This window comes from Arcicella aurantiaca (assembly GCF_003148625.1).
GTDB lineage: Bacteria > Bacteroidota > Bacteroidia > Cytophagales > Spirosomataceae > Arcicella > Arcicella aurantiaca.
Window position 1 is genome coordinate 1 of sequence record NZ_QGGO01000030.1, and the last position, 45072, is coordinate 45072.

37 protein-coding genes are annotated in these 45072 nt (G+C 35.6%); 17 read left to right on the forward strand and 20 right to left on the reverse strand.

What is annotated here, in order from left to right; genetic code table 11:
- Nucleotides 1-291 precede the first annotated feature (291 nt).
- Together LV89_RS20245 and LV89_RS20250 are read left to right on the forward strand one after the other, a co-directional pair.
- The gene (locus LV89_RS20245) at nt 292-1416 is read left to right on the forward strand and encodes a sensor histidine kinase (protein ID WP_109744747.1); all 1125 of its coding nucleotides are present in this window, start codon (nt 292-294) and stop codon (nt 1414-1416) included.
- Nucleotides 1413-2210 carry a LytR/AlgR family response regulator transcription factor gene (locus tag LV89_RS20250; protein WP_109744748.1) on the forward strand — a complete coding sequence of 266 codons (798 nt, stop codon included), beginning with the start codon at nt 1413-1415 and terminating at the stop codon, nt 2208-2210. The genes LV89_RS20245 and LV89_RS20250 overlap by 4 nt, the downstream gene beginning before the upstream one ends.
- 21 nt (nt 2211-2231) lie before the next feature.
- On the opposite strand, the gene LV89_RS20255 is transcribed toward LV89_RS20250, so the two are convergent.
- The 6 genes from LV89_RS20255 to plsY form a co-directional block, all read right to left on the reverse strand.
- A complete protein-coding gene (locus tag LV89_RS20255; protein WP_109744749.1) occupies nt 2232-3140 on the reverse strand; it encodes a 3-keto-disaccharide hydrolase in 909 nt (302 codons plus the stop codon).
- 218 nt (nt 3141-3358) lie between these two features.
- Nucleotides 3359-6562 (reverse strand): beta-galactosidase, LacZ type, encoded by a 3204-nt coding sequence (lacZ, locus tag LV89_RS20260; protein ID WP_109744750.1) that lies wholly within the window; start codon nt 6560-6562, stop codon nt 3359-3361.
- A gap of 181 nt (nt 6563-6743) precedes the next feature.
- A complete protein-coding gene (locus LV89_RS20265) occupies nt 6744-7079 on the reverse strand; it encodes a c-type cytochrome (RefSeq protein ID WP_109744751.1) in 336 nt (111 codons plus the stop codon).
- A gap of 155 nt (nt 7080-7234) precedes the next feature.
- On the reverse strand, nt 7235-8065 hold the full coding sequence (gene murQ / locus LV89_RS20270; protein WP_109744752.1) for an N-acetylmuramic acid 6-phosphate etherase: 831 nt from the start codon (nt 8063-8065) through the stop codon (nt 7235-7237).
- A gap of 252 nt (nt 8066-8317) precedes the next feature.
- Nucleotides 8318-9670, reverse strand: coding sequence for a dipeptidase (locus LV89_RS20275; protein WP_109744753.1), 1353 nt, complete (start codon nt 9668-9670; stop codon nt 8318-8320).
- 317 nt (nt 9671-9987) lie between these two features.
- Entirely contained in the window at nt 9988-10632 is a 645-nt protein-coding gene (gene plsY, locus LV89_RS20280) for a glycerol-3-phosphate 1-O-acyltransferase PlsY (RefSeq protein WP_109744754.1), read from the reverse strand.
- 335 nt (nt 10633-10967) lie between these two features.
- Between plsY and LV89_RS20290 the strand changes: the two genes are divergently transcribed.
- The 5 genes from LV89_RS20290 (at nt 10968) to LV89_RS20310 (ending at nt 20585) form a co-directional block, all read left to right on the forward strand.
- The gene (locus LV89_RS20290) at nt 10968-11693 is read left to right on the forward strand and encodes a membrane or secreted protein (RefSeq protein WP_146199218.1); all 726 of its coding nucleotides are present in this window, start codon (nt 10968-10970) and stop codon (nt 11691-11693) included.
- A 335-nt stretch (nt 11694-12028) separates the two neighbouring features.
- Nucleotides 12029-17569, forward strand: coding sequence for an alpha-2-macroglobulin family protein (locus LV89_RS20295; RefSeq protein WP_109744757.1), 5541 nt, complete (start codon nt 12029-12031; stop codon nt 17567-17569).
- Between the two features lie 65 nt (nt 17570-17634).
- Nucleotides 17635-18567, forward strand: a complete 933-nt coding sequence (locus LV89_RS20300) for an ABC-three component system protein (RefSeq protein ID WP_109744758.1) — start codon at nt 17635-17637, stop codon at nt 18565-18567.
- Nucleotides 18564-18803, forward strand: a complete 240-nt coding sequence (locus tag LV89_RS25965; protein ID WP_109744759.1) for an ABC-three component system middle component 8 — start codon at nt 18564-18566, stop codon at nt 18801-18803. Before LV89_RS20300 ends, LV89_RS25965 begins: the two co-directional genes overlap by 4 nt.
- The gene (locus LV89_RS20310; RefSeq protein ID WP_109744760.1) at nt 18804-20585 is read left to right on the forward strand and encodes a DUF2326 domain-containing protein; all 1782 of its coding nucleotides are present in this window, start codon (nt 18804-18806) and stop codon (nt 20583-20585) included.
- Nucleotides 20586-20661: 76 nt separating this feature from the next.
- On the opposite strand, the gene LV89_RS20315 is transcribed toward LV89_RS20310, so the two are convergent.
- Nucleotides 20662-21804, reverse strand: coding sequence for a DEAD/DEAH box helicase (locus tag LV89_RS20315; RefSeq protein ID WP_109744761.1), 1143 nt, complete (start codon nt 21802-21804; stop codon nt 20662-20664).
- A gap of 321 nt (nt 21805-22125) precedes the next feature.
- On the opposite strand from LV89_RS20315, the gene rhaT reads away from it, so the two are divergent.
- Nucleotides 22126-23196 (forward strand): L-rhamnose/proton symporter RhaT, encoded by a 1071-nt coding sequence (gene rhaT, locus LV89_RS20320; RefSeq protein WP_109744762.1) that lies wholly within the window; start codon nt 22126-22128, stop codon nt 23194-23196.
- A 79-nt stretch (nt 23197-23275) separates the two neighbouring features.
- Here rhaT and LV89_RS20325 read toward each other — a convergent pair whose 3' ends face one another.
- The 3 genes from LV89_RS20325 to LV89_RS20335 form a co-directional block, all read right to left on the reverse strand.
- Entirely contained in the window at nt 23276-23641 is a 366-nt protein-coding gene (locus LV89_RS20325) for a hypothetical protein (protein ID WP_109744763.1), read from the reverse strand.
- A gap of 152 nt (nt 23642-23793) precedes the next feature.
- Nucleotides 23794-25956: a DNA helicase RecQ gene (gene recQ, locus LV89_RS20330; protein ID WP_109744764.1), complete on the reverse strand. Its 2163-nt coding sequence runs from the start codon at nt 25954-25956 to the stop codon at nt 23794-23796.
- 137 nt (nt 25957-26093) lie between these two features.
- The gene (locus LV89_RS20335; RefSeq protein ID WP_109744765.1) at nt 26094-26999 is read right to left on the reverse strand and encodes an Rpn family recombination-promoting nuclease/putative transposase; all 906 of its coding nucleotides are present in this window, start codon (nt 26997-26999) and stop codon (nt 26094-26096) included.
- Between the two features lie 162 nt (nt 27000-27161).
- On the opposite strand from LV89_RS20335, the gene LV89_RS20340 reads away from it, so the two are divergent.
- Nucleotides 27162-28886: a M3 family oligoendopeptidase gene (locus LV89_RS20340; RefSeq protein WP_109744803.1), complete on the forward strand. Its 1725-nt coding sequence runs from the start codon at nt 27162-27164 to the stop codon at nt 28884-28886.
- Between the two features lie 52 nt (nt 28887-28938).
- Here LV89_RS20340 and LV89_RS20345 read toward each other — a convergent pair whose 3' ends face one another.
- From LV89_RS20345 to LV89_RS20360, 4 genes are all read right to left on the reverse strand, one after another.
- Nucleotides 28939-29829, reverse strand: coding sequence for a TIGR01777 family oxidoreductase (locus LV89_RS20345; RefSeq protein ID WP_109744766.1), 891 nt, complete (start codon nt 29827-29829; stop codon nt 28939-28941).
- On the reverse strand, nt 29826-30635 hold the full coding sequence (locus LV89_RS20350) for a thiol-disulfide oxidoreductase DCC family protein (protein ID WP_109744767.1): 810 nt from the start codon (nt 30633-30635) through the stop codon (nt 29826-29828). Before LV89_RS20350 ends, LV89_RS20345 begins: the two co-directional genes overlap by 4 nt.
- Before the next feature lie 140 nt (nt 30636-30775).
- The gene (locus tag LV89_RS20355) at nt 30776-31273 is read right to left on the reverse strand and encodes a GbsR/MarR family transcriptional regulator (protein WP_109744768.1); all 498 of its coding nucleotides are present in this window, start codon (nt 31271-31273) and stop codon (nt 30776-30778) included.
- Between the two features lie 167 nt (nt 31274-31440).
- Entirely contained in the window at nt 31441-33573 is a 2133-nt protein-coding gene (locus LV89_RS20360) for a tetratricopeptide repeat protein (protein WP_109744769.1), read from the reverse strand.
- A gap of 370 nt (nt 33574-33943) precedes the next feature.
- Here LV89_RS20360 and LV89_RS20365 point away from each other — a divergent pair, with 370 nt between their 5' ends.
- The 3 genes from LV89_RS20365 to LV89_RS20375 all read left to right on the forward strand — a co-directional run bounded on the left by LV89_RS20365 (nt 33944) and on the right by LV89_RS20375 (nt 36583).
- Nucleotides 33944-34969: a rod shape-determining protein gene (locus tag LV89_RS20365; RefSeq protein ID WP_109744770.1), complete on the forward strand. Its 1026-nt coding sequence runs from the start codon at nt 33944-33946 to the stop codon at nt 34967-34969.
- Nucleotides 34970-35106: 137 nt separating this feature from the next.
- Nucleotides 35107-35952: a rod shape-determining protein MreC gene (gene mreC / locus LV89_RS20370; protein ID WP_109744771.1), complete on the forward strand. Its 846-nt coding sequence runs from the start codon at nt 35107-35109 to the stop codon at nt 35950-35952.
- A gap of 124 nt (nt 35953-36076) precedes the next feature.
- The gene (locus tag LV89_RS20375; protein ID WP_109744772.1) at nt 36077-36583 is read left to right on the forward strand and encodes a hypothetical protein; all 507 of its coding nucleotides are present in this window, start codon (nt 36077-36079) and stop codon (nt 36581-36583) included.
- A 48-nt stretch (nt 36584-36631) separates the two neighbouring features.
- Here LV89_RS20375 and LV89_RS20380 read toward each other — a convergent pair whose 3' ends face one another.
- The 4 genes from LV89_RS20380 to LV89_RS20395 all read right to left on the reverse strand — a co-directional run bounded on the left by LV89_RS20380 (nt 36632) and on the right by LV89_RS20395 (nt 40578).
- Entirely contained in the window at nt 36632-37291 is a 660-nt protein-coding gene (locus tag LV89_RS20380) for a bifunctional 4-hydroxy-2-oxoglutarate aldolase/2-dehydro-3-deoxy-phosphogluconate aldolase (RefSeq protein WP_109744773.1), read from the reverse strand.
- 205 nt (nt 37292-37496) lie between these two features.
- Complete coding sequence (locus LV89_RS20385; RefSeq protein ID WP_109744774.1) at nt 37497-38501, reverse strand: sugar kinase; 1005 nt, start codon at nt 38499-38501, stop codon at nt 37497-37499.
- A gap of 98 nt (nt 38502-38599) precedes the next feature.
- Nucleotides 38600-40060 (reverse strand): tagaturonate reductase, encoded by a 1461-nt coding sequence (locus LV89_RS20390; RefSeq protein WP_109744775.1) that lies wholly within the window; start codon nt 40058-40060, stop codon nt 38600-38602.
- Nucleotides 40061-40251: 191 nt separating this feature from the next.
- Nucleotides 40252-40578 (reverse strand): DUF3467 domain-containing protein, encoded by a 327-nt coding sequence (locus LV89_RS20395; protein WP_109744804.1) that lies wholly within the window; start codon nt 40576-40578, stop codon nt 40252-40254.
- Between the two features lie 174 nt (nt 40579-40752).
- On the opposite strand from LV89_RS20395, the gene LV89_RS20400 reads away from it, so the two are divergent.
- The 3 genes from LV89_RS20400 to LV89_RS20410 are packed head-to-tail and all read left to right on the forward strand — an operon-like array spanning nt 40753 to nt 42030.
- On the forward strand, nt 40753-41451 hold the full coding sequence (locus tag LV89_RS20400) for a YjjG family noncanonical pyrimidine nucleotidase (RefSeq protein ID WP_109744776.1): 699 nt from the start codon (nt 40753-40755) through the stop codon (nt 41449-41451).
- A gap of 28 nt (nt 41452-41479) precedes the next feature.
- Nucleotides 41480-41818 carry a DUF6883 domain-containing protein gene (locus tag LV89_RS20405; RefSeq protein ID WP_109744777.1) on the forward strand — a complete coding sequence of 113 codons (339 nt, stop codon included), beginning with the start codon at nt 41480-41482 and terminating at the stop codon, nt 41816-41818.
- A gap of 8 nt (nt 41819-41826) precedes the next feature.
- Complete coding sequence (locus LV89_RS20410; protein ID WP_229201563.1) at nt 41827-42030, forward strand: DUF4926 domain-containing protein; 204 nt, start codon at nt 41827-41829, stop codon at nt 42028-42030.
- A 3-nt stretch (nt 42031-42033) separates the two neighbouring features.
- Here the strand turns inward: LV89_RS20410 and LV89_RS20415 are convergent, their stop codons facing one another.
- Together LV89_RS20415 and LV89_RS20420 are read right to left on the reverse strand one after the other, a co-directional pair.
- A complete protein-coding gene (locus LV89_RS20415; RefSeq protein WP_109744778.1) occupies nt 42034-42651 on the reverse strand; it encodes a hypothetical protein in 618 nt (205 codons plus the stop codon).
- Nucleotides 42652-42746: 95 nt separating this feature from the next.
- Nucleotides 42747-43049, reverse strand: a complete 303-nt coding sequence (locus LV89_RS20420; RefSeq protein WP_109744779.1) for a (2Fe-2S) ferredoxin domain-containing protein — start codon at nt 43047-43049, stop codon at nt 42747-42749.
- A 119-nt stretch (nt 43050-43168) separates the two neighbouring features.
- Between LV89_RS20420 and LV89_RS20425 the strand changes: the two genes are divergently transcribed.
- Both LV89_RS20425 and LV89_RS20430 read left to right on the forward strand, forming a co-directional pair.
- Nucleotides 43169-44056 carry a fructosamine kinase family protein gene (locus tag LV89_RS20425; RefSeq protein WP_109744780.1) on the forward strand — a complete coding sequence of 296 codons (888 nt, stop codon included), beginning with the start codon at nt 43169-43171 and terminating at the stop codon, nt 44054-44056.
- Nucleotides 44057-44201: 145 nt separating this feature from the next.
- The gene (locus tag LV89_RS20430) at nt 44202-45053 is read left to right on the forward strand and encodes an alpha/beta hydrolase (RefSeq protein WP_109744781.1); all 852 of its coding nucleotides are present in this window, start codon (nt 44202-44204) and stop codon (nt 45051-45053) included.
- The last annotated feature ends 19 nt before the right edge of the window (nt 45054-45072 follow it).

The window sequence follows — 45072 nt, forward strand, 5'->3', positions numbered from 1 at the left end:
TTTTAGATTCTGATAAATTTGTAATAGTTTGCTTTGAAATAGATAATTTAGTTTTCATTTTATTTATGGGTTTATATAATTGATTGTTGTTTTTTCTTGTACAAATTTGTGCATAAAATGAGAAGGAGATTTCTATATTTTCCTAATCTGTTGATTATCCATCTAAATCGTTTCATTATAAATGGATAGTAAATTTTAATTTATTATTCATTTGTAGGCAAACTTATGTTACTTATAAGAGGCTTGTTAGTAATGGTATATTGAAAATGTTCGTATTTAAAATTATGTTTGATGCAAAAACTTATAAAAAAACATATAGTATTTTGGGCATTATATTGCATTTATTATGCAGTTGCGTATAGTTTATCCCATGATTTAGCAATATCATTGTTATTATTTGCGAACGTAATTTTTATAAATCTGTCTTTTGCGATAGTTTTTTATAGTTGTCTCATTTTTATATATCCGAAATATTTAGCACATGGTAAATATTTTTTAGCTCTATTTGTGACTTTGATTACAGTATTAATTGGGATTATGATAAGAATTTTTGGGTTTAAATATTTATTTCCGTTAATTTTTTCCAATGCTGAAAATCAAGAAATTAATTTTATACAGATAATACTAACATTTTGGAACACCCAAATCTATGCTTTCTACGCTCTCGGCTACTACTTCGCTCAAAGAGCCATCAAACAACAAAAAGAAATTGCTACTAAAGACATAGAAATTGCTAATCAGAAAACTGCTATTGCAAAAAAAGAGTTGGAGCTTGCTGAGGAGAGAGAGAAAAATGCTATCTTAGCAAAGGAAAAAGCACAAGCTGAAATGGCTTTTTTGCGTTCTCAGATTAACCCTCACTTTATGTTTAATACTTTAAACATGATTTACAGTAAAGTGAGAGCTGCCTCGAAAGAAGCGGGGGATATCGTAATTGAGTTTGCAGATATGATGCGGTATGCTACCAGCACGAAACTGCAAGAAAATGAGGTTGATTTGCGTGGAGAACTTGATTTTGTCAAACAATATCTAAGTTTACATAAACAACGTAATCAACACAATGCTTTTATTGACTATGATGAAGAAGGGTATTTCTTTTCCCATAGAGTAGTACCAATGGTTTTAATTACTTTGGTAGAAAATGGAATTAAACACGGGCTTATTGATGACCCTAATTTCCCGCTCAAAATTAGAGCAAGTTTAATCGATGACGTATTTGTTTTTATTGTTCATAATTTGAAAAATAATCATTCTGACCAAATTATGGATAAAGGAAATACAGGTATCGGTATTAAAAATATTATAAAAAGATTAGATGCCGTTTATAGTAATGGTGGTTATTCTCTGGATTCGGAAGATGGAGAGGATGATTATATTGTAACTTTTACGGTGGATTTTAACCTAATAAAAAAATGATTAATTGCGTTGCAGTTGATGATGAACAAGCTGCTTTGGACATCATGATAGATTATATTAAGGATACTCCATTTCTAAATTTGGTTGCTGCTACTACCAATCCGATGGAAGTGGTGGGTATTTTGCAGTCTCAAGACGTTGATTTAGTTTTTGCTGATATTCAAATGCCTCGAATGAATGGCTTAAACTTAGTAAGTCTTTTTGAAGGAAAAGTAAAGTTTATTATGACTACTGGTTATCAGGAATATGCTTTGCAAAGTTTTGAATTTGGTGTTTTGGATTACTTGGTGAAACCATTTGGCTATCAACGTTTTTTGAAAGCCGTGAGCAAAATGCCTTTTGAGATGACTTTGGTTGATTCGCCTGTTGAAGAACCAGAACCAGAGCCAATGCCTAAAAAGGAAGAATATATCTTTGTAAAGGTTGATGCAAAAGGTAAATTCCATAAAGTATTGTATCGAGATGTTATCTTTATGGAGGCTCAAAAAACGTATGCTTCTATTACAACGCATGGCGATAGAATCACGACTAATTTAACGCTTTCGGATTTGGAAAAACGTTTGCCGTCTGACCGTTTTATGCGTATTCACCGCTCGTTTATTATTTCTAAAGATAGAATTACAGGAATTGAAGGTGATGAAGTTGTTTTGGATAAAGTATTGAGAATCCCGATTGGAGATACTTACAGAGAAACTTTCGCTAACTATATTGAAGGTAGTGTTTATTTCAAAGAAAAAGATACTGCGGTGGTGTTAGGGAAACGAATATCAAGAAGTAAAAGACCAGATGAATGATAAAAAAGGTTTAGGAAATCCCTAAACCTTTTTCTTTTTATAACGACAAGATGATTTGTCAGATTTAACGAAATATGACTTAAAGTTTAAGGCTTTCGGGTCTGTGCATCCTACCAAATTTAGCACTTCTATATTCTTGAAATCAATCGGGTGGCTTTCTGCTTGCATCGCAATATAACCAGATTTTAAAGCAGTAGCATCTTTATTTTTCCAAAAATCAATAGCCGTTTTATCCATTTTAGAAAACTCCCAATCTTCTTGTTTCCCACCAGTGAATCCACCACCAATTTGAGTTTTATTGTAAGTCAGAACGGTATCACCATTAATTACGTGATGAACTACCGAATCACCCAAAACGATAGCTTCTGCTTTTACCCATTGGTCACCATCATAGGTTTTTGAGTCGGAGTCAATACAATGGTCTGGACGAAGCTTTCCTTGCATATAAACTTGTGTTCCTGGAGAACATAGATTGCCTGTATGGCGTTCTCCTGTACCTAAACCTCCTAAGAGTTGCATTTCTAAAGACATCGGGAACGTTTGGTCAAATGTCAAACTTTGAGCTGACTGTGAATGTACCATGATTCCGCTATTTCTATTATTCCAAACTGCTCCACCCGGTGTTTGATTTCCCGTAAAACGATATTCAAACCTTACGATATAATACGAATATGGCTTCTGATAATAAATGTGACCATATTTGTCGTCAAAGGTTTTGTATTGGTCATAAACAACACGCATCATTCCATCTTCTACTCTAAAAGTATTTTTGTAATTATCATTCAATGGTTGTCCTGCAATTTTTATATCCCAACCAGACAAATCTTTTCCATTAAAAATAGAAATCCAATCTTTCGTCTCAGCCTTTTTTTGCGAGAATATGGAGGTCATATTGACAAATAGCAACAGCCCTAAAAGTATTTTTTTCATAGTTGTGTGAGATTTATTTTGAGATAATTTTAATCTATGTAATCTTAATTTAGCCGAAAAGTCATGGAAATATCAACTTCGTGACTAATTTTAAAACTAAACCCAATTTATAAACATGAAGGACTTTTGTAAATACAATTGACGTCATATTGTTGATAAATAGTTGTTTATCAGCATCTGATAAAATTATTCATTGTTAATTATCCATTATTAATTACTTACTGTCCGCCTTCTGTATTACTTTTTGATTTTTTCTCAGTCACTGCAATCGGTTTAAGCCAATAAGTATATTCGTAGTTTTTGTAATTCAATCGGTATTTTTCAAGGGGTAAATGTCCCCATGAGTCTATACCAGCTAATCCTGTTTGTTGCAAATCAATATTAAGGTAAACTTCTTCTCTACTAATCAAATCGCCTGAGTGATATTGAGCTTTATCTTCGGCAGGGTCAAGGTCTTCTTGTGAATGATTGATGGCATTTACATTGAGATAATCTGTATCTTGCAAAATCATCAAACCTCTTCCTTTACTATTCGTTAAACTTGCCCAACGAACATCCGCTTTATTACCCGATTCCTGTGGACGAACGTATGGATGATATTGGTCTTCTACTTTACCTTCAAACTGTCCGATGGTAGCACTGGTTTTTCTGTCCCAATAACTTTCATGAGGTCCACGACCATACCATTTTAGATTTGTAAATTCTTTAGGAAGAACCATTTGATTCCCAAAACGCATCATCATTGGATAGTTACCTCTTAAAGCATCAAATTTGTTTTTTACTTTGATATTTCCTTCGCCATCTACGTCGTAAGTTGTTGTATAGAGAGCATCGCCATTGAGCATTTTTTTCGTGAAAACGATTCGAGGATTTCCACTAATAACGGAAACTTTGGCATCAGAAATAGGCTCAATTTTACCCGTTTTCAACCAGATTCTTGACTTCTTTTGTGTGCTTGCTCCAAAATCATTGTCGTTGGCAGCACGCCAAAAGTCTGGCATTGGTCCTTTCTTGATTAATGAAATACCCTGTTTTACAAACGAACTAATTGTGCCAACTTCTTTGTCAAATACAACGATAAAATCGCTGCCCACAACTGTTATTTTAGAACCTGCTTCATTGATACTTGGAGCTTTTCCAGAAACTAAAGTAGGCGTTGGACGCTTAATGATATTTAATGGGAACTGTTCGTAAGCCATTTCTGAATTAGCGGCTAATAATGGTTCAGCAGATTTTAATTTTATTGACACATTTAAAAAATATTCTCTGCCAGCTCTTAATCCTGATTTTGGAGAAATGGTGAAAATTTTTACTTTGCCTGCTCCAATTCCTGTAAGATTGTCAATTTTTCCTCTATCAATTTCAATACCTTCTTCCAAAATTGACCAATTCAGTGAAAAATTGTCTAAGTTTCTGAAAGCGTATCCATTTTTAACTTCAACTTGGTTTAAGCCAACATTTTCTAATTTAATATTTTGATACACCTTTTTTACTTCCAAAGCATGAGGATGTAATTGTCGTTCAGGATTTACTAAACCATTACACAAGAAGTTTTTATCTGAATTAATATCCTTTGCACCCCAGTCGCCACCATAACCATAAATTTTCTTACCTGCTTTTTCGATAATAACGCCTTGGTCAACCCAGTCCCAAATAAATCCACCTTGTAGGTTTGGATATTTCTCAATCATATCCCAATATTCTTTGAAATTGCCGACAGAATTACCCATTGCATGAGCGTACTCGCACATAATATACGGACGGTCTTTGTAGCGTTGAGCGTATTTTTCCATCGCTTCAATATCTGGATACATTGGACAAACAATGTCAGTATTCCATTCTAATTCTGCCCGTTCGTATTGAACTGGACGAGTTGAATCATGTTCTTTTAGCCATGTGTAGGTATTATAAAAATTCCAGCCGTTTCCAGCTTCGTTTCCTAACGACCAAATGATGATTGAAGCGTGGTTTTTATCTCGCTCAAACATTCTTTGAGTACGTCTGATATGAGAATTCAAGAAAACAGGATTATTTCCTAATGTTTGATTGAGTCCATAACCCATTTCGTGAGACTCAATATTGGGTTCGTCCACCAAATAAAGTCCATATTCGTCACAGAGTTCATACCAACGTGGATGATTTGGATAATGAGAAGTTCTGACAGCATTGATGTTCAACGATTTCATCAACTGAATATCTTGCAACATTCTTTCTTCCGTCATTACGTGAATACTCACAGGGTCGTGTTCATGACGATTAACGCCTTTTATATAGATTGGCTTGCCATTGACTAACAATTGTCCGTTTTTGATTTCAGAAGTACGGAAGCCAATTTTACGTTTAATAACTTCCAAAACTTTTCCATCTTTATCCGTTAAAGTCAAAACTAAGGAATATAAATTCGGAATTTCTGCCGACCATTGAGCGACGTTTGGAATCTCTCCCTTTAATGTTATACGTTGTTTTTCAGTTCCTTTAACCATTTCGGGTTTAGGATTTTCTAATTTCAAAACCGACGCACCCGTAGCATCTAATACTTCGGCAGAAACCGTTATTGGCAAATCGTAATATGAAAAATTTTGAACATCTGCATCGAGCGTAAAGAGTCCATTGCGGTAATTATTATCCAAAACAGAAATAACTCTGAAGTCTCTTAAATCTAACTTTGGCGTTGCGTAAAGATAAACATCACGCTCAATTCCAGAAATTCGCCACATATCTTGACATTCGAGATACGAACCGTCCGACCAACGATAAACTTCTAAAGCAATTACGTTTTCTCCCGCATGAACATACTCTGTAATATCAAATTCCGATTCCAATTTAGAATCTTCTCCATACCCAACTTTTCGTCCGTTTACATAAATATAAAATGCTGATTTTACTGCTCCCAAATTAATGAAAACCTGTTTCCCTGTCCAATCAGCAGGTAAAGTGAATTTTTTACGATAAGAACCAACTGGGTTTTCTTCTGGGATTGGGGGAGGCGTACTGTTAAGGATTTTTGAGCTGTAAGTTGCTCCCCAATCATCGCTTGATTTGAAACGAGTATCAAATTCATAAGGAATATTGACGTAGATAGGAGTGCCATATCCTGCAAATTCCCAATTTGAAGGAACTTTAAAATTATCCCAACGAGTATCGTCGTAGTTTTCTTCGTAAAAATTGGCAGGTTTCAAAGCAGGTTTAGGTACCCATTTGAATTTCCAAGTTCCATTTAAAGAAAAGAAGTTTTTGGAAGAAGACCTGTTGCCAGCCATAGCCAATTCACGATTTTCAAAAGCAAATGCACTTGCACGGGCAGGTAAGCGATTTACTTCTGTAATGTTAGGGTCAAGCCATTCAGGTTTTTGAGCAACGTTTTGAGAAAATGAAAAGAAGCTACATAAAATAATAGCTGAAGAGAAAAATACTTTAATCATTATATGGGTCAGTGATGTTAGCTTATAAATATATTAAGGCACATTGTTGATAATCAAAGATATGCAAGATAAAGATTATTTAGCAAAAACGTATTCTTGAAGGTTAGGTTTTGGTAATCAATAAAAAAAGCCCCACAAAATAAACAATTTTGTGGGGCTTTTAATATCAGAATATAGCTAATTAGCTTTTCTTAGCTTTCTTTTTTGGAGCTAAAGAGTTAATCCAACCTGCAATTTTCAAAGCATCTTCTTTAGGTACTTTTAATGCCATCATTGGAGGATAACCTGGCCAGTTAGAAGGTTTTGGCGTTGCAATTAACTCAAGAATTCTTTCTGGAGTATATTTTCTTTTTGCTACTTCTGTATAAGCTGGGCCTACTAATTTAGTATCTACTTTATGACAAGCTGTACAAGTATATTTTGTCATTAGAGGCTTGATGTCCTCTGGAAAGTCTTGTGCTTGAGCGTTGATTGCAAGTCCTGCAAGCAATAATGTACTGAATAATGCTTTTTTCATGATAAAATTAAAAAAGGGATTTCTGGAATAATTTGGATTTACCTCTCAAAAGACAAAGTAACACACTTAATGGTTAAATTTTATCCTTTCTTGTTATTTTTATGTTTAAACGATGGATAAATCGTCTTGTTACATTGGTTCGTGTTAATGTTTTGTTAATGTTTGGCACGATACGCATCCACTGACGCTCTTACACTTCCGTGAACTTGCAATAAGGCTTCGGCTTCTTCTCTTTCAATTCCTAATTCTTTCATAACCATATTTTCTGCACGTACTACTAACTTATTGTTGCTCAATTGCATATCAACCATTCTGTTACCTCTGACACGTCCTAATTGAATCATTACTGAGGTAGAAATCATGTTCAAAATCAATTTCTGAGCTGTTCCTGATTTCATTCTTGTACTTCCTGTTACGAATTCAGGACCAGAAATGGCTTCAATTGGATATTCGGCAGCTTTAGAAATTTCACTGTCAGAATTACAAGAAATTGAACCTGTCAATAATCCATTTTCACGAGCTTTATTCAAACCTCCAATTACGTAAGGTGTTCTTCCTGATGCAGCAATGCCAATTAAAGTATCTAATTCATTGATGTTGTATTTCAAAAGGTCTTTCCAAGCCTGCTCGATGTCGTCTTCTGCATTTTCAACGGCTTTTCTGATGGCTCCGTCACCACCTGCAATTAAACCTACCACTAAGTCAAACGGAACGCCAAATGTTGGAGGGCATTCTGAAGCATCTACTACGCCCAAACGTCCGCTTGTTCCAGCACCAATATAAAATAAACGTCCGCCTTTTTTCATTCTCAAAACTATCTGACTGACAAGGGCTTCTATTTGTGGAATTGCTTTTTCAACAGCATACGGAACGGTTTTATCTTCGTTGTTAATTCCTTCCAAAATTTCCTTTACCGACATCTTGTCCAGATTGTCGTAGTGAGAAGTTTCTTCGGTTGTAAGTAGCTCTAAGTTGATTTCAGCCATGAGGGTAATGAGTGAATATATTGTATTTTATATCTAATAAGTTGTACCACAAAGATAAGGACATTTTGATAATTGGAGTCATAATTAGTCAAAAGCATCTTGCGAATATAAGGACATAGACGTACAATGCTATTTTTCTAACATCAAAAAGCCAAATAGATTATTGAGTTCTATTTGGCTTTTTGAGTGGGGTTATTTTAAAAAAAATCTCCAAAATGACTTTGGGTTTTTCTACGGACAAGGCTGTCCGTATTACACACTATAATATTTGAAAAATAAAGGTATTGTTTCAATTCCTTTGTAAAAATTGGATAATCCATAATGCTCGTTTGGTGAGTGGATAGCGTCAGAATCAAGCCCGAAGCCCATTAAGATTGTTTTTAAACCTAATTCTTTTTCAAATAATGCTACAATCGGAATACTACCACCACCACGAGTAGGAACTGGTTTTTTACCGAAAGCTTCTTCCATTGCTTTTTCAGCGGCACGATATTCTTTTGAATCGGTTGGCGTTACATAAGGTTCTCCACCATGATGTGGCTGAACTTTTACGGTTACGCCTGCGGGTGCAATAGATTCAAAATGCTTGGTGAATAAGGCTGTAATTTTATCCGATTGCTGATTGGGAACTAATCTCATCGAGATTTTGGCAGATGCTTTTGAAGGCAAAACTGTTTTGGCACCTTCGCCAATATAACCTCCCCAAATACCATTTGCATCAAGGGTTGGACGAATTGAAGCACGTTCCAAAGTTGTATAACCATCTTCGCCTCTTACGTCATCAATACCTAAATCTTTTTTGTACTCGTCTAAGTTGAAAGGCGTTTCTGCCATTGCTTCACGTTGAGCAGGCGTTAATTCCACCACATCATCGTAGAAATTTGGAATGGTAATGTGTCCGTTTTCATCGTGTAATGAAGCAATCATTTTACTCAAAACATTTATCGGATTGGCAACTGCACCACCGTAAACGCCTGAGTGTAAATCACGATTTGCTCCTGTAATTTCAACTTCTAAATAGCTCAAACCACGCAAACCAACGTCAATTGATGGAATATCATTGGCAATAATTGCCGTATCAGAAATCAAGATAACATCTGCCGCCAATTTTGCTTTATTCGCTTTTACGAAAATACCCAAATTGTCAGAACCAACTTCTTCTTCACCTTCAATCATGAATTTTACATTGCAAGGAAGAGAATTTGTCGCCATCATGGTTTCAAATGCTTTGATGTGCATATAAACCTGACCTTTGTCGTCGCAAGCACCACGAGCGTAGATTTTTTCATCTTTCACAACAGGTTCAAACGGAGGAGAATCCCAAAGATTTAATGGGTCAGCAGGTTGAACGTCGTAATGACCATAAACCAAAACAGTTGGCAAAGACGAATCAATAATCTTTTCGCCATACACGATTGGGTGTCCTGCTGTTTCACAAATTTCTGCAACATCAGCACCAGCCGCTTGAATTTTCTCACAGATAAATTCTGCCGCTTTGCGAACGTCATCTTTATATTTACTATCAGCACTAACTGATGGAATTCTTAGTAAATCGAGCAATTCTGAAAGGAAACGCTCTTTATTTTCTTGAATATATTGTTGCATAACTTTGGATTAAAAACTTTTGAAAGAAGTCTGTTGAATTGAATTACGACAAAATTAAAAAATGAAGAACTAAAACTTAGAAAATCTAAACTTTAATTCTTCATTTTATATTTTTTACGAATAAATACACTGTTTAATAAGTTATTTCAACTTTCGGGAAGTTTCCCAATCAAAGATTTTAGGATAAAAATTATTCAAAAAATTTATTAAACAGTATAATAAATAGCCGACAACCTAAAATTATTTTTTGGAATAATGAACTGACAATCAGTTTATTGCTAAATCCTAATGCCTAAACCCTAACCCCAATTATAAACTTACGCCTTTTTAGAACGCAACGAAATTTTACTTTCTTGTCCTTTAATGAGCCTTACAATATTTTTGCGGTGCGTGATAACAATCATTCCAAAAAGTAAGAATCCGAATACAATCACCAAGGTATTTTCTGGACCAAAAGCTTTCAATAATAATAAAATTGGGAATGAAAGTGATGCAATAATTGCTCCTAAAGAAACGTAATTGAACGATATAAAAACCAAGAAGAAAATCACCATACAAACCAATGCTGCTTCTGGATGAACAGACATCACCATACCTAATAACGTTGCCACACCTTTACCGCCTTTGAAGTTTGAGAACACAGGAAAAATATGACCTAAAACTGCCGCAAAACCGAAAAGCAATTTTAAATTTTGACATTCTTCCCATCCAATCAAATGACCGTAATACATCATCAAAGCAATTGACGTAGCCACCCAACCTTTAATGGCATCAATCAATAATACAACCGTTCCTGCTCTTTTTCCTAAGACTCTAAATGTATTGGTAGCTCCTGCATTTCCGCTTCCATGTTTACGAACATCAATACCGAAATAGGCTTCTCCGTACCAAATAGCTGTAGGAATTGAACCAAGTAAATAAGCCGCAATAGTGCAGGCGATGATTAAAACAATTAATGACATTGATTTGGATATAAATTTTAGGACTGTTTAACAGAAAAAACAGAAATTTTTGAAAATCCTTAAAAACAAATATATATCAAACTTTTGCTAAAACAAGTGAGTGACGAAAAGTTCTTTAAATTGTCCAAAAAGGCTCTTTTAAATGTTTTATTTTATAATTTTGAAATCGACTTTTTTCAAAAATCTATCAATTTAAACGTGATTTGTCAATGTTTAAAAACACGTTTCGGGAATAAAAAACATGAGAATAAATATTTTGGCAAGGATTTCGTTATTACAACTATCAGAATGTAAGCATTCTTTATAAATCAACAGTTAGTCAAATGGCTTTTAAAATGAAAACAATCTTAGCTTTTCTTCTTTCTATTTCTCTTTTTGTAAGTGAAGCGTCAGTTTCATCACCTTTAAATGGTGCTTGGCAGAGTAAAGATGCTGCTGGGAATACCGTTACCATGATTTGTTCCGAAAATTACCTTATGTACGCTGTCTATAATGTAGCACAACAAAAATATGTACGCTCTGGAGGTGGAACTTACCAATTTGCAGACTTGGGCGGTAAAAACGTGCTTTCATTCAAAAGAGAATTTAATACGGAAGACTCAACGGTGGTAGGCTTAACGGTTGCCAATCTTTACACGTTGAATAATGGAGAATTAAAATTAACTGAAGGTCCATTGGCGGGAAATTGGAAGAAAATTGATGACTCAAAAGCATCTAAAACAATGGCTAATGTTTGGCAAATCAGAGCCAGAGAGGGTGCTGATTTTAAAATGCAAGCCATCTTGAAAGGTTCGAGAAAAACCTTGAAAATTTTATCAGGAAATCGTTTCCAATGGGCAGCATTTAATACAGATACCCGTCAGTTTTTTGGAACAGGTGGCGGAACATATTCTGTAAAAGATGGAAAATATACTGAAACAATCGAGTTCTTTTCTCGTGATAATAAACGTACAGGTTCTTCTTTAACATTCGACTGTGTATTGAACGGAAAGGATTGGACGCACGCAGGGCAAAGCACAACAGGTACACGTGTTCATGAAATTTGGGAAAAACAAGAGTAGTAACGTAACACAGACTTTAGTCTGTAAAACATAAAATACAGACTAAAGTCTGTGTTACAAATCAAAAATAAATTCAGTCCAAAAGGCTGAATTTATTTTTTTTGTGCAATATTATAGAAAATACATATTAACCGATATTTCAATGTTGGATTACCTACCGCTTAAAAGATTTAAGCCTAAATAGTTGAAAATGCGTTAAAGATTTCTGAACTTTTCAAACATATATTAAAACATTCAAATTTGCAGATTTAAGGAATCTTCGCTTGTCGCAAATCGCTTGTCGCTTACTATAATCAACTAACACTTTCTCGATTTCTGAAATCGAGCTTAACCCCATGAAGCCCACTTTTCGTTTCTCTCAATTTTCGCTTTATTTTTTCAGTTTTATTTTCTTGTTTTTGGTTTCTTGTTCAAAGTTTGGCGACGTGGCTATCTCCAGCATGAACTTTGAAGATGAAGTGCAATTAGCTCAAAACTTGGTTTTTACATTTGACAAAGACCTCGTGCGTGACGGCGACCTAAACACTTGGGAAGCAGAACCATACATTGAAATTTCACCGAAAGTAGAAGGTAAATTCAAGTGGACAGCCACCAACGAATTGATATTTTCTCCTGCCGTTGGTTTTGAGCCTGCCACCGAATATACCGCTACTATCAGTAAGTCAATTGTGAATAAATCTGAGAAAAAATATGGCGTGAGTTCGGAGAAAATCAAGTTTCATACGCCTTATTTGAAGTTAGATAATGTAGAAACTTATTGGACAAAATCTCGTGAAGATGGACAAGGAGCTGCCGTTTTGAAATTGAATTTTAACTATCCAGTGAATCCGCAAGAAGTGGCTAAAGTGTTGAAAGTAACAGATTCCGACGATAAAAAATACGATTTTCAGATGAACCAAACGGGAGCATCTCAAAGTGTGAGCGTGAAAATTAAAAGCTTATCAGATGGAGAAGGGAAATCGCTAAAAATCAATTTAGAAAAAGGACTTTCTATGCCAAATTCTAAGTTTGAAACACCAGAGGAATTGACTTTTGAAACGTCTTTGCCCGATATTAAAACCTTAGAAATCACCAACGTAGAACACGGTTTTGAAAATAATCAAGGCTTTGTGAAAGTCGTTACCAATCAGACGATTAGCGTTCAAGATTTAGAGAAAATCTATAAAGTAGAAATCAACGGAGCATCATCTGAAGAAGTGATTGAGGAACCCATAATCGAATATGATTCCTTGGGGAATCCAATCGAAAAAGCACCTGTTACACCAAAAGCTAAACCTCAAACGCCGACACTCGAAACCAAAGCCGAAATCACAGAAAATGGTTTTATCATTAAAGGTGATTTTAACGAAACCGATAATTATGTTTTGACCATCAATAAAGAAGCAAAAGGGGTTTTAGGAGCTTCATTGTCAGATGATTATACGAAAGATTTGTACTTCGGACAAATGCCTGCATCAATTGGATTTGTGAATAAAAAAGCCGTTTATCTATCATCAAAAGGTAGTAAAAATGTAGCCATCAATATTGTCAATACGCCAAAAGTGAACGTTAGAATTGCCAAAATTTACGAGAACAATATTTTGCATTTTTTGACGAATGGAAGATACGCAAGCTATGAAAATTATGATTACGAAGACGGAGCGGAAAGCCACCCCAATAATTATGATTACGACACCGACGAAGCAGGTCAATATTCAGATGTTATCGTCAATAAAACCGTTGAAACTGCCAATCTTGCCAAAACGAAGGGCGTTAGAGCCTTGAATTTATCTTTGCCCGAACAAAATTCTATCAAAGGAATTTACTTGGTAAGCGTTAATTCTAACGATGAATATTATAACCGTGCCACCAAATTAGTGAGTATTTCGGATATTGGTTTAATCATGAAATCCTCTGAAAATGAAGTGGTTGTGTTTGCTAATTCTATCAAAACTGCCGAGCCAATCGGTGGGGTGGAAGTAAGTTTGATTTCGTCAAATAATCAAACCATTCAAACGGTAAAAACAGACGGAAAAGGCATGGCGATTTTCAAGGAATTTAAGGCTTCAAAGTTCCGTCCAGCCATGATTACGGCTCATACCGAAGACGATTTTAATTACCTTTTCTTAGATGGTTCGCAAGTGGAAACGTCTCGTTTTGATGTAGAAGGAAAACGTGATAATGCTTCGGGTTTTGATGCCTTTATTTATGGCGACCGTGACATTTATCGTCCGGGGGAAACGCTTCATTTCAATACTATTATTCGTAAAAATAAGTGGGAATCGGTTGGTGAAATTCCTGTGAAAATCCGTTTGCTTTTGCCAAATGGAAAGGAGTTCCAAACTTTCAAGAAAACGACTAATGCACAAGGTGCGGTAGAAATGTCTGTGCCTACCGACCGTGCGTCTATCACGGGTGTGTATGTGGTGGAAGTGCTGAACGCCAACGATGTTTTATTGGCTTCTCGCAATATTTCTATCGAAGAATTTATGCCCGACCGTATCAAGGTTGATGTCAAAGCTGGAAAGGAATTTTATCGAAATGGCGAGACGCTTCAAATCATGGCTACGGCAACCAATTTGTTTGGTTCTCCTGCGTCAAATCGAAATTATCAAATGGAGTTGAACTTGAATCGTAAACTGTTTGAACCCAAAGATTATAAAGGGTATGTCTTTGATATTCAGGATAATACCAATTTTGAAATGGTTGCTCGTGAAGGCGTAACCAATGAAAATGGGATTGCTTCGGAAGGTTTCCAAATTCCTGCCACCTACGCAAATATGGGCGTTTTGGAAGCAAAAACGTATGTGACGGTTTTTGACGAAACAGGTCGCCCTGTGAATCGTCTGAGTAAATTAGACATTTTTACGCAATCTGTTTTCTACGGAATCGGAATGCCAGATACTTATATTGGCACAAATGTACCGACACAAATTCCGTTGGTGGCTTTGAATAAGGACGGGAAACCCATTTCTGCAAAAGGTCGAGTAGAAATTGTACGTTTTGATTATCAGACGGTTATTGAGAAAAATGCCGATAATTCGCTAAAATATTCTTCTAAAAAACAAACCAAAGTAGTGTATTCTCGCACAATGAATTTTGACGGCGGAAAAGCAACCGTAAACTATGCACCACCCGTTTCGGGCGAGTACGAAATTCGTGTTCATAGCGAAGGAGCAAAATCTTGGACGGCTCAGAGTTTCTATGCCTATGGTTTTGGAACGACTGAGAATAGTTCGTTTGAAGTCAATAACGAAGGAAAAGTTGAGATGTCATTTGATAAAGAAAAATACAATGTTGGCGATAATGCAACGGTACTTTTCAAAACGCCATTTGCAGGAAAGTTGATTGTAACGATTGAAAGAAATCACGTTTTGGAAAACTATGTGATTGAAACGGATAAAAAATCGGCAGAATTGAGTTTCAAAATTGGGAAAGAGCATTTGCCAAACGTTTATGTTTCAGCTACGTTGATTCGTCCGATGGATAATTCAAATTTACCGCTCACGGTGGCTCACGGATACGCCCCTGTGATGGTGGAAGATTTGGATAATAATTTACCGATTGAAATTGTGGCGGTAGAAAAATCACGGTCAAAAACCAAACAACGAGTAACCATTAAAACCAAAGGAAGCACAGAATTGACGATTGCAGTAGTGGATGAAGGAATTTTGCAATTGAAAAACTTCAAAACGCCAGACCCATACAATTATTTTTACCAAAAACAGGCTTTGGAAGTAAATAGCTATGATTTGTATCCGTTCTTATTTCCAGAATTATCAATTTCGGGAAGTTCGTCAGTCGGTGGAGATGGCTACGATATGCAAAAACGAGTAAATCCTTTGAATAACGGACGGGTAAATTTAGTGGCAATTTGGTCGGGAATCGTGAAAACTGGCATAGGAGGAGAAGCAACTTTTGAGTTTGACATTCCACAGTTTTCGGGAGATTTACGCATCATGGCGGTGGCTTACAAAGACGAAGCATTTGGTTCGGCAACTAAAAATATGAAAGTGGCAGACCCACTCGTGATTTCGACGGCTTTGCCAAGATTTGCTTCGCCAAATGACGAAATTCAAGTGCCTGTAAACATCACCAATACCACCAAACAAAATGCCAATGTTACGGCAACGGTTTCATTATCTGGCGGATTATCGGTAGTGGGTAAACCTTCTCAAACCTTAATTATTCCTGCGGAAAAAGAAGGCAGAGCTTATTTCTCGGTAAAAGCCGCTCCAAGTATCGGCAATGCAACCGTAAATGTGGTGGTAAATGGCTTAAAAGAGAAGTTTACAGAAAAAACAGAATTAACGATTCGTCCAACGACTTCATTGCTGAAAACATCCGTAGCGGGCGTGGTGAATGGTGGCTCAACTGCCAATGTAAATTTGATACATGATTATATTCCGAGTTCATTAAAAACAGAAATGACCGTGAGTAAATCGCCAATGGTTCAGTTTATGGACAAGTTCCAAAACTTACTCAATTATCCTTATGGTTGTGTAGAACAAACCACCTCAACGGCTTTTCCACAATTGTACTTTTCTGATTTTGTGAAACAAATTCAATCGGGTAAAAAGCCGTATATGAAAACGGGCGAAAACCAATTAAATCCACGCCATAACGTAGAAGCCGCCATTCATAAATTAGAAACCATGCAGTTACCAAGCGGTGGATTGTCGTATTGGCAAGGAGGCGACCGTGACTCTTGGTGGGGTTCTGCTTTTGCTACGCACTTTATGTTGGAGGCTCAAAAGAACGATTTTCAAGTAAATAGCTCAACTTTGGGCAAATTAATTGAGTATCTGACGGTCAATTCAAATACCAAGAAAACCGATAAAGAATACTATTATTTAGAAACAGGAAGCTACGAAACCAAAGTTATTGCGGCTCGTGAAACCATTTATAGTTTGTATGTTTTGGCGATGGCAGGCAAGCCAAATCGTTCAGTGATGAATTATTACAAATCTAATATGGACTTACTCACCACTGACTCAAAATATCTCTTGGCAGCAGCGTACAGTTTGATTGGCGAAGTGAAAAGTTACAATGCTATTTTGCCAAGAAATTACGGTTCAGAAATTACCGAAAGACAATCGGGAGGAAGTTTCAGTTCGCCAATTAGAAATCAGGCTTTGGTATTGAACACTTTGATTGACACCGACCCCAATAATTTACAAATTCCGACCTTGGCGAGACAATTATCCCAAAATCTAAAAGCCGAACCATATTTGACCACCCAAGAACAAGCTTTTGCATTTTTAGCGTTGGGTAAATTAGCGAAAAAAGCTAATGCAAGTACCGTAACGGCTTCTATTTTGAGTAATAATAAAGTAGTAGGAAATTTTACGACGAATGATTTATTGATTAAAAATATGGGAAATCAGTCGGTTATTCGCACGCAAGGACGTGGAAGTTTGTACTATTTTGCCCAAGCCGAAGGTTTAAGTGCAACGGGAAAATACGAAAATATTGATAATGTATTGAAGGTAAGAAAGCAGTTTTATACTCGTTCAGGACAACCATTAGGCGGAGCGAAATTTAAGCAAAATCAGTTAGTGGTGGTAAAAATTACGCTCCAAAGTACCAACGGATTAGCCGTTGAAAACGTAGTAGTTACGGATATGCTCCCTGCGGGCGTAGAAATCGAAAACCCAAGATTAACCGCAGACCGAGACTTAGTTTGGGTAAAAGACCAAACCGTACCAGAGCATTTCGACATCAGAGACGACCGAATTAATTTCTTTACCAACATTTCAGACAAACCGCAAACGTTCTATTATTTAGTAAGAGCCGTTTCAAAAGGCAAATTCCAAATGGGACCCGTATCAGCCGATGCGATGTATCGTGGGGAGTATCGTTCGTATTCAGGGGGTGGGGTTGCTGTGGTGGAGTAGGGGTGGTATTTGTTTTATTATGATATTAAGTTGCTATCCTAAATGTTTAATTTTAGATTTGTATTATGGATTATAGATTAGAAAATTTATCAGAAGATGACTTTGAAGGACTCGTTAATATACTTTGCCAACAAATTTTAGGTACGGGAATTGTGAGTTTTTCAAAGGGTAAAGACGGAGGTAGAGATGGAAGATTTACAGGAACTGCCAATAAATATCCATCTGAATCTGAAAAATGGTCAGGGAAGTTTGTTGTTCAAGCCAAACATACAACTGATTATAATAGTAGTTGTTCTGATAACCCTTTTTACGGAAATCAAAAAAGTCTTATCAATTTAGAAATTGAAAAAGTAAAGAACTTAAAATCTAATAATGAAATAGATAATTATTTGCTATTTACAAATCGAAAAGAAACAGAAAGTCGAGAGCATGCCGTTAAGCGTATTAAAGCGGAAACTGATTTAAGTTGTGTTGATATTATTGGTAAAGAAACTATTCACTCTTGGCTATCACAATATAAGGAAATTGTTAAACAGTTTGGTTTAGATAAGTTTACAATGCCTTTTGAGTTTTATGAAAAAGACATTAGAGATTTAATTATTATTTTTCATGACACACTTCCTAACCTTACAAAAAATGGTAATTTGATATTGGATAGACCAAGTATTGAGAATAAAAATCAAATTAATAATTTAGATAAATCATATTATGAAAATATAATTTTAGCAGATTTAGACCGTTACGAAAAGCAAATATTAGATTTTTTGCAAAACCCAATTAATGGAGAGTTTGCTCAGTTTTATGAAGAAACTTCCTTAGAATTGAAAAGAGTCATAGAATCAAATAGAGAAAAATTTGATGATTTTAAGAATGTATTTGAATTTCTGACAAAGTATTTAATGGATAAAGAGCCTGAAAAACTCAAAAAATATCGAAACACGATTCCTGCCTTTTTTCATTTCATGTATTATAACTGTGATATAGGTCGAAATAAATGATAATACCGCATAAATATCTAAATTTAGATTTATCAGTTATTAATGTTAGTGCATTAATTATTGATAAACTAAAAAAGCATAGCTTGTTGACATACGACGAGTTGCTCAATATGACTATAAATGCTCTTGGCAAAAATGCTAAGGAGGTATTTCCGTATTCTTTAAATTTTCTGTTTTTGTTAGATAAGTTACACTATTTGCCTGAGTTGGACGTGTTTCAACTAAATTTTGATTAGATGAAGTTAAGTAAAATATATAGCAACAAGCCATTTCAAAATACCACCTTTATTATTGAAAAAGGGGGCTTTAATGCTATAATTGGTGATGTAAAAGGGAAACAAAATGATTCTAAACAGCACAATCTTGGTAAGTCAAAATTCGGAGAGTTAGTTGATTTTTTACTTTTAAAGGGTATTGACACCAAAAAGTTCTTTTTTTACAAAGATAGTAGTAAAGAAAAGTTTACAGGATATGAGTTTTATTTAGAAGTTCTTTTAAATAGTGGAAAATATCTTACTGTAAAAAGAACCGTTGACTATCCTACCAAAATCTCATTTAAACTAAATGAAGCCCGTTCAACGGACTATATTTATTATGAGAATTTTGATAAAACCCTCATGCCAATTGACAAAGCAAAAGATTATTTAAACGAATTGTTAAATTTTGACTTCTGTAAATCAAATAATGAAAGTTATCGTCGTTTGGTAAGTTATTCTTTGCGTACTCAGGGTGACTATGAACCCAAAATGAAAACAATATTCCAACTAAGAAAATTTGCCAAAAATAAAGATAAAGATTGGAAGCCTTTGTTGTTCAGCCTATTGGGTTTTGATGGAAAAGTATTAAGGGAAAAATATGAGTTAGAGGAAAAAATAAAAGAAGATAATAAAACAATAAAAAACCAAGAAAAAGACTTTGGAATTAAATCAGAAGATAAAGATGCAATTGTTGGTAAAAAACAGAATGTTGAGATAGATAGAGAAATTTTACAAGGAGAATTAGAAAATCTAAATTTCTATAATCAGGACAAGGCAACCATTCAAAATTTAGTGGGCAATATTGAAGAGGAAATAGCTGAACTGAATACTCAACTATACAATATCGAATATGATATTAAAAAACTAAATGATTCTATTCGGAATGAATTCTCATTTGACATCAAAAAAATTAAGAATATTTTTGACGAAGTTGATTTATATTTTCCCGATAAATTAACAAAGTCTTACGAACAATTAATTGACTTTAATCACCAAATTACGCAAGAAAGAAATAGCCAAATAAGACATACTCTTTCGGAAAAACTACAAGAAGAAAAAGAAATAAGTGGAAAATTAATTGTACTGAATAAAAAAAGAGAACAGTTCAGAGAGTTAATTCAAGATACTTCTTTGTTTAAAAAATATGCAATCTATCAGAAAAAAATGATAGAGATTGAAAGAGAACTTTATAAGTATCAAACACAATTGGATGCTATAAAGGAGATGGAAGAAAAGAAAGAGAAAATTGAAGAAAAACAAAAACACGAACTGCAAGAAGTAAGAGACCTGTTAAAAGAAATTGTGGATAATACCGCTAATTGTACCTTATACATGAGTATTCGTAAGACTTTTTCTGAAATAGTAAAGCGTGTGCTAAACGAAAATGCTTTAATTAAAATTAGTCCTAATTCAAATTATAACATTGAGTTTGACCCTTATTTTCCAGATTACGCAAAAGATGAAGGTGCTACTTACTATAAAATACTTTGCGTAGCATTTGATTTGGCTATTCTAATAAATTACAGAGAACAATCTCACTTTCGTTTCGTTTACCATGATGATGTAATTTCTGGTGATGATAATGGCGTAAAATCAAGATTAATAGAGGTTGTTCGAGAAATTTGCGAAAAATATAATATTCAGTATATCTTCTCTGCAATTAAAGATAATATACCCCAAAGTCAAGATATATCTCAAAATATTATCTTAGAACTCAATGATAAAGATGATAATGGAAAACTATTTAAAATGACTTTTTAATAATCAAAATAGATTGTAATCCAAAAATATCATAATAATATTAGATTACAATCTGTTTTAATGATGTTTTTGATAATCAAGCCTTCCCAACCTCCACCAAATTCCCATCAATCATTTCTACTTTTTTACCCATTTTCTTCTGAATGATTTTGAAATGATGTTCGTCTTCTGGACAAATTAGAGAAATGGCTTCGCCTGATGCCGTTGCTCTACCTGTACGTCCGATGCGGTGAACGTAGTCTTTGGGCGAACGTGGCAATTCGTAGTTTATTACAAAGGGTAAAAATTGAATGTCTATTCCCCGTGAAGCTAAGTCGGTGGCAACTAAAACGGGTGCTTTGCCCGTCTTGAAACCACGTAGGGCTTCTGTTCTTCCTCCTTGCGTTTTTTTACTGTGAATGGCTAATGCGTTGATGCCGTTTTTCTTCAATTTTTCCACTAAATTATCCGCAGTTCTCACTGACGAAACAAAAACTAACACCTGCGTCATGGCTTGCGACTTAATTAAATACCGTAAAAGTGGTCCTTTTCGTTCGGGACTTACGGTGTAGGCGGTTTGTTTTATCAAATCTAAATTCTCAACTTCTGGCTCAATTTCTATTTTTATAGGTTCGCAAAGAAGATTTTCTTTGATGACTTCCAATTTGGTATCAAGCGTGGCGGAGAATAAAATATTTTGACGTTTTTTAGGCAAAAGTCTGAAAATGTAAGACATTTCTTCTTGAAATCCTAAGTCTAACATTTTGTCGGCTTCGTCCAAAACGAGCATTTCTATTTTGGTCAAATTGAGCGATTGCGTTGAAATCAAATCTAATAACCGTCCGGGAGTAGCCACTAAAATTTCAGTATCTCTCAATTTGGTCATTTGTTGATTGAGCGGAACGCCTCCAAATACGGCAAGATTTTTTACTTTTATGGGTAAACTTTCAGAAAAGCTACTAATAACTTCACTGATTTGAAGAGCTAACTCACGAGTAGGCACGAGAATCAAAACCTTTAAATGTAGGCTTCTGGTAGCTTTCTTTCTTTGAAAAAACTCTAAAATAGGCAGTACAAAACTGGCAGTTTTTCCAGAACCCGTTTGGGCAATTCCTTGAATGTCTTTTCCCGATAAAATAGCAGGAATAGCTTGTTCCTGAATTGGAAAAGGATTGGGATATTGTTGTTTGGCAATTGCTTTCAGGAGAGATTCAGAAAGTCCAAGTGATTCAAATGACATATTTATATTGTTAAATTTATACAAAGGTAGTTTCGATTTTCGTCTTTTGATGCTCGATGTTTAGGAAATTAGGTCTTCCCTTTTCTCTCAAAAATACTCACCTCTAATCGGCTATTATACTTAATTGATTGAGGTTTGCAAAAAAGGCAATATGCAAGCTATTGGTTTTTAGCAATCTATTCATTCGCTTTCTCGCAAATCGCTTTTCGCTTAGTATTACAGGTAAGTACAGGTGTATTATGTGCCAATGATTGTTTAGGTTTGTAGGAAATGAGATTTTGTTATACTTTTTCCTAATTTAACCATATTTAATCTTTTACAATGGGAGCAATTTTTGGCGTTCTTTTTCACTTTATCGGTGGCTTTGCATCGGGTAGTTTTTATATTCCTTACAAGAAAGTAAGAGGCTGGTCTTGGGAAAGTTACTGGATTACTGGGGGCGTATTTTCGTGGTTAATTGTACCGCCAATTGCAGCTTATTTAACGATACCAAATTTTGGAGAAATCATTTCAAGTACAGAAGGTTCGGTTTTATTTTGGACATATTTGATGGGTCTTTTGTGGGGAATCGGTGGATTAACTTATGGTTTGGGCGTTCGATATTTGGGCGTTTCGTTGGGTAGTTCTATTATTTTAGGACTTTGTTCGGTTTTTGGCTCAATTATTCCTTCTATTTACTACAATTTTAACCCAACTACGGGTAAAGATACTATCCACGATTTAATGACGACTTCGTGGGGACAAATGGTTTTATTGGGTTTAGCAATTTGTGTTTTGGGTATTGTTATTTGTGGAAAAGCGGGTGGCATGAAAGACAAAGACCTCAGTGGAAAAACGGAAGATAATGCAGAGTTTGACATTGTAAAAGGCTTAACATTTTCTGTGATTTCGGGTGTTTTGAGTGCTTGTTTTAGTTTTGGAATTGAAGCAGGTTCGTCGATGGCACAAATTGCAAATGACCAATGGGTAGCTCAAAATGTAGGTCAGGGTGAGTTTTTGTATAGAAATAATGTGGTTTATGTCGTGATTCTTTGGGGTGGATTAACAACCAATTTATTATGGTGTATGTATCTTAATTTCAAGAATAAATCGTTTGGAGATTATTCAAATTCAGAAACACCATTATTGAAAAACTACATTTTCTCTGCGATTGCGGGAACAACATGGTTTTTACAATTCTTTTTCTACGGAATGGGCGAAAGTCGTTTAGGAAATGGACCAAGTTCATGGATTTTACACATGGCGTTCATCATTTTAGTTGCCAATTCGTGGGGCTTAGTTTTGAAGGAATGGAAAGGCGTTTCAAAGAAAACATTAACAACGATTATTGTCGGAATTTTGACGATTGTATTATCTGTTTTAGTCGTTGGATATGGTAATTCATTGAAATAATCATAAAACAGATATAAAACTAAAAAGGTCAAATTCAGCTCGAATTTGACCTTTTTAGTTTTATATCACGAAGCAATTCTTACGAAAGAATACTTGAATATTTTTCTTTCACTAAATACATTGCCAAAGCATTTACAATTACCAAAACAACACCAATACCAGGAGCTTTTGCGATGTGTAGTTCAAATATAAGAATATTCACTACGATTGGAGCAACTAAAATTAAACCCAAAGCACGTGTTTTTGGAATTAAAACCAAGATTCCGAAAAGCAATTCACATATTTTAATAACTGTCATGTAACCTGTACTTCCGAATAACTTCATGAAGGTTTCGGCATCGCCAGTCATGGGTTGTTCTGGGGCAAACTTAAATAAATAAGCTGCACCGCCAAAGATAAATAACGCACCTAAAAGAAAAGCGGGAATTTGTTTTACAATGTTCATAATTTTTGTGATTAAGGGGATAAATTAGTTTAAGAATGAAGATACAATTTTTTACATATTTAATCCAAATATTACTCAAAAAATTGGATTAAAACGTTATTCGACTATAAACCTATTTGAATTTATTGCTACCAAACCCAATCAACCAGTTGCTAATCACCAATAAACTGCATTCCATCTTTAAACCAAATCGTCAGAGCAATTCTAATCACGGAATAATCATGTTTAGAATCCATTGCTTCGTAAAGAGCTTTTACACTTTCTCCTTTTTTAACGCCCATTGCTTTAGCTGCCCTCACAATTTCGTCGTATTGTTGTTTGTTAATAAACGGACTAAAATCAATATTTTTACCTTCTTCGTATAATTTGCTCAAATGTGAAAATATCGTTACTGGACTCAATCCTCGCATTTTAGCCATTTCCTCAACCGTATTTCCTTCTTGATATAATTGATAGGTATATTGAACAGAATCTATACCTGCCGATGAACTACTTTTAGGAATTGTTTTCAGAAACTCTCTGATTTCTCGAATAAAAATCTCGCCATATTGTTGATATTTTTGTTGTCCGACCCCCGAAACATTCAGCATTTCAGCTTGAGAAATCGGTTTTTGTTGAGACATATCAGAAAGTGTAGCATCTGAAAAAATCACAAAAGGAGGAATGTTTTTATCATCAGCCAAACGTTTCCGTAACTCACGCAGACGTTCAAAAAGGGCATCTTTAATGATTTCCTTTTTGGTTTTCTCTTTCGGAACAATAGTTTCACGCTCTGCCTGACGTTCTTCAAATGGTTTGTAACGTACTAATTGCACTTTTCTGCCTTCTTTCAAAATTGCCCAAGATGCATTATTTAAGCGATAGGCATGACCTTCATCATAAGCAATATCCATCACGCCCGAATTGAGCATTTGTTGTAAATAATCCGCCCATTCGTCAGCTTTTAAATCTTTTCCAGCTCCAAAAGTTTTGATTTCATGGTAACGATGGTCGATAATTTTTTTATTATTTGAACCTCTCAAAATGTCAATCAGCATACTCATAGCCACTTTTTCATTGGTACGAGCAACGGCAGAAAGGGCTTTTTGTGCGTATAAAGTGGCATCAAAACGCATGGGAGGGTTTTTACAAACATCACAATTGCCACAATCTTTGGTAACTTCTTCGTTGAAATAACTCAACAAAATGCGTCGTCGGCAAATCTCAGCTTCTGCATATTGCTTCATTCTGTCGAGTTTTGCGTTTTGCACTTCCTTCATATCTTCGGGCAATTCCGACGTAGCAATCATGTCTTTTCGCACCATCACATCTTGATACGTATAAAAAAGTAAAGTGTCCGATTTTACACCGTCACGCCCTGCACGACCAATTTCTTGGTAAAAACTTTCCACATTTGAAGGCATCGAATAATGAATTACCCAACGGACGTTGGACTTGTCAATGCCCATTCCGAAGGCAATCGTCGCCACAATCACCTGCACGTCATCACGAATAAAAGCATCTTGAACTTTTGCACGGTCGGCAGAAGGCATTCCTGCGTGATAATATTTGGCTTTGATACCCGCTTTTTGCAATGCCTCGGCAATCGTTTCTGTATTTTTACGACTTAAACAATAAATAATTCCTGATTGTCGAGGTCGTTCAGCTACGAAATTTTGTATAATTTTTATGCGATTTCTTCCCGGCAAAACCGACAACGAAAGATTGGGTCTATCAAAAGAAGAAATGAAAGTTCGGGCTTCTGGAATACCTAATTGTGAGAGAATATCCTTGCGAGTAACACGGTCGGCGGTTGCAGTTAAAGCAATCATCGGCACGTTTGGAAAGGCTTCTTTCAAGACGTGCAATTTGGTATATTCAGGTCTAAAATCATGTCCCCAAGTAGAAACACAGTGAGACTCGTCAATCGCAAAAAGACTGATGTTTAAGGTCTTAATCCAATCTAAATAACCCTGTGTAAATAATTTTTCGGGAGAAATATAGAGCAACTTCAACTCGCCTGCCCGCACTTGTCGCTCAATTGCCGATTGTTGTTGTCCGTCCAAAGAAGAATTCAAATATGCCGAAGGAATTCCGTTGGCTTTGAGAGCCTGCACTTGGTCGTGCATGAGGGCAATCAAGGGCGAAATAACCAACGTCAACCCCTGCATCATCAGAGCAGGAATTTGAAAACAAACCGATTTACCACCACCCGTTGGCATCAAAACCATGGCATCTTGTCCGTACAAAACCCAATCAACAATATCGGCTTGGAGAGGTCTAAATTTATCGTATCCGTAATATTGTTTAAGGACTTGTTCTTTGGTGAGGGGCATGGTATAATGGAAAATTTATAGCGATTAATTAACAGTTAAGAGTCTGGTAGTTAATGATTTGTCGCTAAAAAGTATTGGAAAATTAAAAAATGGTTAGAGTAACAAATTAGGTCAAATTACAGATAAAATCTACCTCCCTAATTGGCAGAAGACTTTATCTTTTGTATAATTTCTTCCACTTTTTGAAGTGGTAATTTAAACGCATCAGCGATAAACTCTGCTTGAAGACCTTTTTCAAAGAGACCTTTCACATAGTTGATGGTTAGGTTTTCTCTTTCTTCAATTTTTATTTCTTCGGCGATAGTCATAGCAATGTTATTTACTGTTGTTGAAACTTTGGTAAAGATAATAATTAAGTCACTCCTTGTCAAGTTGATGCCATTGTCGATGTATTTGAAGATAGAACTTATAAATCCTACTTCATGGGCTTCGTCTAAGGCTTTTAGTTTTTCAATCCAAAATGATTCTAACTTCAAAAAAGCCTCTTTTTCATCTCGTGAATGTTTCAAAAGCATTGCGGTTGTGCTTAGAAAAATGTTTTTGAAATTAGCAATTTGATAATCCTCCCAAGTATTGAGTGAAAAAAGCAGATAATCAAATTCAGGTAAAAAATTAACCAAAGAAGAATGGATATTTCCAAAATAGCTTCTCATTGGTTTTTTCTTCCACGTGACTTTGCCATGATGAATAATAATAGGAATAACGACAGAAGGTTGTTTTTCTTGTTTTTGCTCTTCTATCCAAATATTGGTCATGTACCTGAGCAGTTGCCAATGAGGAAAACTTTCAGTGTAAGATTTATGCTCAAAAAGTAAGGTAACCAGAACTTCTTGTGAAGCAAATTGCGTTTGGTACACCAAATCGGCTAAATGTTCAGAAAGGTCAGCATCAATGAAGGACGCATTGGTGAGTTGAAGTGTTTCAAGGTTGATTTTGTCACTAAATTCTTTTGGAAAAACCTCTTCAATAAAACTTTTTACAACTTCCAACCGAGAGAAAGATTCTTTGAAGAATTTATCGTGCGGATTGTTAATATTTGCCATTGGCGTAGTAGTGTTTTATGATTTTGTAGTTTACAAAATTACATTTTTAAAATCATTTCTACTCAATCAAAGGAAATCTATTACTTTTGAAAATGTAACCCGAAGTTTTTTCTTCGGATAATGCTCGAAGCAAAACTTCGACTTATCATAAAATTAAAACCAATGCAAGAAACCATATCTACCACTCCTCCTGCACGAAAATTTTTGGGAGAAGAGTTTGAATTAACAACTTGGGAAAGCGTAAAACCTTTCTATGAAAATTTGGTAAATCGTACCATCGCTAATGCCGAAGATTTACGTAAATTCTTTGCCGACCGTTCTGAATTGGAAAGTTATCTTTCTGAAAATTTTGCATGGCGTTACATCAAAATGACTTGCGATACAGGCGATAAAGAAGTAAAAGCTCATTTTGACCAATTTGTGGGCGAAATCCAACCACAATTGGCTGAGTACGATGATATTCTGAATAAAAAAACGCTTGAAAATCCATTTTTGAATGAATTGACAGACGCTGGCTTTGAAATTACCATCAGAGGCATGAAGAAATCAACGGAGATTTTTAGAAATGAAAATATTCCTTTGTTTACCGAAATTCAAAACCTTTCGAGTGAATATCAAGCAACGGTCGGAGCTATGACTGTGGAGATTGACGGACAAGTAAAGACGCTTCAACAAGCCAGTGTTTTCTTGGAAAATACCGACCGTTCTTTGCGTGAATCTGTTTATCATAAACTCCAAGAACGCCGTTATGCAGACCATGAAAAAATGGACGAAATTTTCAATAAACTGAAAACAATTCGTCATCAAGTGGCTTTGAATGCAGGTTTTGAGAATTTCAGAGATTATACTTTTGCGGCTCTAAAACGCTTTGATTATACGGCTAAAGATTGTTACGTTTTCCACGAAGCGGTAGCAGAAACCGTTGTTCCAATTCTGAACGAATTGAGCCAAGAGCGTAAGGATACAATGAAATTAGACGCTCTTCGTCCGTGGGATAAAGGCGTTGATACGCAAGGTCGCCCAGCTTTGCACCCCTTCAATGGTGGTGAAGATTTGTTGAATAAAACCATCGAATGTTTTACAAAACTTGACCCATTTTTAGGCGAATGTCTCCGTATTATGAAGCGAATGGGACGTTTAGATTTGGAATCAAGAGTTGGAAAAGCCCCAGGCGGATACAATTATCCCTTAGAAGAAACGGGTTTTCCGTTCATTTTTATGAATGCTTCTTCGTTGATGCGTGATGTCATTACGATGCTTCACGAAGGTGGTCATGCCGTGCATTCAATTGTTACGAAAGACTTGGCGTTAAATACATTCCGTAATTTTCCGTCGGAAGTAGCCGAGTTAGCTTCCATGTCGATGGAATTGATTTCAATGGATAATTGGGATGTATATTTTGACAATGAAGAAGAATTAAAACGTGCCAAAATTCAACATTTAGAAGACATTATTAGTACGCTTCCGTGGGTGGCAACGGTTGATAAATTCCAACATTGGATTTACGAAAATCCAACGCATACCACCGAAGAACGTACCGATGCGTGGGTACGTATATACGAGCAATTTGCGGATAGCGTAACAGATTGGTCAGGTTTAGAAAAATACAAAGCGACGATGTGGCACAAGCAGTTACACATTTTTGAATTGCCGTTTTATTATATCGAATACGGAATTGCCCAATTAGGTGCGATTGGCGTGTGGAAAAACTACAAAGAAAACCCACAAAAAGGTTTAGAAGGATATTTGAACGCCTTGAAATTGGGCTACACCAAACCAATGGGCGAGATTTACGCCGCCGCCAATATTCCTTTCGATTTCTCAAAAGCACACATTGCATCGTTGATGGATTTTGTGAGAGCAGAGTTGGCGATTTTGAAAGGGTAGGAGGATTATTATTAATAATTGCCAACTTTTTAAAAGTTGGCAATTATTGCTTTTATCCAAGTAGTTCCTCCAAAGCATTTTCAGCCGTTTCAAACTTAAATTGAAATCCATAATTCAATAACCTTTCAGGATAAACGTTTCTACTTTTTAGTAATAATTCGGTTTCTGTTTGTAGGAATAATGTCCCAATTTCTAAGAGAAAAACGGGTGATGGTAACCCAAAAGGTACATTTAGTTTATTTCTTAAAATAGCCATAAAAGCTTGATTTTCTATTGGATTCGGAGCAGAAACATTTACAACGTCTTTGATTGACTCATTTTGAATAATAAACTCGACTGCTCTACAAAAATCTTCTACGTGAATCCAACTCATTTTTTGTCTTCCGCTTCCTTGTTTTCCGCCTAAACCCAAACGAGTAATTGTTTTGAGTTTTTTTAACGCTTCGCCTTCATTTCCCAAAACAATCGCAGTTCGTAAGGCAACTTTTCGAGTATTAAGATTTTGTTTTTCAAAAAAGGCTTTTTCCCAAGCCTTACAAATATTCATTGAAAAGTCATCTCCAATAATGCCGTTTGTTTCGGTCATTAATTGAGTTTCGGCGTGAACATAAATGGTTGCACTGCTCGAATTAAGCCATACTTTGGGTGGATTTTGGCAATTTTCGACTGCTTTTTGTAAAATATTGGTACTATCAATTCTCGACCTTAAAATTTCCGCCCGATTCTTATCATTGTATCGGCAATCGACAGATTTGCCTGTCATGTTGATTAATACATCTGCATTTTCAAGATATTCAGACCATTCTCCTAAATTTTTAGCATCCCAATATATTTCATTTGAACGTCTTGGATTTCGAGTCAAAATCCACACTTCGTGATTTTGAAAGTGTTTTTCTAAAGATTTTCCTAAGAATCCACTTCCGCCTGCTATGATGATTTTCATTGGAGTAGTCCTATTAAAAGTAAAAAAGTTATTCTATATGCAACCCATAAAATTGTAGGCATAATTCCAATTTCAAGAATCTTACAACGTCTCAAATGTTCTAATAACATTACGCTCACAACCATCATAAAATAAACCAAATGTACGATTGAACTTGTGTTGAAAATGAGCATTGGCAATAAAAGAATTGTCCCAATCATTGATACGGTCATCATGTTACCAATATAGTCCCAGAACTTCGTTTTGAGTATTTTGTTGAGAAAAATGGTCTGCCAAATAATTTGTCCAAAACACATGATTAATTCTCTATAAATACTACTTTTCCACCCCATCATTTGATTAATTGAAGTAGAGTAGTTGTAGATAATCAATGATGAAAATACAGCAACAAATAGTAAATAAGCGATACGATATTTGACGTTTAAAGTTGGTGTACAATCATTTCCTGATGATTTTGCAGGAATAATTATTTTTCGATTGGTAGAAACAAAGCGGTATAATTTTCTTCCAAACCAATCAATGGGTTTAAAATTTAGTATTGCTGATAACTTCGGAAAAGCATTAGACAGAATTATTTTGAATGCATCAAGACCATAAACGACTTCATTATTCAAAGTATTGACAAAAGCAATTTCATTCTTTGCTCGGTTCATATCTACCAAATTTGATACAGATAAATCGACTGTCTGGTAAGGGCTACTGGTTCCTTTGTCAATTAAACCATTGTTTTCAAAAGCATTTCCATATAATCGACACATTGGACAATCTGCATCAATAAGTAGTTTGTAATTCTGTAAAGTTTCCATAACAATCTTTATTTTATTTTCGTGTTTACGAATATTTTAGGAAATTAAATTTAAAAATATTGAGCTTTTCAGCTCAGTATTTTGTAACACAGACTTTAGTCTGTTCGTATAATAAACAGACTAAAGTCTGTGTTACGCACTCAAAAACCCTTTATAATCCATTTGAAAAAACTGAATTTATCTGCTTTCTCAACCATACCTCCAATACTTGTTAGTTTTTCGGATAAATCAATTGTATCACTTAATAACTTCTTGAAATTCTTTTCTTCGTAACTATTGGCTTCAAAATCGGCTAATTGCTTTAATTCTTTCACAACAGGTTCTACTTCCCTTCTACGGCGTTCAGTCATTATTTTAACTGCTACATCCCACATATCTTTTTCTCCTATAAAATACTCTTTCCTGTCTCCTGGGATATGTTTTTTATAAACTAAACCCCAATCTAACAAGGCTCTAATATTCAAATTGGCATTACTCCGTGAAATTTGAAGTTGTTCCATGATTTCATCGGTCGTCAAAGGGTTTTCAACCGAGAGTAATAAAGCATGAATTTGAGCCATTGCTTTATTGATTCCCCAGTTTGTACCCAACCGCCCCCATAACTGAATAAACTCGTCTTGTGTTTCTTTATAGTTCATGGAATAAAAATAGTTGATTATTTTTTAATTTCCTAATTTTTTAGGAAATTAAAAATAAAAAAGTCTGAACTATGATTTTTTTGATTCATAGATTTTAGGAATAATGACAAGTATTGGAATCCTAAAATCATTTAATCATCAAAATCTTAGTTCAGACATTGAATAACCTACTTCAAAGGAATCCCTCTCTGCGTTAAAAATCCCGTTGCATTTTGGTCGCCTTTGGCTACGGCACTTTGCATGGCTTTTATACCGTTTGGAAAATCTCCGTGCTGACCGTATTCCAAGCCAATGTTATAATCAAAACTACCATCTTTAGGGTCGGCTTTGATGCCTTTCTCCCAAGCTTTTATCGCATTTTGCCAGTCGCCCATTGATTTGTAGGCAACACCTAAATTTTTGTAAGCTACAGTCGCTTTTGGGTCGATTGTAATGGCTTTTTCAAGTTCCGTAATTTCGCCTTTATGGTCGCCTTTGTGGTTCAAAATCGTGCTGATATTGATGTGCGGGTCGGCAAACTTAGCATCTAATTTCATTGCCGTTTCATAGCGTTTCATGGCTTCCGCTTCTTTTCCTTGTTTCGCCAAACACAAACCCATAATATTCTGAGCAAATTGGTTTTTGTTGTCCGATTTATCCAACGCAATTTGCGATTCATCAATGGCAATATTGTATTTTCCTGTATAATAATATGCCGCTCCAAGCATCCAGTGGAGGTTTTGCATTTCTTTTGGCTTGATTTTTAGAGCTGCTTCAAAGTTCTCAACGGTCAAATCATATTTCTTTTCATCGAAGTAAATTTGCCCCAAAGCCGTATGCACATCTGCCGTTTTGAAAGACGTTTTATGTGTTTCTTCAAAATAAAATTTAGCCTTTTCGTTGTCTTTTTTTCCAAACCAATACCAACCCATGTTGCTTGTTACCATAGGGTCGTTGGGGTGTTTTTCATAAATTGGCGAAAACAACGTAAGTGTATCTTTCCAATGCGTTGATTGGTTAAATGAAAGAAATGTTAAACCTAATAATAGTATCATTCCAACTGCTGGCATCAATTTATTGGTACTTGCTTTTTGATACAAACGATTGGCAAAAACTGCCAAAATCACCAAAGGACCAATCGAAGAAACATAAAAATAACGGTCAGCCATCAAGGCACTACCCACAGGCAACACTTGCGAAACAGGGAAAATCACAATCAAGAAATATAAACCTCCCCACCATACTAATTTATTCTTGCGACCCAACCAAAACAGAGCAATCGCCAATGCCAAAACGCCCGCAAAAGCTGAGTAATAAATGGAAGGAATTGTTCCCGTAGGCTTTTGAGGATAAGGGTAAAAGGCAATCAAATTGGTTGGTAAAACCATTTTAACCCAATAATATAACACGCCATAATTTATCATAAAAAAACGTTCTGAGAAAGTGTACGCATCACTAATAACTTTGGTAGCATTTGCTCCTGCATCACTTTGAGCTTTGATGGAGATAATACCCGTAATCAATGAAATGATAAAAAACGGAGCTTTTTCAATACCAATTTTGATGATTTGCTTACGATTCAAGATAAAATAATCAGTAATCAAAAATACTACGGGCAAAATTACCGCCATACCTTTCGATAAACACGAAAGAATGAATAACCCCAATGCGTACCAGAAATTCTTATTTTTCCAGTTTGTAGCTCCGCCGTTGTCTGTGTCCTCACAGACAACAGAAGTGTATTTCAAATATTGCCAAAATGACAAAAGTAAAAATAAGGTATAAAGCACGTCTTTACGTTCTGCCGCCCAAACTACCGACTCCACGTGTAGTGGGTGAATAGCAAAAAGTACCGCCGTAACGGCTCCAATCAAGAAGTTTTTACTCAGTTTTTCTACGACTTTAAATACCAAAATACTGTTGATAACATGAATAATCGTATTGTCGAGGTGATAGACCCAAGCCGTATCTTTTACCAAAGAATATTCGATGTAATAAGTCACCATCGTGAGTGGGTGCCAGTTACCAAGATAAAAATCAGAAATTAAGATCTTGAAATTTTGGAAAGAAACCGCTCGTAAATCTTCATTATTGACGATATAAAACATATCATCCCAAACATAGCCGTTCTGAAAACCGGGAAGATAGGCAATCAAAGCACAGACCGTGATGATACCCGATAAAATCCAAAAATTACGTTCTGTATAAGGTATTGGTTCAACCAAAACTTCAGGTTCTTTGACAATTTTCGCTGCCTGATTGACCGTTTGGGGTTTCTGAGGAGTATTTTTAGAATTCTGAGAAACTTTATTCTTTGCCATGTTATGAGTAAGGGAATTGACTTTTAGAGATTTCTACACAAAATCTATGCAAAACTAAAAACATCCAGCAAAAAACTACCTTTTGTTAATTATGTTTCGTTTAAATGCCTAAAATAAAAGAATTTAGTTCCGCTTTCAATAATTTCTCCTTGATTCTCATTATTTTTGTACTTTTACAAGAAATATACATTTTACTATGTATAATTTTAGGTAACTTTATGTAACCTAAGTAGGTGTTAGGATTTAGGTGTTAGAATTTAGTGTTGGAACTCGCTATTAATCAAGCTATTGCAGCATAATCAAACAGAAACTAATCGGTAACGAATACTCAAAAATTTAAACTCAGATAACAAAGAACTAATCATAAAAAATGGGATTATTTAGCTTCCTAACTTCAGACATTGCAATTGACCTTGGTACTGCCAATACGTTAATTATTCACAAAGATAGAATTGTGGTTGACGAGCCATCAATCATTGCCCTTGATAAAGCTACCAACAAAGTGTTAGCAATTGGAAATAAGGCAATGCAAATGCACGAAAAAACCAATGAAAATATCAAAACAATCCGTCCTTTAAAAGATGGAGTAATTGCTGACTTTACCGCTGCCGAATTGATGATTCGTGGCATGATAAAAATGATTGATACAGGAAGTCGTTTCTTTACGCCTTCTCATCGTATGGTTATTTGTATTCCTTCGGGTATTACGGAAGTTGAGAAACGTGCCGTAAAAGACTCTGCCGAACACGCAGGAGCGAAGGAAGTTTACATGGTTCATGAGCCTATCGCTGCGGCAATTGGTATCGGTATTGACATTGAACAACCAAACGGTTCAATGATTGTGGACATCGGTGGTGGTACAACTGAAATTGCGGTTATTGCCCTTTCTGGTATCGTTTGTGAGGCTTCTGTACGTATTGCAGGAGACGTTTTTACTCGTGATATTGTAGATTATATGCGTCGTGAACACAACCTTTTGATTGGTGAGCGTTCAGCAGAATTAATCAAAATTGAAGTTGGTTCGGCATTGCCAGAATTAGAAACTCCTCCAGCAGATTATGAAATCCGTGGTCGTGACTTAATGACTGGTATTCCAAAAGAAATTAAAGTAACTTATTCAGAAATTGCTTACGCTTTAGATAAATCAATTTCTAAAATTGAAGAAGCCGTAATGAAAGCCTTAGAGGTTTCTCCTCCTGAACTTTCTGCTGATATTTACCACAACGGTATCCACTTAACGGGTGGTGGTGCATTATTGCATGGTTTAGATAAACGTTTGGCTAACAAAACAAAATTACCAATCCATATTGCAGATGACCCTTTAAGAGCGGTTGTACGTGGAACAGGTGAGGTCTTGAAACATTTAGACCACTTCAAGCCAATTCTTATTTCGTAGTCAAAAAGAGAATAAATGATAGCGTAAAGAGTATAGAGAAATTTGAAGAGAATTAGACTCATTTGAGGCATCACTCTTGGATTTTCTTTATACTCTTTTCGCTTAACTCTCTCATCTGTTCTCTAATCTCTAAAAAAATGTACCAACTCATTCAGTTTATATCCAGACAACGGGCCTTCATTTTGTTCGCAATTTTGGAGGTGCTGAGTCTTTGGTTTTTTTATTCCTACAATAACTATCCAAACGCCATCTTTTTTAATACGACTAACTATTACGCTGCCAAAGCTTTAGAAACCTCAAATTCGATTACAGAATATTCTAATTTGAGAAATGTTAATAAAGATTTAGCAACCGAAAATAGCCGTTTAAATGAATTGGTTGCCAAATTGCAGGCACAACAACTTGATAAGTCTATTGTAAATTATAAAGCAGATTCTGCTGTGGCGAGTCGCTTTAAATTTGTTGTTGCTAAGGTTCAAAATCTTACAACTACTCAATTTAACAATTATATTACGATTGATAAAGGCTCTGCCGATGGACTTGCTCCGGGAATGGGCGTTATTTCATCAACGGGTGTTGTTGGTAAAATCAAATCTTGTTCAGCTCATATTTCAATTGTGATTTCAATTTTACACTCTGAATATTCAGTTTCGGCTAAATTGAAGAGAAATAATGAAATAGGTTCTGTAAAATGGGATGGCGTTAACCCAGATATTGTTGAAATGACTGAGGTTTCAAGGTATAAATTAGTCAAACCAAAAGATACAGTTGTAACCTCCGATTTTAACTACGTTTTTCCTCCCAATATCACCATCGGTTATGTTAAAAAAGTTGGTGTAAAAGCCGACCAAACATTCCATGATATTGAAGTTCAATTAGCAACGAATTTTCACACACTTGCTTATGTATATGTGATAAATAATAAGTTAATGAACGAACAGAAGACTTTGGAAGAGAAAACTAACGACGTAAAAGTGAAATAAATCCACGTAATGCTAAAAATATTTAGGGTGGTTTGCTACTGTGATTACAAAAAACATGAATGAAATTCACTGTATTTAAGTATTCGCTTTTCGCAAATCGCTTTTCGCTTACTATAAATAATAAATGACTCAGAAAAATATATTATCACAAGTGCTGGTCTTTGGTTTTTACCTTTTGTTACAGATATTTTTTGTAAGACAATTGGTACTTTTCGACTATGCGTTTTGTTTTGCATATATTGCCAGTGTGACGCTTTTACCCTTCGAAACCAATCGAGTAACTTTGATTTTACTTGGTTTTTTTGCAGGCTTGACGGTAGATGTTTTTTATAATACTATCGGAGCCAATGCTGCTGCAATGACTTTAATCGCCTTTTTAAGACCGTCAGTTATTTCATTATTGACTCCACAACGTGGCTATGACGAACGTCAAACACTTAGTCTTAGCTCAATGGGTTTGCCATGGTTTGTAACTTATACAGCGGTTTTAACGGTGATTCACCATTTTGTACTTTTCTTATTAGAAGCTTCTGATTGGGGCTTGTTCCTTCCTGTATTATTGAAGGTGATTTGTAGTACTGTTTTTACGACGGTAGTTATCGTCATTATTCAGTTTTTTAGAAGAGATTAGTTTCTACGGAAGTCTTCTTTCAAAAGACGACTTCCGTAGAAAAATAATTTAAAATCCTTTCACTAAGGCAACACATTTCTTTACTATCTCAGTAGTTTCTGCAAAATTTCCAGACTCTAAAACTGCCTTTGGAAATAATTGAGAACCCATTCCGACAGCCGTAACACCTGCTGAGAACCAACCTTTTAAGTTTTCTTCGTTAGGCTCAACGCCACCCGTTACCATTACTTTTGCTTTTGGCATTGGACCTTTAATTGCCTTGATAAATGCCGTTCCGAGTACATTGGCAGGGAAAATCTTTACAATATCTGAACCTGCTTGTTGAGCTTGGAAAATCTCAGAAACGGTCATTACGCCTGGAAACCATGCCATTTCGTGTTTCTGACAAACCGCTCCAACTTCAGGGTTAAGGCAAGGTTGTACAATAAAGTCAGTATCTAAACTAACGAAATATTCAGCCTCTTCAGCCGTGAAAACAGTACCAATTCCGATTGCCATATCGGGTAATTCTTGGCGAATATATTTTACTAATTCTGCAAAAACTTGGGCAGCACCTTCTCCACGATTGGTATATTCAAAAACCTTGATTCCACCGTCGTAGCAAGCTTTTACAACTGCTTTGCTTACTTCAATATCAGGGTGATTGAACAAAGGCATGATTGGCACTTCGTCAAGTTTTGCGTATAATTCTTCTTTTGTAAATTTCATTTTGTTTGTAATCAGATAGAAGGTATTTAAAACGTAAGTTTCGTTTCTTCTAAGTGTTATTTAAAAATTATTAAACTTTGGAATAACTTCCCGAAAGTTTTTAACTTTCGGGAAGTTCAACGGAAGATGCTTGGTACTTTAAATTTATGCTTTTCCTAAAGTAAAGTGCTAAACTTAACTAACTCATTCCTCCCGTCCCCTTAAACTATCTTTTCAATCGTCCACTTACATCACCTGCCATTACGGCTTCAACTTCTTGTACGCTTACAAGGTTGAAATCGCCTTCTACGGTGTGTTTCAAGGCTGAAGCTGCTACGGCAAATTCAAGAGCTTTTTGAGTGTCTTGGTAAGTCAATTCTCCATAAATGTATCCACCCATGAAGGCATCACCACCACCAATTCTATCTACAATATCTGGAATGTCAATGGCTTCTGTTTCAATCATTTGCGTGCCGTCCCAAGCTCTACCAGAAAGTGTATTATGAGAAGCCGAAATTTGCCCACGTTTAGTAGTAAGAATTTTCTTTACCTTCGGGAAACGCTCCATAATTTGCTTACAAACCGATTTGAAACTACCTTTTTCGTCATTAGGCTTAATTTCAAACATATCAGCTGCATCGCCTTTACTACAAACAATTACGTCGCAATATTCGATTAATTGTGGCATTACTTCGTTTGGTCTTTTGCCCCATTTCCAAAGATTTGAACGATAACCCACATCGGCAGAAACCTTTACCCCTAAGCGTGAAGCCGTTTGTACTGCTTCTAAACAAGCCTGTGCTGCTCCTTCAGAAATGGCTGGAGAAATACCCGTAAAATGAAACCAAGTTGCTCCTTTCAAAATTTCTTCCCAATTAAAATCAGAAGGTTGTAAGGTAGCAAATGATGAATTAGCACGGTCGTAAACTACTTTACTCGGACGCATAGCTGCTCCTTTTTCAACAAAGTATATTCCCAGACGGTCGCCACCATAAGAAATGGCCTCAGTACCAACGCCATATTTTTTGTAAACCGCCGTTGCTGCTTGTCCCAAATCATTATTTGGAAAACGAGTTGCATGACTTGCAGGAATACCAAAAATGGCTAATGAAGAGGCAACGTTTGCTTCGCCACCACCAAAATTTATATCAAATTGAGTTGCCTGAGAAAATCGTGAGAAATTGGGCGTACTCAGCCTCATCATGACTTCTCCAAAGGTAATTACTTTCATTATTTGTGTTATTTTCAATGTAAAGTAACACAGACTTCAGTCTGTAAGTAAAATACTGTATTTACATTACAGACTAAAGTCTGTGTTACAAATTCTTCTTACAAATATTTTCTAACGGCATCAGTAAATCCGTCTAATTTCGTGAGGTCTTCTCCCCAAAGGCTAACGTTAGCTAACACTTTTTCTAAATCAAAACCTGCTTGCCAAGCTTCATAGAAATATGGAGCAAAGTTACAGTTGATTGGATAAAACTCTCCGTTTGATTCTCCGTAATAGGTGCCATTTACTTCTTTTACACCGTGCATAAATTGTAAATAGGCAGCAAATCCCATCGCAAAAAGCTCAGGTGCTTTTCCAAATTCTTTATAATATTGTAAAAGAATTGGAATATTACGCATCTTCATTTTTGCGGTATATTGAACCGTAATATCTAATAATTTATGGTTCAAGAATGGGTTACGGAAACGGTCAAGTACCATTCTTCCGAAACGGTCACGAGTTTTAGCATCAATTTTATAAGGAATGGCTAAAGACATTTCGCCTAACATCAAATTGGTGATGATTCTGCTTAAATATCCATTTGACATTACGTCTTTTACCGTTCTGAAACCTAATAAATATGCCATCCCACACTGTAAAGAGTGCGTTCCGTTGAGCATACGAAGTTTTAATTCACGGTAAATTTCAATATCATTTTCGATAACAACCCCAGAGTCTGCTTGTGCAAATGATAATACTTTACGTACTTTTTCATCTCCTTGAATTGCCCACAAACGATAAGCTTCTGAAAGAACCATGATGTTATCTTCGTAACCTAATTTTTGCTGTAATTCTTCGATTGCTTCTTTTTCTGGTTTTCCCGGTACAATTCTGTCAACCAATGAGTTACAGAAATTATTGTGTTGCTCCAACCATTCAATAAATGCTGGTTCAAGGGCATTTGCATGAGCTTGTTTGAAAACGATTTCTTTCAATAAATCACCATTGCCAACGATTAATTCTGTTGGTACGATAACCATTCCGCTTTCTGGCGAACCCTTAAACGCTTGCCAACGCTCATAAAGAAATGCTAATAATTTTACAGGATATGAGGTTGGAGGGTTACTCGTAATTTTATCACCTTCCAATAATGAAATACCAACTTCGGTAGTGTTTGAAAACACAATCTGCATTGCTGGATTTTTGGCACAATATAAAATTTCTTGCCATTGATTACGGGCAGATAAAGTACGAGATATAGACGCATTAAGAATGTATTCTTCAATAGCTTCTCCATTTTCGATTCCCTTTACAGAGTGAGTGTAAAGACCGTCTTGTTCATTAAAATCATCGGCACCACCTTTGTCCGTAGATTTAACCACAACAACTCTACCATTAAAAATACCTTGTTTGTTGGCTTTGTCGATAAAATAATCACAAAGTCCACGAAGTAGAACTCCTGTACCAAATTGTAAAACCTTTTCGGGTAAGTCAAAAACTTTAGGGTCAGGTAAATTAAGATGTTTACTCAGATGAGTCGAGTTAGAAGCTATATGAGATTTGTTAAGTTTAACATTCATTGTACGTTATTTATTTTAGTTATAGTTTTGAAAGAATAATTTGCCTACGGATATACTCGATTTTGAGCAACAATTTGGTGATTTTAGCTAAAATTACTCGTTTTTTTATAAACAAAAAAAGCGTAAACGTTTTCAGAGAATTCTCTGATGCGTTTTACGCTTTTTTGTTACTGAAGATTCTATTTTCAGAATTATGCTTCTCCAATTGGTCCACGGTAGTTCATCGGAAATTGAAATCCTATTTGATTTTGGTCTTCAGAAATAGCTCCGTAAGCTTCTTCGTATTTCTGAATATTTTCTTTCAAGGCATTCATTAATCTATACACGTGGTCAGGCGTAAGAATAACTCTTGATTTTACTCTTGCCTTCGGGATTCCAGGCATCATTTTGATAAAATCTATCACAAACTCACTTTGCGAGTGAGCAATCATTGCTAAGTTTACGTATTCACCCTCAGCCATTTCTTCAGTTAATTCTACATTAAGCTGATTTTCGTCTTGTTGTTGCTGTTTTGCCATTTTAAATTCGATGTTTGTTTTCAATATTCGTTTTCCGATGTTCGATGCTTGGGTTTTCTTACAAACATCAAATACCGAAATTCTGACATCGAAAAACAATAGTTTCTACAAATGTATAAATTATTGATAGCTTAACAAAAATCAGTCCTAAATTGCGTAAAAATCAACGTTTTAATGAGATATAAACACATTTTCTTTGACCTCGACCATACCCTTTGGGACCATAATACCAATTCAAGAATTGCTTTAGAGGAAGTTTTCCATGATTTCAATTTGCAGGCTTTGGGCGTGCCATCGTCTTCACAATTTTATCTTAAATTCAATGAAATTAACCATCAACTTTGGGATAAATACGAAGCAGGAAGAATTTCGCAACCCGAATTGCGTCATTCTCGCTTTCGTTTGATTTTTAGTGGATTAGGCGTTGATAATCATGAAGTTTGTGATGAATTGTCTGATACTTACATCAAAATTTCTTCTAAAAAACACAACCTTTTGCCCAATGCCAAAGAGACGTTAGAATATCTTTTTCCAAAATATCCTTTGCATATTATCACGAATGGTTTTGATGAAATTCAGTCGGTAAAAATGAATGCAGGGCAGATTACGCATTATTTTAAAGAAGTAGTTACGTCTCAAAATTCAGGATATAAAAAACCAGATTCTCGGATTTTTGAATATGCTTTGAAAAAAGTAGGAGCAGTGCCTCAAGAATGTTTGATGATTGGCGACAGTTTTCAGTCGGATATTGTAGGGGCAACTCGTGTGGGCATTGATGCCGTTTTCTTTAATCCCGACCAACGTTCGCAAGAAATTTCGATAAAACCGAAGTATGAAATACAGGATTTAGCGGAGTTGAAGGGGATTTTGTAGGGTTGAAAAATATTATTAAATTTATAATATGATTTTACCCTTTGCTGAAAAAGCCTTTATTGATGAAAGAAAACTACTCAACTATTGTCTCTCAGAAGAACATCCAGTTGGTAAGCATAAAGCCCGTGTTTTCAAATCTGCACTTGATATTACGACTGAAAATTATCTTTATTTGAAAGATTCTATCGAAACGGCTGTATTAATTAATGATGCCATTTTTGTTGAAACATCGGAATACGGAGACATTTATTGTGTTGATTTTGAATTAGTTAATCCTCCAAAGCGTTCTATCGTTAGAACCTCATGGATTTTAAAAACTGAAGAGAACTTCCCACGTATGACAAGTTGTTATGTTCTCATAAAATAATTAAGAATATGGAATTATTAGATATTGTAGTCTTAACGGAAGACATTGAAACACCAAAACTCAAAAAAGGAGCTTTAGGAACAATTGTGGAGGAGATAGATATGGATGTTTTTCTTGTAGAGTTTGCTGATACGAAAGGCATTACTTATGCAATGCCTATTTTGAAGGCTGAGCAATTAATAAAGGTATATTATGAACCAATTGCCGCATAATTCCTAAAACAACGACAACTGATTATTATCCGTTCTGTTATCAAAAATCTTCTTGTCTTTAATGAGTTTTTTATGTTGCTCCAAGAAATCTACAAAATTGTCGATTTGCTGATAAAGTGGTTTGAAATCGTAAGCATCAAAAGTGTACGTTTCTTGATAAACTTCCTCAAAGTCGGTAATAACGTAGTCTAAAGTTTTTATGCCGTACTTTTTTAGTCCCAATAAATACAAATTCTGATGATTGAACTCAAAACGCTTGGGTTCATATCGTCGAGTAGATTTTAAGTCAACGGCACGGTCGCCACCAACCAAATCCACGAAACCGTAAATCAAGCAATTTTTATATTTCGCTTCCGAATAAAACTGCGTTTTGTATTTTGAAGGTAGCAATGCTCTTGCTTTTTCAATAACGCCTTCTTTAAACTCATCTTCATTTTCACCCGTTACGACGGCTTTTTCAAAATCAATTCCTTTTTGTTGAGCCGCAGTCGTTGGCTTTTTTACACGGTTGATTCGGTCAAGCATTTCCCACATATCCACAATAATTTCCCCCTGCGAATCAGTGGTTTTCTCTTCAAACAGAGCAAAAGAATTTAATAAGGTTGGATATATTCGGTACATATTGGTGGCTGTACCACAGGAATCTTTCCTGTGATTTTGATAATTTGTTTTGTAAAATGGAAAGACGTTGCGGGCAACGTCTCTACCTAAGAAAATTACGCAATAACTAAACGCTCAACGGGTTGGTCGTTAATTAAATGGCTTTCAATGATTTCCTCAACGTCAGATAATTGAACGTTTCCGTACATAATTCCTTCTGGATAAACCATCACTGCTGGTCCAAAAGCACAGACATCTAAACAACCCGTTTTTTGAGCTCTCATTGCTGGCAATAAACCTTTTTCTTTCATTGAATTTTTGAAAGCATCAACTAAAGCATTTCCTCTTTCGTCACCGCAACATTTCTTGGGTGCATCTTTCTGATTTGTACAGACAAAAACGTGTTTTTTGTATTTCATTATTTTGTAATGGTAATTGTGGGGATGAATTCTTAGCCAAAGCTATCATGCAATTTAACAGTTTTCTCTTAAATTTGGCTTACAACTTACAGACTTAGGACTTACGACTCCCTTAAAATATGACTTTTCAGACACAAGAGCAGTATCAATTTATTGAAAGTATTCTTTTTGAGAACTTAGGACACCAGCCCAAAGTGCTTGATTTTCAGTTTTTTTATGGTGGAAATTTTAATCTTGCCGTAAAAGTAACCGTTGCAGAAGGCGACTATTTTATCAAATGGAATCAGGGCGACCATGAAGAAATGTTTGCTTCAGAAGCCCGCAGTTTACAAGTTTTGAGCGATACAGGTGTGATGTCGATTCCAAAAGTTATCAATCATGGGAAAATTGTTGATAAAGAATATTTGATGATGGAGTTTCTGACTGCCAGCTACAAACAAGCAAATTATTGGCAGGATTTCGGACAAAAATTGGCAAATCTACACAAACATAGCAACGCTCAATTTGGTTTAGATTTCAATAATTATATCGGTGCTTTACGTCAGTCGAATGAATGGATGGAAGATGGCGTAGCATTTTTTATCGAAAAACGTTTGAAAGTTCAAGCAGGTTTAGCACTTTACGACCGTAAAATTTCGGAAGAATTACACGCAAAGTTTAATCAATTGTATGAAAAGTTACCGTCATTGATTCCAAACGATAAGCCTGCCTTATTGCATGGAGACTTATGGTCGGGCAATGTGATGACAGATAATCAAGGTTTTGTAGGTTTAGTTGACCCAGCGTGTTATTATGGTTTGCGTGAAGCAGAATTGGCTTTTACTACCATGTTTGGTGGTTTTGAAACCAGTTTTTATGAGGCGTATCACGAAGTCAATCCAATTGAAAATGGTTTTGGCGACCGTATTCCTTTGTATAATTTATATCCTTTGATGGTTCATGTGAATTTGTTTGGAGGAGGATATTTAGATGCCGTTGAGAAGATTTTGAAGAAATTTTTGAATTGACGAGATGGAACACGGATTTTACGGATTAGACACGGATTTATACTTAGAAGGTTTTATCAATTTATCAGTGTCAAATTATATTAAATTTGAATCCGTGTCTAATCCGTAAAATCCGTGTGCTAATATACTCACCCCAAACCCCATCATGAATTTATCAACCGAAACTTGGATTTACATAGGTATAGGCTACGTAGCCTTGTGCATTATTGCCTATTTTATTCAAGAACGGTTTATTTTCAAACCTGAAAAACTTCACCCAGATTTTGAGTACAAATATGATGACCCTTTTGAGGAACTGCATTTTGAACCCGAAGAAGGCGTAAAAATCAATGGATTACGATTTTATCATGAAAAACCCGTTGGCTTAGTGATGTATTTTCATGGCAATACACGAAGTATAAAAGGCTGGTCTAAATATGCAGTCGATTTCACAAGACACGGCTATGATGTGGTCATGATTGATTATCGTGGTTTTGGAAAATCCATAGGTAAGCGAACAGAAGAAGCTCTCAATAAAGATGCTCAATACGTTTATAACCGAATGCGGGCAAAATATGGGTATAAACAAGAAGACATTGTAGTTTACGGACGGTCGTTGGGTAGTGGTTTTGCCTGTAAATTAGCCTCCAATAATCGTCCGAAAATGTTGATTTTAGATGCTCCCTATTATTCATTTTCGCATCTGACAAACCGTTTTTTACCTTTCATGCCTATTTCTATTCTGTTGCGTTTTAGTATCAGAACCGACATTTGGATTCGTTATGTACGTTGTCCCATTTACATTATTCATGGCACGAAAGACTGGTTAATTCCGTATTCTTCGTCAGTCCGTTTGCAAAATCTTGTACCGTTAACTGCCAGATTGATACCTATTTACGGTGGCGGACATAATAATTTGCCATCATTCCCCGAGTATCACCATAAATTAGAAGAAATCCTAAAAGGACATTTTGACTTACTCTTTGATAAATATGAGAAGGGGGATTTTAGGGAATAGTTTTTTCAGTGAACAGTTA

What these genes read in the sequence shown, in the direction of transcription:
- LV89_RS20245 (WP_109744747.1), top strand. Translation starts at nt 292, where the DNA reads ATGCAAAAACTTATAAAAAAACATATAGTATTTTGGGCATTATATTGC.
- LV89_RS20250 (WP_109744748.1), top strand. Translation starts at nt 1,413, where the DNA reads ATGATTAATTGCGTTGCAGTTGATGATGAACAAGCTGCTTTGGACATC.
- LV89_RS20255 (WP_109744749.1), bottom strand. Translation starts at nt 3,140, where the DNA reads ATGAAAAAAATACTTTTAGGGCTGTTGCTATTTGTCAATATGACCTCC.
- lacZ (WP_109744750.1), bottom strand. Translation starts at nt 6,562, where the DNA reads ATGATTAAAGTATTTTTCTCTTCAGCTATTATTTTATGTAGCTTCTTT.
- LV89_RS20265 (WP_109744751.1), bottom strand. Translation starts at nt 7,079, where the DNA reads ATGAAAAAAGCATTATTCAGTACATTATTGCTTGCAGGACTTGCAATC.
- murQ (WP_109744752.1), bottom strand. Translation starts at nt 8,065, where the DNA reads ATGGCTGAAATCAACTTAGAGCTACTTACAACCGAAGAAACTTCTCAC.
- LV89_RS20275 (WP_109744753.1), bottom strand. Translation starts at nt 9,670, where the DNA reads ATGCAACAATATATTCAAGAAAATAAAGAGCGTTTCCTTTCAGAATTG.
- plsY (WP_109744754.1), bottom strand. Translation starts at nt 10,632, where the DNA reads ATGTCATTAATTGTTTTAATCATCGCCTGCACTATTGCGGCTTATTTA.
- LV89_RS20290 (WP_146199218.1), top strand. Translation starts at nt 10,968, where the DNA reads ATGAAAACAATCTTAGCTTTTCTTCTTTCTATTTCTCTTTTTGTAAGT.
- LV89_RS20295 (WP_109744757.1), top strand. Translation starts at nt 12,029, where the DNA reads ATGAAGCCCACTTTTCGTTTCTCTCAATTTTCGCTTTATTTTTTCAGT.
- LV89_RS20300 (WP_109744758.1), top strand. Translation starts at nt 17,635, where the DNA reads ATGGATTATAGATTAGAAAATTTATCAGAAGATGACTTTGAAGGACTC.
- LV89_RS25965 (WP_109744759.1), top strand. Translation starts at nt 18,564, where the DNA reads ATGATAATACCGCATAAATATCTAAATTTAGATTTATCAGTTATTAAT.
- LV89_RS20310 (WP_109744760.1), top strand. Translation starts at nt 18,804, where the DNA reads ATGAAGTTAAGTAAAATATATAGCAACAAGCCATTTCAAAATACCACC.
- LV89_RS20315 (WP_109744761.1), bottom strand. Translation starts at nt 21,804, where the DNA reads ATGTCATTTGAATCACTTGGACTTTCTGAATCTCTCCTGAAAGCAATT.
- rhaT (WP_109744762.1), top strand. Translation starts at nt 22,126, where the DNA reads ATGGGAGCAATTTTTGGCGTTCTTTTTCACTTTATCGGTGGCTTTGCA.
- LV89_RS20325 (WP_109744763.1), bottom strand. Translation starts at nt 23,641, where the DNA reads ATGAACATTGTAAAACAAATTCCCGCTTTTCTTTTAGGTGCGTTATTT.
- recQ (WP_109744764.1), bottom strand. Translation starts at nt 25,956, where the DNA reads ATGCCCCTCACCAAAGAACAAGTCCTTAAACAATATTACGGATACGAT.
- LV89_RS20335 (WP_109744765.1), bottom strand. Translation starts at nt 26,999, where the DNA reads ATGGCAAATATTAACAATCCGCACGATAAATTCTTCAAAGAATCTTTC.
- LV89_RS20340 (WP_109744803.1), top strand. Translation starts at nt 27,162, where the DNA reads ATGCAAGAAACCATATCTACCACTCCTCCTGCACGAAAATTTTTGGGA.
- LV89_RS20345 (WP_109744766.1), bottom strand. Translation starts at nt 29,829, where the DNA reads ATGAAAATCATCATAGCAGGCGGAAGTGGATTCTTAGGAAAATCTTTA.
- LV89_RS20350 (WP_109744767.1), bottom strand. Translation starts at nt 30,635, where the DNA reads ATGGAAACTTTACAGAATTACAAACTACTTATTGATGCAGATTGTCCA.
- LV89_RS20355 (WP_109744768.1), bottom strand. Translation starts at nt 31,273, where the DNA reads ATGAACTATAAAGAAACACAAGACGAGTTTATTCAGTTATGGGGGCGG.
- LV89_RS20360 (WP_109744769.1), bottom strand. Translation starts at nt 33,573, where the DNA reads ATGGCAAAGAATAAAGTTTCTCAGAATTCTAAAAATACTCCTCAGAAA.
- LV89_RS20365 (WP_109744770.1), top strand. Translation starts at nt 33,944, where the DNA reads ATGGGATTATTTAGCTTCCTAACTTCAGACATTGCAATTGACCTTGGT.
- mreC (WP_109744771.1), top strand. Translation starts at nt 35,107, where the DNA reads ATGTACCAACTCATTCAGTTTATATCCAGACAACGGGCCTTCATTTTG.
- LV89_RS20375 (WP_109744772.1), top strand. Translation starts at nt 36,077, where the DNA reads ATGACTCAGAAAAATATATTATCACAAGTGCTGGTCTTTGGTTTTTAC.
- LV89_RS20380 (WP_109744773.1), bottom strand. Translation starts at nt 37,291, where the DNA reads ATGAAATTTACAAAAGAAGAATTATACGCAAAACTTGACGAAGTGCCA.
- LV89_RS20385 (WP_109744774.1), bottom strand. Translation starts at nt 38,501, where the DNA reads ATGAAAGTAATTACCTTTGGAGAAGTCATGATGAGGCTGAGTACGCCC.
- LV89_RS20390 (WP_109744775.1), bottom strand. Translation starts at nt 40,060, where the DNA reads ATGAATGTTAAACTTAACAAATCTCATATAGCTTCTAACTCGACTCAT.
- LV89_RS20395 (WP_109744804.1), bottom strand. Translation starts at nt 40,578, where the DNA reads ATGGCAAAACAGCAACAACAAGACGAAAATCAGCTTAATGTAGAATTA.
- LV89_RS20400 (WP_109744776.1), top strand. Translation starts at nt 40,753, where the DNA reads ATGAGATATAAACACATTTTCTTTGACCTCGACCATACCCTTTGGGAC.
- LV89_RS20405 (WP_109744777.1), top strand. Translation starts at nt 41,480, where the DNA reads ATGATTTTACCCTTTGCTGAAAAAGCCTTTATTGATGAAAGAAAACTA.
- LV89_RS20410 (WP_229201563.1), top strand. Translation starts at nt 41,827, where the DNA reads ATGGAATTATTAGATATTGTAGTCTTAACGGAAGACATTGAAACACCA.
- LV89_RS20415 (WP_109744778.1), bottom strand. Translation starts at nt 42,651, where the DNA reads ATGTACCGAATATATCCAACCTTATTAAATTCTTTTGCTCTGTTTGAA.
- LV89_RS20420 (WP_109744779.1), bottom strand. Translation starts at nt 43,049, where the DNA reads ATGAAATACAAAAAACACGTTTTTGTCTGTACAAATCAGAAAGATGCA.
- LV89_RS20425 (WP_109744780.1), top strand. Translation starts at nt 43,169, where the DNA reads ATGACTTTTCAGACACAAGAGCAGTATCAATTTATTGAAAGTATTCTT.
- LV89_RS20430 (WP_109744781.1), top strand. Translation starts at nt 44,202, where the DNA reads ATGAATTTATCAACCGAAACTTGGATTTACATAGGTATAGGCTACGTA.